At 60.4% G+C, this 57671-nt stretch carries 47 protein-coding genes, 2 pseudogenes and 1 riboswitch (2 of these 50 running past the window's edge); of the genes and pseudogenes, 24 read left to right on the forward strand and 25 right to left on the reverse strand.

The window, feature by feature from the left end; genetic code table 11:
• Positions 1-70: the 5' end (the start) of a hypothetical protein gene (locus tag ELX51_RS16020; RefSeq protein ID WP_127754458.1), read on the reverse strand. The gene continues 869 nt to the left of window position 1, outside the view; the window shows 70 of its 939 coding nt (coding positions 1-70); its start codon is at positions 68-70; its stop codon lies off the left edge, out of view.
• Between the two features lie 391 nt (positions 71-461).
• Positions 462-641, forward strand: a riboswitch (cobalamin riboswitch).
• Between the two features lie 40 nt (positions 642-681).
• Here ELX51_RS16020 and bluB point away from each other — a divergent pair.
• Together bluB and ELX51_RS16030 are read left to right on the forward strand one after the other, a co-directional pair.
• Positions 682-1380, forward strand: coding sequence for a 5,6-dimethylbenzimidazole synthase (bluB, locus tag ELX51_RS16025; RefSeq protein WP_127754459.1), 699 nt, complete (start codon positions 682-684; stop codon positions 1378-1380).
• A 316-nt stretch (positions 1381-1696) separates the two neighbouring features.
• Positions 1697-2866, forward strand: coding sequence for a diguanylate cyclase (locus ELX51_RS16030; RefSeq protein ID WP_164854897.1), 1170 nt, complete (start codon positions 1697-1699; stop codon positions 2864-2866).
• A gap of 650 nt (positions 2867-3516) precedes the next feature.
• Here ELX51_RS16030 and bsh read toward each other — a convergent pair.
• Positions 3517-4323 carry a choloylglycine hydrolase gene (gene bsh, locus ELX51_RS16035; RefSeq protein WP_127754461.1) on the reverse strand — a complete coding sequence of 269 codons (807 nt, stop codon included), beginning with the start codon at positions 4321-4323 and terminating at the stop codon, positions 3517-3519.
• Between the two features lie 71 nt (positions 4324-4394).
• Between bsh and ELX51_RS16040 the strand changes: the two genes are divergently transcribed.
• From ELX51_RS16040 to ELX51_RS16055, 4 genes are all read left to right on the forward strand, one after another.
• Positions 4395-4667, forward strand: coding sequence for a hypothetical protein (locus ELX51_RS16040; RefSeq protein ID WP_127754462.1), 273 nt, complete (start codon positions 4395-4397; stop codon positions 4665-4667).
• 576 nt (positions 4668-5243) lie between these two features.
• Entirely contained in the window at positions 5244-5711 is a 468-nt protein-coding gene (locus tag ELX51_RS16045) for a cupin domain-containing protein (RefSeq protein ID WP_127754463.1), read from the forward strand.
• Between the two features lie 681 nt (positions 5712-6392).
• Complete coding sequence (locus ELX51_RS16050; RefSeq protein ID WP_211200310.1) at positions 6393-8162, forward strand: ABC transporter ATP-binding protein; 1770 nt, start codon at positions 6393-6395, stop codon at positions 8160-8162.
• Complete coding sequence (locus tag ELX51_RS16055) at positions 8159-10168, forward strand: ABC transporter ATP-binding protein (RefSeq protein WP_127754464.1); 2010 nt, start codon at positions 8159-8161, stop codon at positions 10166-10168. Before ELX51_RS16050 ends, ELX51_RS16055 begins: the two co-directional genes overlap by 4 nt.
• 760 nt (positions 10169-10928) lie before the next feature.
• On the opposite strand, the gene ELX51_RS16060 is transcribed toward ELX51_RS16055, so the two are convergent.
• The gene (locus tag ELX51_RS16060; RefSeq protein ID WP_127755336.1) at positions 10929-11273 is read right to left on the reverse strand and encodes a helix-turn-helix domain-containing protein; all 345 of its coding nucleotides are present in this window, start codon (positions 11271-11273) and stop codon (positions 10929-10931) included.
• 119 nt (positions 11274-11392) lie between these two features.
• Between ELX51_RS16060 and ELX51_RS16065 the strand changes: the two genes are divergently transcribed.
• Complete coding sequence (locus tag ELX51_RS16065; RefSeq protein ID WP_127754465.1) at positions 11393-11776, forward strand: nuclear transport factor 2 family protein; 384 nt, start codon at positions 11393-11395, stop codon at positions 11774-11776.
• 591 nt (positions 11777-12367) lie between these two features.
• Here the strand turns inward: ELX51_RS16065 and ELX51_RS16070 are convergent.
• Positions 12368-13294 (reverse strand): LysR family transcriptional regulator, encoded by a 927-nt coding sequence (locus tag ELX51_RS16070; RefSeq protein ID WP_127754466.1) that lies wholly within the window; start codon positions 13292-13294, stop codon positions 12368-12370.
• A gap of 121 nt (positions 13295-13415) precedes the next feature.
• Between ELX51_RS16070 and ELX51_RS16075 the strand changes: the two genes are divergently transcribed.
• Positions 13416-14171 carry an SDR family oxidoreductase gene (locus ELX51_RS16075; protein WP_127754467.1) on the forward strand — a complete coding sequence of 252 codons (756 nt, stop codon included), beginning with the start codon at positions 13416-13418 and terminating at the stop codon, positions 14169-14171.
• A gap of 566 nt (positions 14172-14737) precedes the next feature.
• On the opposite strand, the gene ELX51_RS16080 is transcribed toward ELX51_RS16075, so the two are convergent.
• The 7 genes from ELX51_RS16080 to ELX51_RS16110 all read right to left on the reverse strand — a co-directional run bounded on the left by ELX51_RS16080 (position 14738) and on the right by ELX51_RS16110 (position 23315).
• Positions 14738-16243: a DUF5060 domain-containing protein gene (locus tag ELX51_RS16080; RefSeq protein ID WP_127754468.1), complete on the reverse strand. Its 1506-nt coding sequence runs from the start codon at positions 16241-16243 to the stop codon at positions 14738-14740.
• Between the two features lie 117 nt (positions 16244-16360).
• Entirely contained in the window at positions 16361-17428 is a 1068-nt protein-coding gene (gene ugpC / locus ELX51_RS16085; RefSeq protein WP_127754469.1) for a sn-glycerol-3-phosphate ABC transporter ATP-binding protein UgpC, read from the reverse strand.
• Position 17429: 1 nt separating this feature from the next.
• Positions 17430-18941 carry a DUF5060 domain-containing protein gene (locus tag ELX51_RS16090; protein WP_127755337.1) on the reverse strand — a complete coding sequence of 504 codons (1512 nt, stop codon included), beginning with the start codon at positions 18939-18941 and terminating at the stop codon, positions 17430-17432.
• Positions 18942-18981: 40 nt separating this feature from the next.
• Positions 18982-19857 carry a carbohydrate ABC transporter permease gene (locus tag ELX51_RS16095; protein ID WP_127754470.1) on the reverse strand — a complete coding sequence of 292 codons (876 nt, stop codon included), beginning with the start codon at positions 19855-19857 and terminating at the stop codon, positions 18982-18984.
• The gene (locus ELX51_RS16100; protein WP_127754471.1) at positions 19854-20753 is read right to left on the reverse strand and encodes a sugar ABC transporter permease; all 900 of its coding nucleotides are present in this window, start codon (positions 20751-20753) and stop codon (positions 19854-19856) included. Before ELX51_RS16100 ends, ELX51_RS16095 begins: the two co-directional genes overlap by 4 nt.
• Before the next feature lie 68 nt (positions 20754-20821).
• Complete coding sequence (locus ELX51_RS16105) at positions 20822-22069, reverse strand: extracellular solute-binding protein (protein WP_127754472.1); 1248 nt, start codon at positions 22067-22069, stop codon at positions 20822-20824.
• 418 nt (positions 22070-22487) lie between these two features.
• Positions 22488-23315 carry a DeoR/GlpR family DNA-binding transcription regulator gene (locus tag ELX51_RS16110; RefSeq protein WP_248305150.1) on the reverse strand — a complete coding sequence of 276 codons (828 nt, stop codon included), beginning with the start codon at positions 23313-23315 and terminating at the stop codon, positions 22488-22490.
• A gap of 235 nt (positions 23316-23550) precedes the next feature.
• Here ELX51_RS16110 and ELX51_RS16115 point away from each other — a divergent pair, with 235 nt between their 5' ends.
• From ELX51_RS16115 to arcC, 9 genes are all read left to right on the forward strand, one after another.
• The gene (locus ELX51_RS16115; protein WP_348983121.1) at positions 23551-24390 is read left to right on the forward strand and encodes a transketolase; all 840 of its coding nucleotides are present in this window, start codon (positions 23551-23553) and stop codon (positions 24388-24390) included.
• Positions 24390-25349, forward strand: coding sequence for a transketolase C-terminal domain-containing protein (locus tag ELX51_RS16120; protein WP_127754473.1), 960 nt, complete (start codon positions 24390-24392; stop codon positions 25347-25349). The genes ELX51_RS16115 and ELX51_RS16120 overlap by 1 nt, the downstream gene beginning before the upstream one ends.
• A complete protein-coding gene (glpK, locus tag ELX51_RS16125) occupies positions 25346-26845 on the forward strand; it encodes a glycerol kinase GlpK (RefSeq protein WP_164854898.1) in 1500 nt (499 codons plus the stop codon). The genes ELX51_RS16120 and glpK overlap by 4 nt, the downstream gene beginning before the upstream one ends.
• A complete protein-coding gene (locus ELX51_RS16130; protein WP_127754475.1) occupies positions 26842-27831 on the forward strand; it encodes a TIM barrel protein in 990 nt (329 codons plus the stop codon). The genes glpK and ELX51_RS16130 overlap by 4 nt, the downstream gene beginning before the upstream one ends.
• A complete protein-coding gene (locus ELX51_RS16135; protein WP_127754476.1) occupies positions 27831-28736 on the forward strand; it encodes a nucleoside hydrolase in 906 nt (301 codons plus the stop codon). Before ELX51_RS16130 ends, ELX51_RS16135 begins: the two co-directional genes overlap by 1 nt.
• A gap of 1096 nt (positions 28737-29832) precedes the next feature.
• Positions 29833-31392 (forward strand): YfcC family protein, encoded by a 1560-nt coding sequence (locus tag ELX51_RS16140; RefSeq protein ID WP_348983122.1) that lies wholly within the window; start codon positions 29833-29835, stop codon positions 31390-31392.
• Between the two features lie 25 nt (positions 31393-31417).
• Complete coding sequence (locus ELX51_RS16145; protein WP_127754477.1) at positions 31418-32647, forward strand: arginine deiminase; 1230 nt, start codon at positions 31418-31420, stop codon at positions 32645-32647.
• Positions 32648-32657: 10 nt separating this feature from the next.
• A complete protein-coding gene (argF, locus tag ELX51_RS16150; RefSeq protein ID WP_127754478.1) occupies positions 32658-33659 on the forward strand; it encodes an ornithine carbamoyltransferase in 1002 nt (333 codons plus the stop codon).
• A 3-nt stretch (positions 33660-33662) separates the two neighbouring features.
• Positions 33663-34592: a carbamate kinase gene (gene arcC, locus ELX51_RS16155; protein ID WP_127754479.1), complete on the forward strand. Its 930-nt coding sequence runs from the start codon at positions 33663-33665 to the stop codon at positions 34590-34592.
• Between the two features lie 79 nt (positions 34593-34671).
• Here arcC and ELX51_RS16160 read toward each other — a convergent pair.
• From ELX51_RS16160 to ELX51_RS16170, 3 genes and pseudogenes are all read right to left on the reverse strand, one after another.
• Positions 34672-35139 (reverse strand): annotated as a pseudogene (locus ELX51_RS16160) (IS3 family transposase); the annotation flags it as partial.
• Between the two features lie 254 nt (positions 35140-35393).
• Positions 35394-35726 (reverse strand): annotated as a pseudogene (locus ELX51_RS20450) (transposase); the annotation flags it as partial.
• Between the two features lie 321 nt (positions 35727-36047).
• Positions 36048-37207 (reverse strand): IS3 family transposase gene (locus ELX51_RS16170; RefSeq protein ID WP_127754482.1). Its coding sequence is split into 2 segments (ribosomal slippage): positions 36048-36943 and positions 36943-37207, totalling 1161 coding nucleotides; the frame shifts between segments, so codons are not numbered across the junction.
• 140 nt (positions 37208-37347) lie between these two features.
• Here ELX51_RS16170 and ELX51_RS16175 point away from each other — a divergent pair.
• Positions 37348-37869, forward strand: coding sequence for a hypothetical protein (locus ELX51_RS16175; RefSeq protein WP_127754483.1), 522 nt, complete (start codon positions 37348-37350; stop codon positions 37867-37869).
• Between the two features lie 252 nt (positions 37870-38121).
• Here the strand turns inward: ELX51_RS16175 and ELX51_RS16180 are convergent, their stop codons facing one another.
• Entirely contained in the window at positions 38122-39045 is a 924-nt protein-coding gene (locus tag ELX51_RS16180; protein ID WP_127754484.1) for a LysR substrate-binding domain-containing protein, read from the reverse strand.
• A 64-nt stretch (positions 39046-39109) separates the two neighbouring features.
• Between ELX51_RS16180 and ELX51_RS16185 the strand changes: the two genes are divergently transcribed.
• Positions 39110-41962, forward strand: coding sequence for an FAD-binding and (Fe-S)-binding domain-containing protein (locus ELX51_RS16185; protein WP_127754485.1), 2853 nt, complete (start codon positions 39110-39112; stop codon positions 41960-41962).
• Between the two features lie 8 nt (positions 41963-41970).
• On the opposite strand, the gene ELX51_RS16190 is transcribed toward ELX51_RS16185, so the two are convergent.
• From ELX51_RS16190 to ELX51_RS16210, 5 genes are read right to left on the reverse strand one after another with little or no spacing between them, the layout of a single operon-like run.
• The gene (locus ELX51_RS16190; RefSeq protein WP_127754486.1) at positions 41971-42978 is read right to left on the reverse strand and encodes an oligopeptide/dipeptide ABC transporter ATP-binding protein; all 1008 of its coding nucleotides are present in this window, start codon (positions 42976-42978) and stop codon (positions 41971-41973) included.
• Between the two features lie 7 nt (positions 42979-42985).
• On the reverse strand, positions 42986-43984 hold the full coding sequence (locus tag ELX51_RS16195; RefSeq protein ID WP_127754487.1) for an ABC transporter ATP-binding protein: 999 nt from the start codon (positions 43982-43984) through the stop codon (positions 42986-42988).
• Positions 43981-44970, reverse strand: coding sequence for an ABC transporter permease (locus ELX51_RS16200; RefSeq protein ID WP_127754488.1), 990 nt, complete (start codon positions 44968-44970; stop codon positions 43981-43983). Before ELX51_RS16200 ends, ELX51_RS16195 begins: the two co-directional genes overlap by 4 nt.
• Before the next feature lies 1 nt (position 44971).
• Complete coding sequence (locus ELX51_RS16205) at positions 44972-45892, reverse strand: ABC transporter permease (RefSeq protein ID WP_127754489.1); 921 nt, start codon at positions 45890-45892, stop codon at positions 44972-44974.
• 22 nt (positions 45893-45914) lie between these two features.
• The gene (locus tag ELX51_RS16210; RefSeq protein ID WP_127754490.1) at positions 45915-47402 is read right to left on the reverse strand and encodes an ABC transporter substrate-binding protein; all 1488 of its coding nucleotides are present in this window, start codon (positions 47400-47402) and stop codon (positions 45915-45917) included.
• Positions 47403-47840: 438 nt separating this feature from the next.
• Between ELX51_RS16210 and ELX51_RS16215 the strand changes: the two genes are divergently transcribed.
• Positions 47841-48536 carry a sulfite exporter TauE/SafE family protein gene (locus ELX51_RS16215; RefSeq protein WP_127755341.1) on the forward strand — a complete coding sequence of 232 codons (696 nt, stop codon included), beginning with the start codon at positions 47841-47843 and terminating at the stop codon, positions 48534-48536.
• 12 nt (positions 48537-48548) lie between these two features.
• Entirely contained in the window at positions 48549-49313 is a 765-nt protein-coding gene (locus ELX51_RS16220) for an SDR family oxidoreductase (RefSeq protein WP_127754491.1), read from the forward strand.
• Here ELX51_RS16220 and ELX51_RS16225 read toward each other — a convergent pair.
• From ELX51_RS16225 to ELX51_RS16235, 3 genes are read right to left on the reverse strand one after another with little or no spacing between them, the layout of a single operon-like run.
• Positions 49310-50548, reverse strand: coding sequence for an FAD-binding oxidoreductase (locus ELX51_RS16225; RefSeq protein ID WP_164854899.1), 1239 nt, complete (start codon positions 50546-50548; stop codon positions 49310-49312). The two genes, ELX51_RS16220 and ELX51_RS16225, sit on opposite strands and share 4 nt — an antisense overlap.
• 17 nt (positions 50549-50565) lie before the next feature.
• Positions 50566-51369, reverse strand: a complete 804-nt coding sequence (gene dapB / locus ELX51_RS16230) for a 4-hydroxy-tetrahydrodipicolinate reductase (RefSeq protein ID WP_127754493.1) — start codon at positions 51367-51369, stop codon at positions 50566-50568.
• Positions 51370-51380: 11 nt separating this feature from the next.
• Positions 51381-53150: a thiamine pyrophosphate-binding protein gene (locus tag ELX51_RS16235; protein ID WP_248305153.1), complete on the reverse strand. Its 1770-nt coding sequence runs from the start codon at positions 53148-53150 to the stop codon at positions 51381-51383.
• A 229-nt stretch (positions 53151-53379) separates the two neighbouring features.
• Between ELX51_RS16235 and ELX51_RS16240 the strand changes: the two genes are divergently transcribed.
• Positions 53380-53865 (forward strand): Lrp/AsnC family transcriptional regulator, encoded by a 486-nt coding sequence (locus ELX51_RS16240; RefSeq protein WP_127754494.1) that lies wholly within the window; start codon positions 53380-53382, stop codon positions 53863-53865.
• Position 53866: 1 nt separating this feature from the next.
• On the opposite strand, the gene ELX51_RS16245 is transcribed toward ELX51_RS16240, so the two are convergent.
• Both ELX51_RS16245 and ELX51_RS16250 read right to left on the reverse strand, forming a co-directional pair.
• Positions 53867-54967 (reverse strand): saccharopine dehydrogenase family protein, encoded by a 1101-nt coding sequence (locus ELX51_RS16245; RefSeq protein WP_127754495.1) that lies wholly within the window; start codon positions 54965-54967, stop codon positions 53867-53869.
• A gap of 124 nt (positions 54968-55091) precedes the next feature.
• On the reverse strand, positions 55092-55700 hold the full coding sequence (locus ELX51_RS16250; RefSeq protein ID WP_127754496.1) for a MarR family transcriptional regulator: 609 nt from the start codon (positions 55698-55700) through the stop codon (positions 55092-55094).
• A gap of 182 nt (positions 55701-55882) precedes the next feature.
• Between ELX51_RS16250 and ELX51_RS16255 the strand changes: the two genes are divergently transcribed.
• Positions 55883-57082, forward strand: a complete 1200-nt coding sequence (locus ELX51_RS16255) for a pyridoxal phosphate-dependent aminotransferase (protein WP_248305154.1) — start codon at positions 55883-55885, stop codon at positions 57080-57082.
• On the forward strand, positions 57079-57671 hold the start of the coding sequence (locus tag ELX51_RS16260) for an aldehyde dehydrogenase family protein (protein WP_127754498.1). Its footprint extends 907 nt past the window's final position; the window shows 593 of its 1500 coding nt (coding positions 1-593); its start codon is at positions 57079-57081; its stop codon lies off the right edge, out of view. The genes ELX51_RS16255 and ELX51_RS16260 overlap by 4 nt, the downstream gene beginning before the upstream one ends.

Below are 57671 nucleotides of genomic sequence, written 5' to 3' on the forward strand. Positions count from 1 at the left end.
CCCTCTGGCGATAGGCCGCTATTGTTTGTTCGCTACGGCTGGCGATCCGCCCGGTGCAATCGGTGGTCATGGTGACCGTCTCCCCTTGTTACTCGACGCATCGCGAACACCCTGTCCACGAACGCGGCAAGCCACAAGCTCACAAGCCGGTGATCGATTCCGGCCATCTCTGGTAGGCCTATATTCGTCCCCGGCGCGGCGATGGACGAACCCGACGGTCAATTCCTACAAGTGCACCGATCGGCCGCACACCACGTCGAGGCCACCTGGGCGCCCAATTGATGGCAATCGCGCGGCACCAAACCCACGCGTGCAAGACGGGTGTCTGCTTAATCCCTGCTTCCAGATGCGGCGCTGTGCCTGCGGCGACCTTGATCGATATCCGCTGCATGTTGCGCGCTGCTAGCGGGATCCTGGTCCGTCGGTGAACTTTCGAAGCTGGACAAGAACGGAAACCGGCTCTAGCAATTTGTTGCCTCGGTGCCCGCGCTTGCGGGAGAATCGGAAACGCGGTGCAAAACCGCGGCGCGCCCAGCGCTGTAACGGGGATCCTCGGGAACTATGCCACTGGTCTTGGCCGGGAAGGCTCCCGAAGGAGTTGAACCGAAGCCAGAAGACCGGCCAGGCCTATATCGGTCGCTGTGTGGAGAGCAGCCCCTGTCAAACCACAGGAGCATCGCCATGCCTGCCAGTTTTGATCGCCCCGCCGCCCTTCAATATGCACCGTCAGGTCCGTTTTCCGCCGAGGAGAAGGCCGCGGTGTACAGGGCCATCCAGACGCGCCGCGACGTGAGACGGGATTTTCTGCCCGACGCCATTCCGGAGCCGGTGCTATGGCGCATGCTAGAGGCCGCCCACCATGCTCCCTCAGTAGGGTTGATGCAGCCCTGGAACTTCCTGATCGTCACCGCACTAGCACAAAAAGCGCGGATCAGGGCCATTTTCGAGCGCGCCAATGCAGAGGCGATGGCCATGTTCCCGCCTGAGCGCAGAGGAGCCTATGCGGCCCTCAAGCTTGAGGGCATTTTGCAGGCTCCTGTCGGGATTTGCGTGACCTGCGACCCGGGCAGGGCAGGTCCGGTGGCGCTTGGGGCGACCCATATGCCGGACATGGCCGTGTTCAGCACGGTTTGTGCCATCCAGAACCTGTGGCTGGCCGGCCGCGCAGAAGGGGTTGGTGTCGGCTGGGTGAGTATCCTCGATGAAGGAGCTCTCAAGGAGGTGCTGGGCATTCCCTCCCAGCTACGTGTGGTCGCCTATCTCTGCGCGGGGCTGGTAGAGCAGACAATGACGAGCCCAGAACTCGAGCAGCGTGGATGGCGCCAGCGCCTCCCGCTCGAGCAGCTGGTCTATCGTGATCGCTGGGGTGAGACCGCCTGAAAGCGCCGTATGTCCAGCCAGAGATGGTCTTGATCGGCAAAGCCTATTCCCGCTCTGCCATTGATTATCGGGCGCCGTGACACAGTAGCCTACGGGCCGAAAATTTCTTAAAGAACATGAGTTAGGGTCCGTTAGCCAATACTGAGGGGCCAACGTGAAGTTGTTCGACATGCGACCGCCATACGCAGCTGTTCCTGAGCGAAAGCTGGGCAGCAGGTTGGATCGCATTCGCTCCTTGCTGGGTCTATCCTCCGCCAGTCTTCGCTGTTTAACGGCCGGCGGTTCAACTCCAACTGTTCAGAGTGGATCCTCCCTTGTGTTGAAAGGTGCCGCTTTGAACTTTGAGCGGCGCGCGCGGACAGTCCGGCTACCCTTGGTCCTGGCCAACCTCTATGCCCACGAAACGCTCGCTCCCGACCAACTAAGGTTTGCTGACGGTTCGCCGGTTGGCTTTCTTGCTTTTCTGCCTCTTGGTGGGAACGCCCACTCTCCCAGCCATCTGCTGACGTTGGGTGATAAAACGCCACGGAGCCTCGGCACGGCGAACCAATTAGCCATGATTGCGCTGGAGGCCTTTCATCCCGGACAGATTGAAAGCGGAGGTCCCGCATCATTCGACGTGAGCGACGACCTGATACTCATAGACCAGGCTACAGCGAGCGCCGGTTTGGGCATTTGGCAGTGTCATCTGGCTGAAAATGCGCTTCGGTGGAGTTCTGGAGTTTATGACCTGTTTGGTATCGAGCGAGGCGCCCCTCTGAGCCGGGACCGCACAGTCAGCCACTATTCGGATACCTCGCGAGCCGCGATGGAAGAATCCCGCGCGCGGGCTATCGAAGCTAGAGGCGAGTTCACCATGGACGCCGAGATCATCCGAGCGGATGGTCAGAAGCGATGGATGCGTCTTTCAGCAGGGGTCCAGTTGACCAACGGCCGCCCTGAAAGGCTCTTCGGCACCAAGCAGGACATCACCGAGGATCGTCTCCTGATCGACCGCATGCGTCATCTTGCAGAGACAGATGCCATGACGGGTTTAGCCAACAGGGCACGCCTTCAGGCGCGCCTGGATCGGCCGCAAGGAATCAGCGCCTTGCTGCTCGTGGACCTCGATGGCTTCAAGGCCATAAACGACACTTACGGTCACGCCTTTGGTGATGCATGTCTCAGAGAGATGGCACAGCGGTTGCGTGCTTGCTGTGTCGACGTTCCTCTTGTCGGCAGACTTGGAGGTGACGAGTTCGCGGTAGTTTTACACGCGGAGCATGGGCCTGAGTATGCTGAGCGCTTGGCCCGTCAGATAGTGGAGGTCATGCAGTTGCCGTTTGAATATCATGGTGCAAAGGTCCAGCTGGGCGCCTCCGTGGGGCTGGCCTTTCGTTTGGAAGAGGCAGGAGAGGAGCTTTTCCGGCAGGCAGACCAGGCGCTATATGCCGCGAAAGCTGAAGGCCGCGGAACAAGCCGCAGTTTCAGCAGAGCCGGTTGCTAGCGGTCGACGCAACTCCATCATGGTCATCGCTCCATTGATAGGTCGGCTTCATCTCTCAGGGTGTCTTGGTAGAGGAGGGGGAGGCAAGCGCGGGATCCCACTCAGCAACAAGGTCGAGGGACGAGGTGGGCCCGTTCCATCTGTATCCGTTGCCGTACCAACACTGGTTGCGGCAGAGAAAAACCCAAGGACTGTCGCTCGCGCGCATTGGACCAATATGTTGGCCATCCTGGGTGCGATAAAACTTGCCGTCCTCGATCATCACTGCATTCTCAACCATGGTGTACCTCATCCGGGCTTTCGGCGCTCAAGACTCGACCTTAGTCGGGACATGTGGCTCGATGATGTATCTCCGGTAATGGTTGGCGAGCGCGGACATGTCGCCTTAAGCGTCGCGGCGCCCTTGTTGATGCTCCAGCGGGGAGCGCTTAGCTGCCACAGCAGCCTTCTGGTCCAACTCATCGAGGAAATGGCGCGACCACGTTTGGTTTTCAACCTTGATCACGCCGAGGCGACAAGCTTATCGGAAGCTCGCACTCGAAGTGCACGACCCCACTGGGTTTTCCTGATCCGGCGGTATCAACCGGCTTGGTGCATTAGCTCCTGTCTGCCCTTTCCAACCTCGTCGGCGAGTGCTCGCCTTCTCTCTTCTATGCGACGGTCGGCTCCCTGTAGCGCTCACCGCTTGTCATCAGCGCCCAGACCATCCGGGCGAAGAACTGGCTGATCGATTCTGACTCAGGGTCGCCCAAAATCGAGTTCAGCTTGGTGAAGGCGGCCTTGACGAAGCGAGAGGACGACGACAGATCGCCGGGCAATCCGATCGCGCCCAGGCCGCGGCTGTAGACGTCGAAGCTGAGCTGGTTCGAGAAGTGCTGCTCGGGCGGGTTCGTCGACAGGTGCATGAAGTTGTTGAGGTTGAAGGACTGGATGTCAAAGGTCGGGTTATTGGTGAGCACGCCGATAGGGTTGTCGTAGACCTTCAAGCCGTCGCGCACCGACTCCACAGTGATGGACTTGTCGCGGTCCGAGATGATCCAGTGCAGCGGCGAGAGCGGGAACGCCTCGCTATACGAGATATCGACGAGGTTGAACGCGCGCAGCTCGTCCTTGACCTGGTCCACCGTTTCGAACTTGCCCAGGATCCAGGGGATGAACTCGAAGGGCGTAATATTGGTCTTGCCGGGGTCCTCTGGCTTGTAGTCGGCGTTGCCCCAAAAGGCGAGGCCCGCCATGCTGAGCCCCTTCTCGTTGGTCGCATCGTAGTACAGCGGATAGCCATCCGAGACGGTGGCCATGCCGATGATGGCGTGGTGCGTGTCGAGCCTGGGCATTCTGCGGAACTCAAAGGGGAAGTTGCGCGGCGTGACCGTGACGGTCTCGTTATAAGAGAACTCCAGATCGAGATTGCGGCCGAAATAATGGTCTTTGGTGGTGTAGTTGGCGCCCGTGCACATCTGCCGATCTCCCGTTCTACCGACTGCCTCGGCTGGCGCAGCCCTGCCCCAAACGCGACATGATTTTTCTGTTGTTCAGCTGCGCCTTGCTGGCCATTGGTAATCTCGGCCTGGAATGCCGTGCGGGCATTGTGCAGGCCCTCGACGAATTGCTGCCAGGAAGCATCAGTGGCGGCGCCCAGGCCGTCGAGTTGTTCGCGCCCTTCGCGCAGCCGGGCTTCCACAGCTGCCTTGCGCGCGTCGAGCTCGGCCTTGGTTCCATGAGCTGCGCTGGCCGCCGATTGCTCGAGGTACTCGATCTCAAGCCGGAACGCGGCCTCCTGCGCCCTCAACCCCCGCGATGACTACGGCGCGGCGAAGTTCATAATCGGCAGCGGTAGCGGGAACAAGGCCCACGGGCCCGCAAGGACGGCCACGAGCAGGGCTACAGATGCCTTGGACGTCAAACATGGTGGTTCCTTCCTGTCAGTGCGCGGCTGTCTTAAGTGCAGGCTGCGATCGGGCACCCGAACCGTGGTGGGGCACCGAAGTCGGATTTGAAAGGCGGCGAGGGACGCGTCGGGCTCCAGCTAACGGACTATGTTGCACGATGAATATGCCGCGTGCGCCAGCTCCGTGAATAAGGAGCAGTTCGACGGCATCGGCTTTCCAGTCCGTGGACCGTCCATCACGACCCGGCCGTCGCCCCCAGATAACAAACCGCGTGCACATGCTGGCCTCTACCAAGTGAGGCGCTTCATTGCGCTCATGCCGTGTGGTTGACCGACTGCAGCTGATCGTTACGGAACCATCCCTACGCGTGGTCATTGGAAAGATCCGCCCATTCGGCGTCATCGGGATGTAAGCGGCCGCACTCCTCTACCGCGACCTTGATCTCTTGCTGAGTCAGCACGAAACCCCTTGGCCGCAAGGAGAATATGATGACCATTCTCGATATCGGCCCAGAGCGGCAGGCGTTCAATCTCGAGCAAGCCACGCGCGAGAACCAGAATTACCGTGCCGTGGCTTGGAGTGGCCGCTACCTTCAGGTTACCTTGATGTCGATCCCGGTGGGAAGCGACATCGGGCTGGAGGTTCATCCCGAGACCGACCAGTTCCTGCGGCTGGATGCTGGGCAGGGCCGGGCCCAGATCGGCCCGGCAAAGGACCAGCTCACCTTCGAGCGCGAAGTGTGCGACGGCTGGTGCGTGTTGATACCCGCGGGCACCTGGCACAACGTTACCCATATCGGCGGCCAGCCCATGCAGCTCTACGTCATCTATGCTCCTTCACACCACCAACCCGGAAAGGTGCACCAGACCGCCGCTGCCGCAGCCTCCGATGCTAATGACGAACCCGCAGACTGGTCGGTCCAGCCCGCGAGGACGCGTCCGGACCAGCACGCATGATCGTCCGATCTGGAGACGACCCGTTTCGATCATGCAGCTTCAGCCATATCAAAGGGGCGTTCGGTGGCTGGGCTGGGTGCATCAACATACGTCATCAAGGAGCGGCTGGAGCGTTGCTCGTTTCCGGCTGCCAAGTCTTTTGACGGCCGCTACCGGGTGGCCGGGGTGGAAGAACGCGTCCCACTCCGGATGTTCAACCTGCCCTATCAACATCCTAGAAGCCTCCTGTCCGGTTCGGCGCCTCGGCACGGCGTCGACAGGAGGTGACGGTGCCTGCGCCGCCGTGAGCATCTAGGCGGGTTGGATGCCGATCACGCGCCTTAGCGTGGCCGCTTTGAGACATTCTTCAGAGTGCCCGCTATGTCTGAAATGGGCTCGACAGCAGTCCCCTCCCCCGTTTCGCCAATGGGGTGGCTACCGCACGGGAAGCAGTGGCGAAAGCTGCCCTTCACCTAGGCTGAAATTTTCGCCCCGGTTATTGAACCTAGGCGGGTCCACGGGCGTTCGTGGCTAAGGCCTAATGTAACCCCAACCGTCCGCTTATGGGTTTCTCTACGCCCACCGTCACGAGCTCGCGGTACCCAGAGTGGCGACCATGGCCCTCTGTAGCTTCGTCGTCGCGGCCACTCAGGTAAAGGCCGGCCGGTCCTGTACCGAGCTGCCCCCGTGCAGACAGCTGACATGGCCCTTTCTGCCGGCCCCTGGAAGGAAGAGCTGATGCTGGTCCGCCTCGTCCGGGAGTACCTCCAGCCCTACCGACCCTGGTTGGGCCTGATCGTGGTGTTGCAGCTGGTCAGCACAGTGGCCGCCCTTTATCTGCCCAGCCTCAACGCGGACATCATCGACCGCGGCGTGGCGGTGGGCGACACGCCCTTTATCGTGCAGACGGGCGCCATCATGCTGGTGGTCGCGCTGTTGCAGATCGGGGGCTCGATTGCCGCGGTCTGGTTCTCGGCTCGGACCGCAATGAGCTTTGGACGGGACCTTAGATCCGCGATCTTTCACCGGGTCGGCTCCTTTTCGCAACGCGAAATGCAGCAATTCGGGGCGCCCTCGCTGATCACCCGGGAAACCAATGATGTGCAGCAGGTGCAAATGCTCGTACTTACGAGCTGCACCCTGATGGTGACGGCTCCCCTGATGATGGTGGGAGGCGTGGTGATGGCCATGCGGGAGGATTTCGGGCTTTCCTGGCTGCTGGCGGTCTGCATTCCCGCCCTTGTGGTGGCGGTTTTGCTCATCGTCTCGCAAATGGTGCCGAGCTTTCGCGCCATGCAGGAGCGGATCGACGAGGTCAACCGGCTGCTGCGCGAGCAGATCACCGGAGTGCGCGTGGTGCGCGCCTTTGTTCGCGAGCCCCATGAGGTCGAGCGGTTTGCCGAGGCCAACGAGCAGCTCACCGCAGTGGCGGTGCGGGCGGGACGCTGGATGGCCACCATGTTCCCCACCGTCATGCTCATCCTCAACCTCTCCTCGGTGGCGGTGCTCTGGTTTGGCGGGCATCGGGTGGCGAGCGGACAAATGGAGGTCGGCTCGCTCACGGCGTTCCTCGCCTATCTCGTGCAGATCCTCATGTCGGTGATGATGGCAACCTTTATGCTGATCATGGTTCCCCGTTCAGCGGTTTGCGCCGACCGGATCACTGAGGTGCTGGACGCCAAAAGCTCGGTGCTCCCTCCCCAGGTGCCGGTCACCGAGCTGCCCGAGCGGGGCACCCTGGTATTCGAAAAGGTCGAGTTCACCTATCCCGGCGCCGATTTGCCCGTGGTTCGCGACGTGTCCTTCGCCGCCCAGCCGGGCCAAACCGTCGCAATCATCGGCTCGACGGGCGCGGGCAAGAGCACGATCATCAACCTCGTGCCGCGCCTGTTTGACGTGACCGGCGGAAGGGTGCTGGTGGACGGCGTGGATGTTCGCCAGCTGGATCCCGACCTGCTTTGGAGCGTGATCGGGCTCGTGCCGCAACGCAGCTGGCTGTTTTCCGGCTCGATCCGGTCCAACCTGCAATATGGCCGGCCCGATGCCACCGACGAGCAGATGTGGGAAGCCCTCGAGGTCGCCCAGGCGCTCGACTTCGTCAGGGCCATGCCCGAGCAGCTCGATGCGCCCATCGCCCAGGGCGGCACCAATGTCAGTGGCGGCCAGCGCCAGCGCCTGTCCATCGCGCGGGCCCTGATCCGCAAGCCGCAGATCTATCTGTTCGACGACTCTTTCAGCGCCTTGGACCTAGCGACCGATGCGCGTTTGCGGGCCGCCCTGCATCCAGTCACCCGGGACGCGACCGTGGTGCTGGTCGCCCAGCGCGTGTCCACCATCCGTGACGCCGACCTTATCCTCGTGATCGACAATGGCGCGATCGTGGGCCGGGGCCGCCACGACGAACTGCTGGAAGGCTGCGCGACCTATCGCGAGATCGTGGCTTCGCAATTGCGCGCAGAGGAGGCGGCATGACCGCGCCAGACAGGAGCAATTCGCCGCCCGCCGAGGCAACCGGCGACGGGCGGCTGAAGGAAACCGAGCGCATTCCGCCAAGCGCCGGGGGCCCCGGGCGAGGCCATTTCGGCGGTGGCATGGTCGGCCAGAAAGCCATGTCCTTTGGACCCTCGGCGCGCCGGCTGGTGGCGCGCCTGGCGCCCGAAAGCGCCAAAGCCCTCGCCGTGGTGGCGCTGGCGGTTGTGAGTGTGGCGCTCACCGCCCTTGGGCCGAGGATCCTGGGCCGCGCCACCGACCTGATCTTTTCCGGACTGATGGGGGGACAGCTGCCGGCGGGCCTGAGCAAGGCGGAGGCCGTAGCCACGCTGCGCGCGCGGGGGGATGACCAGTTCGCCGACATGGTCGCCTCGATGAGCCTCGTTCCCGGCCAGGGCATCGACTTCACCGCCGTGGGCGAAGTGCTGCTTTGGGCACTGGGGGTTTATATGGCTGCCTCGATACTGGCCTGGCTGCAGGGCTTTTTGCTCAACGATGTCGTGCAGGGCACCGTGCTGCGCATGCGCGCCGAGGTCGAGGACAAGGTCAACCGCCTGCCCCTGAGCTATTTCGACCGGCAGCCGCGGGGCGAACTGCTCAGTCGCGTCACCAATGACATCGACAATGTCAGCCAAACGCTGCAGCAAACCATGAGTCAGCTGCTCACTTCCCTGCTAACTGTTGTGGCGGTGCTGGGGATGATGTTCCTGATCTCCCCCCTCCTGGCGCTGGTGGCGCTGGTCTCGATTCCCTTGTCCCTGGCGGTCACCCGGGTGGTGATGCGCCGATCCCAAGGCTTGTTCGTCGAGCAATGGCGGCGCACCGGCCGGCTCAATTCCCATATCGAGGAAACATTTTCCGGACACGCGCTGGTCAAGGTGTTCGGGCGCCAGGGCGAAGTCGAAACAGTGTTCGCGCGCGAGAACGAGGCGCTTTACCGCGCCAGTTTCGGGGCCCAGTTCATCAGCGGCCTCATCATGCCGCTGATGATGTTCATCGGCAATCTCAACTATGTCGTCATCGCCGTCCTGGGCGGCGTGCGGGTGGCGAACGGCACCATGTCGCTGGGGGACGTGCAGGCCTTCATCCAGTATTCCCGCCAGTTCACCCAGCCGGTGACGCAGGTGGCCTCCATGGCCAACCTGATGCAATCGGGCGTTGCGTCGGCCGAGCGGGTCTTCGAGCTGCTCGATGCCAAGGAGGAAAGGCCGGACCGCCCCGGCCCCGTGACCGCGCTGGACGCACGCCGCGGCGAGGTGCGCTTCCAGAACGTGTCGTTCTCCTACCAGCCCGACACGCCGCTCATCGAAAACCTTTCGCTGGTCGTCGAACCGGGCCAGACGGTGGCAATCGTTGGCCCGACCGGGGCAGGCAAGACCACCCTGGTCAATCTGCTGATGCGTTTCTACGAGGTGAGCGGTGGCCGGATTACGCTGGATAGCGTCGACATATCAGCCATCCCGCGGCGCACGCTACGCAGCCGGATCGGCATGGTGCTGCAGGACACCTGGCTCTTTCAGGGGACTATCCGCGACAACATCGCCTATGGGCTCCCCGGCGCCACTGACGAGCAAATCCTCAAGGCCGCCCGCGCGACCTTTGTGGATCGCTTCGTGCATTCCCTGCCGGCGGGCTACGACACGATGATCGACGAGGAAGGCTCCAACCTTTCGGGGGGCGAGCGGCAGCTGGTGACGATTGCCCGCGCCTTCGTGTCCGACCCCGCGCTGCTTATTCTCGACGAGGCGACCTCCGCGGTGGACACCCGCACCGAATTGCTGCTGCAACAGGCCATGTCGGCCTTGCGCAGCGAGCGCACCTCGTTCGTGATCGCCCATCGCCTGTCCACCATCCGCAATGCCGACCTGATACTCGTGATGGAGCGCGGCACCATCGTTGAGCAGGGCACACATGATGAGCTGCTGGCCAAGGAAGCCGCCTACGCCAAGCTCTACAACGCCCAGTTCCCGGCGCAACCTATAGATTAGTCGATAGTTCGCCACTGGCCCGCCTGATTAGCGTAACAAGGCGACGTTCGCCTGCTGAGAACGTCTTACGGAACCGTACCGAAAGAGACCACCTAAGCTTTGTCATAACCCTTGCAGTCGAGCTGGCTTAGCAGCCTGTCTGCTGTGGCCCATTCCCTGCCTTTGTGCCTCACGGCCTGCATCGGCAGGAACGGGGTGGGTAGCGGACTGGCAGATTCCGGGGGCCACGTTTCAGAAGCTGCCGCTCTATGAGAAGGCCCGGCATACTCGGGCCTTGTGAGACGTGCGCTGGCACAGGCGGAAGTCTCTGCTCTGCACTCCATTCTTGTCCCTGCTTGGAAAAGCGCTGCTCGTCAGCTTGGTCTTGTCCTCGGTTTCTTGACAGGTGCCTTTTTCCGGGAGGCGGCGGCGTTGGCAGGCCTTTATGTTCTGTTCCTCGGCTTTGCATTCTACGGGCCCCCTCTTGGCCGGGGAACCCGATGCAGGTGGGGTTTTTCATCAACCATCTCACATTCATGGCCGGCTTGCTGTTCGCCCGTGCATGGACCGGGCGGACGCTGACCCTCGCTTCGCCGGCGTCATGGCGCGCATGGTCAGCTCACGACACGGATAGTCGTTCATCAGGCAAGAGGAGGGCATAATGCTCAGACGCACTTTCCTGTCACTGTCGGCGGCGCTGGTACAGCTCATTGCTGTGCCCACACGAGCCCAATAAGCCGACCAGCCGCACAACGGGCGGCCAGGTCCTGGCAAATGGATGCTACTCCTCCGGGGGTTGCAGTTGCCGACGATACAGGATCCCCCATTCATGCAGCCCGGCGAGGACGGGCTCCAGGGAATGGCCCCGCGGGCTTAGTTCGTATTCGACCCTGGAAGGAACTTCGGCGAAGACGGTCCTGACGACGACTCCGTCCGCCTCCAACTCTCGCAGCTGCAGCGTCAGCATCCTCGGTGTCGATCCGGGGACCAGATGGTGAAGTGCGCCAAAGCGACGTCGTCCGCTCAGCAGTGCATAGAAAATCAGTGGCTTCCACACCCCGCCCACAACGGAAAGGGTTGCCTCTATCGGGCATCCCGTTCTCTGCTCAGACCGCTTCCAGCGCATCGCATTACTTTCAAGAATGGTACTCGCAGCCAAACTTGTGCGTACTTGTTTGTGCCCGCCGCATCACTCAGTTTGCCAACACAGCGGCCAGAGATGGCGGAAATCGGGAGTGCTGCCATATGAGCTTAACCGACGAGAACAAGGCGTTCATCCAGGAAATGATCAGTTCAAAGAGGCGCCTCGAGGACTACCCCGATCGTTTCGACGATGACCTGATCATGCATGAACCAGCGTCCCTGCCCTTCGGGGGGACATATCGGGGATTAGGTGAGTTTCAGAAGTTCTATCCCGCGGTGCGGGCGTTCTATGACTTCGAGCGCTTTGAGCTGCTTGGAGTGTACGGTGATGGGGATATCGTGTTCGCCACCATTCGCGCAGGTCTGGTCGGTTCTGCCGGGACAATCCATTTGGCCGAGCAGTTTCTGTTTGCTGGAAGCAAGCTGGTGGAGGTTCGCTTGCACATTTGCGACGACGGTGCCGCAGCCAAGCGCCTGCGGCGATGAGAGCGGCATTCCGGTTCGGCTCCGGACCGCCCCTTTGGGGTGGGTTGCGGAAGGTCTGCTTTAGTTTTCCCGAGTGGAAAAGCTGAGATCCAGTTGCCCATGGCTTGAAGAATCCTGTGCTATCTAACGATTGCAGAGAGAAGCCCGGCAATAATAACATTGACTAAGCCATCGATAAAGCGGCTGTCAGAGCGTTCACTGGTGATGAGAAGGCGCCAATAGAGTAGGTCGCCGGCGGCATCGTTGAACAGTTAGGTGTTAGCTGCCCGACGACGGCGCTCGATCTGCAAACGGCCCCGGACGTCGTTGGCTAAGTCAGGGGTGCGTCACAATGCCCTTTTCTTGCGTCAGGTTTCATTGCCACAACGTGACGTGGGGCGTACGCTCGCCTGCTCTCCGCAACAAAGCTTCACGGAACAGAGATGTACGTTGTATGGCTCCCATTCATACGAACGGCGGCTTCTCGGGAAACCACAAGTTAGCCTGGAACGATAGAAATGGGATCGCTACGTTCCGGCATTTTTATGCCTGCTTTTGGTAATTAAGACTGGGCTCGCGTTCAAAAGTGTACACTGCCTATGCCGGCGTGCGCTATTCTTCTTCGGTCATAACTAACTTGGAACCGCGAGCCTTGAACACTTCGGACACCCAGTCCACGAATATTCTCAATTTAGCATTCAGGTGCCGGTTGGGCGGATAAACGACATGGAGAGGATGCAGCGGCCGCGTCCAATCTGTGAGAAGCGGTATCAAGCTTCCGTCCTCGATAAAAGGTTGCGCCATAACACCGAACGTCTGGCCGATGCCGAGGCCAGCCTTGATTGCCGTCAAATGGGCAGTGATTTCATTGACGGCCACCTGTGCGTCGCCGCCTGTTTCGATTTCCTCGCCGCTCCGGTGAAAGAGCATCGGAAAAGGCTTAGACGTTAGCGACGAGAAATAGTTCAGGCTGACATGCCCCCGATCAAGATCGGACGGGTGCTTGGGGATGCCATGGCGTTCAATATAGCGGGCGCTGGCGCAGGTCACATAATCAAGCTCGCCGATCTTGCGAGCGATCAGTGAGGTGTCACCCAATTCACCGCCACGGATGACGCAATCCACGCCTTCGCCAATTAGGTCAACTGGGCGATCACTGATACCCAAATAGAGTTCGATATCGGGATAAAGGTCGCGGAACTGCGGCAATGCGGGGATCAGTACGCAATTTGCCAACTGCGATACGATATCGATCCTCAGTCGACCCTTCGGCTGCGCCTGGTTTAGCCTCACCGCCGCATTCATGTCCTCCAGTTCGGCGATCAGCCGATTGGAGCGTTCATAATATGCGGCGCCCTCTGGAGTCACGGCGACTTTGCGGGTTGTCCGCTGGATCAGCTTCGTGCCGAGAGAGGCCTCAAGGTCAGCGATCAGCTTGCTTGCCGTTGACCGCGGTAGGTTGAGTTGGTCGGCAGCTTTGGCGAATGTGCCGGCCTCGACGATGCGCACGAAAGTTCGAAGTGCCAGAAGCTGATCCATGAGTCCAAGTTAATTCTGACTATGCATGACCGTGCATAATGAAATCAAAACTACGATCTTTAAGCAATAGGAAGGCGGCTCTAAATCCTGCCCAGAACTTACCCTAAGGACTGGATTTATCATGCACCAGAGATTTGACGCAAAAATCGCTGTCATAACAGGCGGCACATCTGGCATAGGCTTCGCGACCGCAAAGGCCTTAGCACAGGAAGGCGCGTTCGTATTTATTACCGGCCGTCGACAGGCAGAACTCGACGCCGCAGTAGCCGCGATCGGCGACAACGCTGTTGGCATTCAGGCGGACTCTTCCAACATGAAAGACCTTGATCAGCTTTTCGATAGTATAAAAGCGCATAAAGGCCGGATCGACATATTGTTCGCTAACGCCGGTGGTGGCGCGATGCAGTCTCTTGGCGAAATTAATGAAGGGGACTTCGACGATACGTTTAACCGGAATGTTAAGGGCGTGCTCTTCACGGTGCAAAAAGCTCTTCCGCTTCTGGCCGATAACGCCTCTATCGTTCTGACTAGTTCGACTACCAGCATCATGGGCACCGCGGCTTTCAGCGTTTACAGCGCATCCAAAGCCGCCATTCGCAATTTTGCTCGCAGCTGGATCCTCGACGTCAAGGACCGCGGCATTCGCATTAATGTCGTAAGCCCCGGCCCAGTCCGGACGCCTGGCCTAGTCGATCTTGCTGGCCCTGATGCGACGGCCCAGCAGAGCATGCTCGATCATCTGGCCAGCCAAATCCCGCTCGGTCGCATTGGTGAGCCCGAGGAAATTGCCAGGGCCGTGTTGTTCCTCGCCTCAGACGAGGCGAGCTTCGTGAACGGCGCGGACCTGTTTGTCGATGGTGGATTGGCGCAGATTTAGTGGCAGTGGTCCACGTCTCTAGGCGTCCTCGCCTTTACGGCTTGCCGGTAAAAGCGACACGTTGACTAGTGTGACATCAGTGTCTGAAGGTGAGACCGCGATGCTGTACGGAATCGATTGGCCCAGCCGACCTCCACGCCTCTGCAATGAAAGACGACCCGGTGGCTAGCTGACGTATTTGTATGTCGACTGCTGTGACCATGCTGCTCTCCAGCAATACGTTCAGCAGCAACTACAGTGCTGCTAGGCTGATGCCGAATGCCGTCCGCTTATCGGTAGCTGCAAAGTGGGCTCGAACGGCAGAAATGGGGTCGGCAGCAGTCCCTTGCCCCACTTCAACTCTGGGGTGGTTTGAAGACTGACAGCTTTTATTCGCTGACACGCATAAGCGGACGTCTGCTGCATGCCGCAAAAAAAGAAAGCGCTCATTTGGCGTGAATACTGTCTTGTGCGAACTGGCGGAGACCCGACCAACATAGGGACTGATGAGGTTCGTTTAACCCGCGGCGCAAACGCCGGTGGCGGCAGAACTAAGCCTCTTTGTAGTCTTCCTGACGAGCCCAACTTCACGCGGGGCGCACCCTAATAGCTAAGTGGGGTAGCCCGGGCAATTCGACAGCGAACGCTGCATCGGGCTTGCGGGGTTGGAAATGGGTACCGTGTCGGGTCGGATGGTTTTCCGGGGCGTTGATGATACGCGCCGGAACCACAGTCATGTTCCAGGTGTCTATAAGATCCACCTCGTACTTGCCGTTGTCCTGCGGCAGGCCGGTAGCCCAGATCACCGGCTGGTGCTCGCCGAAGTAGATGATCGTTGTGTCACCGTCACGAGCCCCAGAGATGCGGTTCCATGGGAAGCTCATTGCCGGGTCGATCGGCTCAAAGCCGTCTTGCGTGCTTTGCTCCAATACCTCCCGCAAGAAGCCTATTCGCTTCCAAGCTTGGCCGCGCAGCTCACCGCCCTTTGCCCACCAGATAAGATCTTCGGGATGGGAGAACGTCTCGCCATGTCCTGCGTAGCCCCCACGCATCGTGGTGGTCCAGAACCGGTGGGTCAACTCCTCAGCTGTTATGTTGCCCCAGCTTTGGATGATATTGCCTTCATACTCCGGTTCGTCGTTCACGACGGGCTTGCCATATGCCAAGCGCCATTCCCCAGTACGCTTCACGTCCCAGTTCTGGATGCATACGTGGGTCACCCAAGCCTTACGATGGTCGTAGTTAGCCTCCAGATCACCGTTGTGGATCGAGCGAAGATGTCCATAGGGATCGTTTTCCTCGATGATGTGGAAGTAACGGTCCCACTGGTGCAGGGGTTTGGTATCAAGCAGAAAATCATACTCGTTGGCCAACGACCACCAGACATTGTGGTAGGCGGAAAGACGGGCCGTAAGATACGCAAAATACCGGTAATCCTGTTGCTCGTTCATGTCGCTGTAGCCCCAACGATCATATGGGTGGAGCATGATGATATCGGCCTGGATGCCCAGGTCGCCGAGCGCCTTCACCTGCTTCTCAAAGTGCCGGAAGCTCTCTGGGTTTGGACGGTCGAAGTCCAGCTCTCCCAAACCATCTCGCTGGTATACGTCATGCAACGCTTCGTTGACGTTGTAGGGGTAGTCCTTGGGAAATACCCCCATTCGCATCTTGTTGAAACGCGTTTTGCTCAACGTCGCAAGCGTCTTCTCCTGTTCGGGGAGGGGCTGGTGCGTCCAGGCGTAGCACGTGGTGCCGAATGGCAGAAACGGCGTACCGTCCGCGTGGGCGAAATGGAAACGGTTGGCTACCCGGACAGGACCGTGGCAGCCAGGATGCGGTTCGGAGACCCTCAAACTTCCGGTCTTACCGTCCAGGTCCGGGGCACTGGATCGCGTTAAATATGTCCAATCCCCGATATTGTCGGGCATGAAGCGAATGCGGTAGACCCCTTCGCCGTCGTAAAAGCCCGGCACTCGAACGACACGCCCGTGCTGCTGGAACATCGCCTCGAGGGCAACCTCGAGGAACGGATTGCCTTCCGATGGGCCGTTCAGCGCGACCTCGAAAACATCCCACTGGGCAATTGTTGTCATATACTTCCTCTTGAACCTCGCTGCGCTTGGGCAGTCCCGAGTAGTAGATCGAAATGCGCTCTGCAGCGGTCGACAGGCCGATCCCATCGCGGCCCTGTTCGGGAGAGCCTGCAAACCCTACGGTGAACCTTCCAATCGTCGGCCACCCTCCTGCATGAACAGATGGCCCTTGCCCGGCGCAAAAGCGATCTGCAGGGTTTGCCCGGGGCGTACGTCGAGGCGGTCCTTGAACACGCCCGTCATCTCCGTCCCAGCAACTTCCAGGACGATGTGCGTCTCCGCACCCGTGGGTTCGACGAGCAGCACCTTCGCCATGCGCCCCCCCTCGGACACGATCTCCAGGTGCTCGGGCCTGATGCCGTAGACCAAGGCCTTGCCCTGGCCGTCGAGAGGGATCGTGCCCAGATCGAGCAATGTGCCGTCCTTGGCGCGCAGACCACCCGCTTCGGATTGCCCGCCGATGAAATTCATGGATGGGGATCCGAGGAAACCGGCCACGAACATGTTCACCGGTCTGTCGTACAGGTCCAGTGGCGAGCCGAACTGCTCGACCCTGCCGGCGTTCATCACAACGATCTTGTCGGCCATCGTCATGGCCTCGATCTGGTCATGCGTGACGTAGACGATGGTCGACTCGAGCCGTTGGTGGAGGGCCTTGATCTCCGCGCGCATCTGCACGCGGAGCTTGGCGTCGAGGTTAGACAAGGGCTCGTCGAACAGGAATACATCGGGGTCGCGCACGATCGCGCGCCCCATTGCGACACGCTGGCGCTGGCCTCCGGAAAGCTGGGAAGGCTTGCGACCCAGCAGAGGGGTGAGGCTCAGGATTTCCGCCGCCTCTTCGACCTTCCGGCGGATCTCCGGCTTCTTCATGCCCGCGATTTCAAGGGAGAACGCCAGGTTCTGGGCGACCGTCATCTGCGGGTACAAAGCATAGTTCTGGAACACCATCGCGATGTTCCGCTCCTTGGGGGAGAGGGCGTTCACCACCCTCCCGCCAATATCCACGCGGCCCTCCGATATCTCCTCGAGCCCGGCTATCATCCTGAGGAGCGTGGACTTGCCGCAGCCCGAAGGACCCACGAGGATGACGAACTCTCCATCCGCGATATCGATGTCGACACCATGGATGACCTGCTGCGCTCCGTATGCCTTTTGCACGCCCCTGATCGATATTGGTGCCATCTTATGACCTCCTACGGTCCTTGCGTGCACGTACTCGCACGGCTTGGTAAGGTTTTCCCGGCAGCTTTAGCCCGAAAGCCGCATTGGCCTGGTTCGAGACCTTTGCGCCGCCACTCACCCGTTGCGGATGAACGCGCGGCAAGTCGGCTCTTGGTAGAGATGTGACCGTCATGTTCCAAACGTCGATGAGATCGATCTCCCAGTCGCCGTCCTCTTCGGGCAGCCCTTCCGCAAATTCCCTGGGCTGATGCTCCGAGAAATAGATGATGCGGACGTCCGCATCCTGAACACCGGAGATCCGTACGTGGAAGCTCTCGCTTAAGCCTGTAAGCGGCTCGAACCCGTTCTTTACATCCTCGAGGAATATCTGGCGTGCGAAGGCAATCCTTGCTGGCGCCTCTCCTTTGAGCACTCCGCCCTTGGACCACCAAAGCTCATCTTCGGCGTTGAGATAACTCTCGCCATGGCCGATATAGCCGCCACGGCTGAGCGTACACCAGTACCGATCGACCAAGCTCTTGGCGTCGATGTTTCCCCAAAGCTTGGGTATATCGCCCTCGTACTCTGGTTCATCATTGACGACGGGTTTGCCGTAGGCGTCTCGCCACTGCTCGGTCTTCCGAACATCCCAATTCTGAATGCAGACGTGGGTTACCCAAGGCTTGCGGTGGTCGTAGTTCTTGTCGGCGGCTCCATTGTGAATCGATTTGAGGTGACGGAGCGGATCCCCCTCCTCGATAAGCTGGAAGAAGCGGTCCCAAAGGCCCATGGGCTTTTGATCAAGGAGGAAATCATACTCGTTGGCGAGGGACCACCAGACATTCCGGTAACTTGAAAGTCGAGCAACCACATATCTAAGATAACGAAGGTCCTGCTCCTCCGTCATGGTACAATAGCCCCACCGGTCATATGGGTGGAACAAGATAACATCCGCTTCGATGCCGAGTTCGCTCAAGCGGCCTACCTGTCTCTCGAAGTGTCTGAAGCACTCGAAATTGGGCCGGTCCATATCGTGGGTGCCGTCCACCGTTCGCTCGAACACGTGGTGCAGTGGTTCGTTGGTGTTGTAGATGTAGTCTTTGGGGAAAATGCCCATCCGAATCTTGTTGAATGGACTACTAGAGAGGGTCTGAAGCGTTTTCTCCTGCAACTCGGCAGTTTGATGTGTCCACGCATAGCAAGTTGTGCCGAACGGTAGAAATGGCGTCTCATCAGCGTAGGCGAAGTGAAATTGGTTGCGGGCTCGGACCGGACCGTGCACCCCAGCACGCGGCGGCACCGCAACAAAGCCTCCCACTAAACCATCCAGTTCAACGGCGTTCGAATGTAACTCGAACTTCCATTCGCCTTCGACGTCAGGGCAGAAACGCACCACGTACTTGCCGTTGCCATCGTAGAACCCCCAGACTCGAACGAGACGATTGCCAAGGGAGAAGGTTGCTTCCAGCTGCACATCAAGATAGGGATTTCCCTCGGCGGGCCCGCGGGCAACCGTCTCGAAAACGTCCCACACCGGAACCGTGGGGGCTGAGTGCTTTTGCGAGATCAATGGCTTATCCCTTCACGGCGCCGGACGTGAGCCCGCTGACGAAGTAGCGCTGGAAGATCATGTAGACGAGTATCGCTGGAAACACGGTCATCACGATGGCTGAATTGAGTTGGGCATAATCACGCGAGAACTGCCCCTGGAAGGACATCAGCCCGAGTGGAAGCGTCCACATCTTTGGGTCCTGCAAAAGGACCAACGCCATTCCAAACTCGTTCCAGGTAGAAACAAAATCAAGGATAAGTAAGGCAGCAAGCACTGGCAGGGAGATCGGTAAGAAAATTCTGCGGAAGACTGTGAAGTGGGATGCACCATCTATCAAGGCAGCCTCGGAAATCTCCTTCGGCACAGCCCTGAAGAAGCCGTGCAGGATGAAGACCTGGTACGGCACACCAAACGCGAGATACGCAAGGATCACCCCAGGGTAGCTGTTGATGAGGCCCAATCCGTTCACCAGCGTGAAGATCGGCGCCAGCATCACCTGGAACGGGATCATCGCGCCAAAGAGTACGAAGACGAGGAGGAACTTGCCGATACGCCCCAGATCGATGCGAGCTAGGGCATAGGCCGCCATGGCTGAGATTACGAGACCCAACGGCACCTTGATCAGAGTGATAATGAAGCTGTTGCGGAAAGTGGTCGAGAAGTTACCCCGCTCCCATGCACCCGCGAAGTTCTCGAAGCGCATGGTCTCCGGCGGTGCGAAGGCCGACGTGGACATGATCTCGGGATTGGTCTTGAGAGCCGTGAAAACGATGAAGACGAAGGGCGCCACCCAAATTAGGGCCACCGAGACCAGAACGATCCAGAGCACGATGAGAAGTGGGTCGCGACGCTTGGCGGGAGCTTCCGCATCCTCCAGGCTGGAGATGATCGAGGTCATCGCGAAGCCTCCTCACGTCGCTGGGACCAGCGAAGGTATGGGATGATGACAGCCAACGTAATAAGAAGAAGGATCACCGAAATGGCCGAGCCCCTCCCGAAGTTGAAGATCTGCATGGATTGCGTGAACGCCCAAAGTGCCAACATCTGCGTGGACTGAGCGGGGCCGCCCCCTGTCATGCCATAGACGATGTCGAAGGCTTTCAGCGAGGAGATGGTCGAAAGCACCAGTACGATGGTGATCGTCGTCATGAGAGCCGGCAGTGTCACGTGGACGAAGCCCTGCCAACGGTTGCATCCATCAATGCGTGCCGCTTCCACCAGGGAGCGGTCAACGTTCTGCAGTCCTGCCAGAAACAGGACCATCGAAAATCCGACATGCTGCCAAGTGTAGGCAACGAACATGGAATAGAGCGCGACTTTGCGGTCGCCCAGCCAGTCCTGAATCAATCCTGTCATTCCCCAGGAGGTCAAGATCTGATTGAAGAGCCCGAAGAACGGATCGTACATCCACCGCCACATCGTTGCGACCGCAATGGGAGCAACAATGACTGGCAAGTAGTAGATGGCTCGAAGCGGGACCCGACCGAACAGGTTTTCATTCAAACCAAGGGCAAGCAGCAGTCCGAGCACCGGCGGAAAGATTACGGACATGACGGTCCAGATCACCGTGTTCCTGAAGGCTGCCCAGAAAACGGGATCTTCCGTGAAGATGCGTCGGTAGTTCTCGACACCGATCCATGCTCGGTCGGCCGACAGCCCGTCCCAACTTTGAAAGCTCAGGAAGATCACCTCGATGATGGGCCAGATGGCGAAAGTGGCGTAGACGAGTATAGCCGGACCCATGAGCATGGCGGCCTGCGTCCGAGGCGAACTGAACAGCTTAGGTGATGTCATTTGGAAGTCCGATGGTACGGGGTCCACAGCAAAGGATTGCCGCAGACCCCAGACGCAAGCATCAAAGCTCAGCCGCGGTTGCCGATGAAGGTCTGCATGGCAGCGGCAGCGGCATCCGCCTCCATGTTGCCTGACGCGACTTCATTGATCACGCGGAAGTACTCGGTTGTGACGTCTAGCGGGAAAGCCTGATCCCCGTTGACGAAGGTACCGGTCGCGCCTTCGAAAAGAGCCAACCAGTCTCGATACATAGCTGGCGCATCCTCGGCAACCTGAACGTTGGTGTTCACGGACAACGCGCCAAACGAGCCTTTGATTTGGTCCTGTAACTCGTCCGACGTAAAGAAATCCAAGAACTCTGCAGCTAGATCTGGATTGTCTGCCTTGGAGGAGATGTACCAATATTCAGCGAAACCATAAAGTCGGCCAGTTCCAGTCGGCAGTTTGAACACGCCAAAGTCGTTTACATCCGAAGTGTTCTCGGCGAGCTGATTCACGAACCAATCGCCCTGCAGTGCCATCGCCGCACGGCCGGCATAATACAGCTGGTTTGACTGAGGCTCATCAATGCCCATGAAAGGCGAGAGAATATAGTTCTCCCCCCATTTTTTCATTTCGGCGAACGCTTCCGTGGCACATGGCGTCGAGCTCCAGTCTGCCTCCATGCTCGTCAATGCGTCATGGGTCTCCGCACCGCACTTCGCTTCAAGCAGCATGTCCATAAGCCGCATCACATGCCAATTGACGGTTCCACCGAACGTGATAGGAGCAATGCCTGCCTGCTTTAGCTTCTCAGCAACTTCGACCAACTCGTCGTATGTGGTTGGCGGCGCCGTTATCCCCGCTTTCTCGAAGAGATCCTTGTTGTAATAAATGCCTTCACCCGAGAACCGGAACGGGATACCGTGCTTGCCTTCAGCAAAAGCACTATTGAATGCAAGGGACGGAGCCGACAGGCGCTCTTCCCAGCCGTACTGATCATAGTACTTGGACATGTCTCTACTCAGACCTGCCTTAACGTACTCGCCGCCCAGCCCCAGCCCAGCCCAGCTCATGTAAATGTCCGGTCCGGTATTAGATCCAGCCGCCACCCGCAGTGACGTTTTGTGCTCGTCAGTACCCCGCATCACGATCTCAACGTCGACACCCGGGTGCGAGGCCTCGAATGTTTCTTCAATGCTCTTGAGAGCATTCACCTGCTTTTCAGCCTGGTAGCTGATCGTCCAAATAGTCAGCCGCTGGTCCTGCGCGTACGCGGCACCTGCTAAGCAGGTCAGTGCGGTGCTAAGCGCGAGCGCTCGTACAAATTTAGCCATGTTGCATTCCTCCCGGAGGTATTGACCCCTCGACGAAGGAACATGCAAGCACACCAAACGAATGTCAAATAGTTTCGATTTTTGCGCAATTCCGCGGTATAAGTGCGAGATGTTCAGTCGGTCACACGGCAGATGTTCTCGACCAACAAACTATTTCTCTCAACCAGGCCACTGTCGACGAGCCGCTGCACTCCTGGGCAGTGACTGAGCGCTCCCAAGTTAACGGATCACCGGCATAGCCAAGAAGGCGTAGTTATTGCGCCCGTGCCGCGCTGCCGGCGCCGGTGCCTGAGGAGGTGCAATTGGTCGAGGAAGCCATTTACCTAAGCCCAAAGCTGACTATCCATAAAACGGGTCCGCTCCGGCGACCAGGTTGGAGCTCGGGCAGGGCTTAGGTTCTTACTCCGTTGGAGCGCCCCTATTGTGCAATTAGAACATGCACGCCGCGCTTCTCGAATTGGGCACGATCTTCGTCCGAGATGCCTTCGTCTGTGATCAAAGTGTTGACCAGTTCGACGCCACCCAGGGCCGAGAAGGATACCTTTCCGATCTTAGTCGAATCGGCCAGCAAATAGACCTGCGAAGCTGCTTTGATCATCGCCCGCTTGACGTAGATGTCCCCGATTGCGGGATAGGTCAGCCCCACATCGAAGGACACGCCCGCCGTCGCGAGAAACAGCTTCTGCGCATATATCCCTACGAAGAACTCCACGGACTTCTCACCGCTTAGCGACAGCGTCGGTGCCTTGAACTGCCCAGCTGGCATATGAACCGTGTTGGTGGGAATCGCACCCAAGATCAGCGCTATGTTTAGGGCATTGGTGATGATGTTGAGATCGTGCCGCGACTTCAGATTCTCGGCGAACTGGGTCGTTGTTGTTCCCGAGTCTATTATCAGAGTATCACTGTCCGACACCAGTGCTGCTGCCGCGACACCAATAGCGCGCTTCCTGTCCATGTTCTGAACATGCTGCAAAGTCATGGATTGAACCTGCTGAGGAACGGATTTCAGGTATGCGCCTCCATGCTCTCGGGTGATGAAGCCATCTCGGTCCAGCCTCTCCAGGTCTTGGCGGATTGTCGCCTCGGAAACGCCGAACGCGGCCGAGAGGTCCCGCACGCGTGCGCTGCCCTCTTCCTGCAGCCACTCAAGGATGCGCATGCGTCGGGGCTCAGCCAACAATTGCGGCCGACTGCCTGCTTGGACATCTCCTTTACCTTTGTGGCCTGCGTCGATTTTTGGCACCTATTAGCCTCCTTGGCGGTACAGCCATCATAGCGTTAGATCATGCAGAGCAGTGCTAGTTACAATACGTTTGAACAGCCAAAAGCAGCACAAAGCACATTAAGATCGCCACAATCGAAAGGCAAAACGAAAGAAATCGAGGATTTTGTCATTGCACGACCGCAATCCGAACGATAGTGATTGAACTAGAAGGGGCTTCAAGCAACCCGCTCCACGTACCGCCTGAGAGGCTGCCTTGCTATCACCCACTACGCCGCTCACGAATGATCTCGTAGGCGCCATTGCGCAAAGGGCCCTGTGGATTCGTCGCCGCAGCTTCCAGATGGTCTATGAAGCCCAGCTCGGTCACCCCGGCGGCGACTTCAGCGCCACCGACATCCTGGCCACGCTCTACTTCGGCATTATGCGCTACGATCCCAAGTCGCCCCGAGACCCCGGCCGCGACCGTTTCGTCATGAGCAAGGGCCATTGCACCGGCGCCTTCTACTCCGTCCTCGCAGCAGCCGGCTACTTCCCCCAAGCCGACCTTTCCACCTACATGCAGCCGCTCTCCAAGCTGAACGGCCATCCCAACCGCAATTATTTGCCGGGCGTTGAAACCAACACTGGCCCCCTGGGTCATGGCCTGCCCGTCGCGACCGGCATTGCCATCGCCGGCCAGATCGATGGTGCCGACTACCGCACATTCGTGCTGACCGGCGACGGCGAACTCCAGGAAGGCAGCAATTGGGAATCGGCGCTCACCGCCGCCCACCGCAAGCTCGAAAACCTGACGCTGATCGTTGACCGCAACCGCCTGCAACAGGGCGCCGGCACCGAGGAAACCGCATCGCTTGATCCGCTCGACGACAAATGGCGCGCCTTTGGCTGGCATGTGGAAGTGGTCGACGGCCACGACTACCGGCAGTTGCTCGACGTGCTGTCGGCCTCACCCAAGGGCCGCGCCAAACCGCTTTGCGTGATCGCCAACACGTTCAAGGGCAAGGGCGTAAGCTTCATGCACGACAACGTCTCTTGGCATCATGGCGTGCCCACGAAAGAACAATACGAACAAGCCTTAGTGGAGCTGGTCTGATGAGTGCTGCCCCTTCCAAGAAAGATGGCTACTTCGATTGCCGCGACAGCTTTGCCGCTACCATCGAGGCACTGGCAGAAGCCGATCCGCGCATCGTCACAGTCGTCAGCGACAGCGTCGGCTCCTCCAAGCTGGGCGGCTTCCGCAAGAAGTTTCCCGAGCGCATGGTCAATGTCGGCATTGCCGAGCAGACCCTGGTCGCCGTCGGCGCGGGCCTTGCCAATGGCGGCAAGATACCGTTTGTTTCCGCCGCCTCGTGCTTCATCACCGGGCGGGCAATGGAACAGGTCAAGGCGGATATCGCCTATAGCAATGTCAACGTGAAGCTGATCGGGCAGTCGAGCGGCGTCGCTTACGGCGAACTCGGCCCGACGCACCACTCCATAGAAGATCTCGCCTGGCTGCGCCTTTTCAACAATCTCCAGCTCATCGTACCCGCCGATCCTTGGCAGACCGCCGAAGCCATCAAGGCCGCAGCAGCCTTTGATGGCCCGGTTTTTGTTCGCGTCAGCCGCATGGCCGTTCCCGCGCTGGAGCGCCCGGCTGGTGCACGCTTCGAGATCGGGAAGGCGGAGACGCTACTGGACGGTCACGACGCGGCCATTATCGCCAACGGCACCACGGTGCACCGGGCCGTCGCCGCAGCCAGAACCCTTGCTGCCGAAGGCATTTCCACCCGCGTGGTCAACATGGCAACGGTAAACCCGCTCGACGAAACCGCCATCGCCGAGGCCGCCGCCACCGGCGCTATTGTTACAGTGGAAGAGCATTCCGTCCGTGGCGGGCTTGGCGGCGCAGTCGCCGAGATCGTTTCCACCACCAATCCGGTCCCCATGCGCATCCTGGGCTTCCCGGGCTTTGTGCCCACCGGCTCGGCCGAATGGCTGTTCGACCATTTTGGACTGAACGAAGCCGGCATCGCGGATGCCGTTCGCCAGACGGTCGCGCGCAAGAAATGACGGGCGAGTTGATCCTCGCCATAGACCAGGGCACCACCAACACCAAGGCCCTCCTGGTGGACGCCACCGGCCAAGTGCTGCACCAGGCGTCTGTGCCAAACATCGTGACCTATCCTCAGCCCGGCTGGGCCGAGCAATCCGCTACCGGGCTGGTTGAAGGCGTCGACCAAGTCATTGCAGAGGTCATCGCCAAAGCTGGTGACCCTTCTATTGCGGCGATCGGTATCTCCAACCAGCGCGAGTCTATCATCGTCTGGGACGCTGCAACGGGCGAACCCATCGGCCCCTGCATCATTTGGCAATGCCGCCGATCAGCTCCGACCTGCGAGGCGTTGCAGGCCGCCGGGCATGCGGAGACGATCGAGTCAAAGACCGGACTGTCGCTCGATCCCCTGTTTCCGGCGGGCAAGATCGGCTGGTTGCTCGACAATGTGCCCGACGCCCGCAGACGCGCCGAGAAGGGCAAGCTCCGCGCCGGTACCGTCGATAGCTGGCTCCTCTGGAACCTTTCGGGCGGCGCAGTCCACGCCACTGATCATTCCAACGCCTCGCGCACCCAGCTCTTCAATACCCAGACCCTGCAATGGGACGCCGAGCTGTGCGACCTCTTTGGCGTGCCACTTCCGCTGCTCCCCGAGGTGCGCTCCTCTAATGCACAGTTCGGCTTTCTCGCCGCGGGGGCCACCGCTCTCCCAGCCGGCGTTCCCATACAAGCCATGATCGGGGACTCCCACGCAGCCCTCTTCGGCCACGGCGTGCGCACACCAGGCACGGCCAAGGCCACCTATGGCACGGGCACCTCGCTGATGGCGCTGACGCCCGGCCGCCTCAGCTCGCACCATGGGATTTCCAGCACCATCGCCTGGAGCCTGGACGGCGCCGTCCAACACGCGCTCGAAGGCAATATCTCCGTTTCCGGTCAGGCTGCCGCGTTTGCGGCCGAGCTCTTGGGGATCGGCGACGCCGCCGCGCTGTCGGCGCTCGCCCAAACCGTTCCCGACAGCAATGGCGTGGTCTTTGTGCCGGCCCTGGTGGGCCTTGGCGCCCCCTACTGGCGCGCCGACGCCCGCGGCACCATCACCGGCCTGACCCTTGGCACCAAGCCCGCGCACCTCGCCCGTGCCGCCCTTGAAGCCATCGCCTTCCAGGTCCGCGATGTTTATGCCGCCATGGAAGCTGACATGGGCTCTCCTTTGGGCGAATTGCGGGCGGATGGCGGCGCTTCCCGCAATGCAGTCCTGATGCAGTTTCAGGCCGACATTCTGGGTCGGCCGGTTGTCGCCGCTGCCGCTCCCGAAGTCAGCGCACTGGGTGCCGCTGCCCTCGCCTTCTCGGCCCTCGGCATTGCTCTGCCTGGCGTGCCCGCCGCCGCGCAGTTCGCCCCGGACATAGCCCCCGACACACGCGCGACCCATCTCTGCCGCTGGCACGCAGCCATTGGACAGACGCTGGCGACCGGCAAAACCAATCAACAAAATCCCGGAGGAACCCAATGACCACGCCCCGCTTTGGAGCAGGCATCTGGCACTTTGCCACCTATCTCGATCGCTACGCCACCGACGGCTACGGCACGCCGCGCAACATCATCGAGGCCATCGATCTGGCCGGCCAGGTCAAGGACCTGTCCGTCGTCGACCTCAACTGGCCCTATTTCGGCGGCGAATTCTCCGACACGCAGATCAAGGCGGCGCTCGATCGCAACAATCTCGGCGTCATCGGCATAACCCCGGAGATCTACACCCGCGACTTCGTCAAGGGCGCCTTCACCAATCCCGACGCCGGCATCCGCCGCAAGGCCCACGAGTTGATCACCGCGGCCTGCGATGTCGTGCGCTTCCACAAGGCCGACTATGTCAAACTCTGGCCCGGCCAGGACGGCTGGGACTATCCATTCCAAGTTGATTACTCAACCCAGTGGCAGCGCTCGCTCGACGGCGTTGGCCAGCTCGCAAGTGAAAACCCGGACCTCAAATTCGTCATCGAATACAAACCGCGCGAACCCCGCGTGCGCATGAGCTTTGGCTCTGTCGCCCGCACCATCCTTGGCATCGAAAAGATCGGCCTGCCAAACGTCGGCATTCTCCTCGATTTCGGCCACGCCATCATGGGCGGCGAATCTGCGGCTGACTCAGCCCAGCTCGCGATAGATCACGGCCGACTTTTCGGTATGGACGTAAATGACAACTACCGCTCCTGGGATGACGACCTCGTGGCTGGCAGCCTCCATCCCATAGAACTCTTTGAGTTCTTCTATGTGCTCAAGAAAAACAACTGGAACGGCGTCTGGCAGCTTGACCAGTTCCCCTTCCGCGAAGACAGCGTTGCCACGGCAACCCATGCAATCGATTTTCTCAAGGCTGCCGCACGGGGCCTCGATCGCCTCGACACGGATGCGCTGCAGGAAGCCCAAAGCCGCCATGATGCCATCGGGGCGCTCAAGATCGCGCAGAAGGCCCTGTTCAGCGCAATGGGAGAGCAGTGATGAGCAATCTTCCCTTCAACAAGCGTGCGCGTCTTATTCTCAACACCGATGCCAAGAACGAGGCCGACGACCAGTTCACCATCGTTCATGCCCTATTGACCCCCACTTTTGATTTCCATGGCATCATCGCGGCTCATTTTGGCGATCATCGCTCCAAGACATCGATGCAGGACAGCCGGATCGAGATTGATCATCTCCTGGAGCTCATGAACCTTTCTGGCCGCATCCCGGTCGCTGATGGCGCTGCCAAAGCCCTGCCCGACGAGAACACGCCGGTGCCCTCCCCCGGCGCCCAGCTCATTATTGATCAGGCCATGCGCGATGACGACCGCCCGCTCTATGTTGCCTTCCTTGGACCGCTGACCGACATGGCCTCGGCCCTGCTCATGGAACCACGCCTTAACGAACGCCAAGTAATCTGCGTCTGGATTGGCGGCGGCGTTTGGCCCTCAGGGGGCCGCGAGTTCAATTTGATGAACGACATCGCTGCGGCAAATGTCGTCATGCGCTCCAAAATACAAGTCTGGCAGATCCCCTCCACCGTTTATCGCATGATGGCCGTCAGCTATGCCGAGTTGCAGGAGCGCTGCGAGGACAAAGGAGCTGTCGGCAAATACCTCGTTGACCAGTTGATCGAGTGGAATCTGCGCGTGCACCAAGGGCCGATCGAGCACCGCTCGCTTGGCGACACGCCTGCCCTTTCCGTCATTCTCAACCCAATGGGTGGCGTGTCAGAATGGCGGCCAGCGCCTGAGTTCTCGCCCCAGATGCACTACATCCACAACGGCCAGAACCGTCCGATCAAGGTCTACGACACCATCGACGTGCGCTATATCCTTGAGGACTTCTACGCCAAGCTCGCCCGCTTTAACCGGGGCGTTCAGGGCTTAGCGAATTTCGGCTAATGCGATGCCACTTCCAGTATGGGCGACGTGCCGGTGTCACCATCAAACGTTCCGCGCACCATTCAACGAGGATGGTGGCTCCTGCTACCGGCACCTGGAAGCACACTCGTCAGATCCGTCTGACGAGCCCCTGCCGGCAAAACACGTAAACGCACGCGCTTGGTTTTCTTAGGTATAGTGCGGAGGAAGCTCGAGCTCACGCCTCCATCGTCCCGCTCGAGGTCGAACTGAAGGCGTCGTTCAGCTCCTGTCGAAGTGATAACATGGAAGGACAAAGGCGGCGCAACAAACCACTGTTCTTCTGGTCGCGAGCTACGAGTACGAAGCCACTATTTGCCATCACCCACCCGAGGTTGGGCCAAGATTGATGTCGAGCAGGGCGGGCATTGGGCTGCATCCCGCCAGAACAATGAACCGATCGGCTTCTATGTCAGCGCTGCCATCGACTGACCAGACTAAATCCTGAACAAGGTCCTCAATTGTCATTGCAATGAAGGTTCGTCTTCTACGACGATATGGTTTTTGGGCGTCTGATGCATACAGAAGCGGACAGTTCGGCAGCGCCCGATCGAGGAGCAAAAGAACACACAGCAGCAGCCAGCCGGCGATTCATGTTTGAGATCCGCAACCCTCGGCACAACGTCTGCTATTAGGAAAGCGAAAGCCCCTTTAAACGACGGAAATGGGGTCGACAGCAGTCCCCTCCCCCGTTTCGCCAATGGGGTGGCTACCGCGCGGAGGCAGTGGCGAAAGCTGCCCTTCACCTACGCTGAGATTTTCGCCCTGGTTATTGAACCTAGGCGGGTCCACGAAATCCCCGACAGCGCCGATGCTCAGGCCGTCAATAAATGGCGGGACGATTTCCACGGTGGACTCTTACCGCCCCGTATCAACCACCTTCGGCGCGCCGCCTGCAATTCCACAAAATGACCAGAGCTAGTTGCGCCGCCCACTGGTACTGACCAAAGGCGATTGGGACGCTCAAGTTATGTGGTTTTTGTTGATGTAAATCAAGACCAATGTGGGCGGGTACGCTAATTGAGAACACAGTTCTCCTGCTTCCAGGTGGCCGGCGATTGCCCGCCCCAGATATCCAATGGTTGATCGAGTTGTTTATGTCTACACAGCACATCAGCAGATTGTTCTATTCGAAAAAATTAGCCGACGAAAAGGCGAATTCCCCCCGGGGGCCGCGAACAAAAGGCTGCAAGATATGACTTCTTCTTCCGATCCAGTGCCGGACGATGCCACCGTCCTGCAGTCGAGGTTTCCCACCGCCTATTCCATCCTGTTCGGTTTCATCGTGCTGGTCGCAGCGCTGACGTGGATCATCCCAGCCGGGCAATATGAGCGGGTGGAGAACGAGGCGGTGGGTCGGACGGTCGCTGTAGCCGGTACATATACTGAGGTGCCGCCCAATCCGCAGGGTTTTCTCGACGCTATGCTCGCCCCCGTAGCCGGCTTCTATAACCCCGACAGCTATGCCGCCAACGCTATCGACGTGGCTTTGTTCGTGCTGTTCCTGGGCGGTTTCCTCGGCGTCGTGAATGCCACGGGTGCCATTGACACTGGTATCCGTGCGGCCATGACGAAGCTGCAGGGGCACGAAATCTGGATGATCCCGATCCTGATGTGCCTCTTCGCGCTTGGCGGCACCACCTTCGGTATGGCCGAAGAAACGCTGCCGTTCTATGCAATCCTGATCCCCGCAATGATCGCTGCGCGTTATGACGCCGTCACCGGGGTCGCCGTAATCCTGATCGGCGCAGGCATCGGCGTACTCGGGTCGACCATCAACCCCTTCGCCACGGTCATCGGATCAGACGCGGCGGGGATCCCGTTTACCGACGGCATCGCGCTGCGTGTGGTGCTGCTAATCGGCGGGTTGGTGATATGTATCGCCTATGTCATGCGCTACGCCAGGCGTGTGCAGGCCGATCCCACCCGCTCCGTCGTCGCGCATCAGGCTGCGGCGTACCGTCGTCTCTTTTTGGCTGACGGAGAGGAGGCCGAAAACAAGCTAAGCACCACGCAGAGCATCGTCCTGGTCGTGTTTGCCCTCACCTTTGCGGTAATGATCTGGGGAGTCTCCTCACAGGATTGGTGGATGGCGCAGATGAGCGCGCTTTTCATTGGCGCCGCAATCGTCACAGGCATCATCGCCCGGCTAGGCGAAAAGCGGCTGACCGGAAGCTTCGTCGACGGCGCGCGAGATCTGCTGGGCGTCGCATTGGTGATCGGGCTGGCCCGCGGCATCGTGGTGATCATGGAAAACGGCCGGATCGCCGACACCATTCTGCACGCTGCCGAAAGCTCGCTTGGAAGTCTGGACAAACTCGCCTTCATCAATCTTATTTTCTGGATCGAGGTCGGGATGAGTTTCTTCGTGCCGTCTTCATCCGGTCTCGCCGTGCTGTCGATGCCAATTCTGGCACCGCTGGCGGACTTTGACGGAGTCGACCGCGCCCTCGTCGTCACTGCTTATCAATCCGCCAACGGCCTCGTTAACCTCATCAACCCCACTTTCGCGGTGGTCATCGGAGGGCTTGCCATGGCGCGAGTGCCTTATGACCGCTGGCTCGTCTTCATCTGGCCTCTACTCCCGATCTTGGCCGTGTTCATCTCGGCGGCACTCAGCGTAGCCGCCATCCTCTGACTTCGGGGCTGTAAGGAGATATCCGATGTCTGACACCAGCCTTGGCGTGCATTCCGAAACCGGCAAGTTGCGGCAGGTCATTGTGTGCCGTCCCGGCCTCGCGCACCGTCGTCTGACGCCAGAGAACTGCGGCGAATTGCTGTTCGATGACGTGTTCTGGGTGAAACAGGCGCAGAGAGACCACGACGAGTTCGTGGCAGCCATGCGCAGCGAGGGGGTGGAGGTTTTCGATACCAACGACCTGCTGGCTGAGACCCTGAACATAGCGGCGGCCCGAAAATGGGTACTCGACTACCGCATTTCCGCAAATAATGTCGGCGTGGGTATGCAACGCGCCTTGCGCGAGTGGATGGACGAACTGCCGGGCGAGGAACTGGCGAAGTGGCTTATCGGCGGGCTGATTGTCGCCGACTTGCCGTTTCGCGCGACTGGGATGTTCGGCAGCTATCTGGGCCACTACGGCTTCATCCTTCCCCCCCTGCCGAACACTCTTTTCACTCGTGACAACTCGGCCTGGATTTACGGCGGGGTGACACTGAATCCGATGTATTGGCAGGCAAGGCGGCCCGAGACGCTGCTCACCGCTGCGATCTACCGCTTTCACCCGAGGTTCAGGGACCACGTCGAGTTCATCTGGGGCGATCCACTGCAAGATCATGGCCTGGCAACCTTGGAGGGTGGCGATCAGATGCCGGTGGGCAATGGCGTAGTGTTGGTCGGAATGGGCGAGCGAACCTCACCACAAGCGGTAGGCCTACTGGCTCAGGCGCTCTTCGAGCAGGGGCGCGCCGAGCATGTTGTCGCCTGCCAACTGCCGAAAATGCGAGCCGCGATGCACCTGGACACCGTACTCACTTTTTGCGGGGACAATGTCGTCACCTCCTTCAAGGAGGTGGCCGACGAAATGACTTGCTATCATCTGCATCCGAGCAAGCTGGGCGACCCCTTGAGTATGTCGCACGATGACAGGCCGATGCTCGACGTCATTGCTGACGTCCTCGGATTCAAAACCCTGAACGTGGTGCCGACGGGGGGCAAAGATCCATTCGAGAAATCGCGCGAGCAGTGGAATGACGGCAACAACGTGCTGGCGCTGCGGCCCGGTCTCGTCGTGGGCTATGACCGCAATGACGACACCAATGCGGCACTGCGCGCAGAAGGTATCGAGGTGCTCGAGATGCCTGGGGCTGAACTCGGGCGCGGGCGAGGCGGCAGCCGCTGCATGTCTTGTCCCACCATTCGCGACCCCGTCTGAGGAGAGAACCATGGCTTTCAACCTAAAGAACCGCAATTTCCTGACCCTGCGCGACTTCACGCCAGACGAAATCCGCTTCTTGCTGAAGCTATCGGCCGACCTCAAGGCCGCAAAATATGCCGGCACCGAAGTTGAACGACTAGGCGGCAAGGAAATCGCGCTGATCTTTGAAAAGGACAGCACCAGAACCAGGATCGGGTTCGAAGTCGCCGCGCACGATCAGGGAGCTGCGGTCACCTACCTAGGCCCGACAGGTACCCATGTAGGCTATAAGGAGTCGATGAAGGATACTGCCCGCGTGCTGGGTAGGGTCTATGACGCAATCGAATATCGTGGCTTTTCCCAAGGCATCGTAGAGGATCTGGCCCGTCACGCCGGCGTTCCGGTTTATAACGGGCTCACTGACGAGTTCCATCCTACTCAAATCCTCGCTGATTTCCTGACAATGCAGGAGCACGCCGAGAAGCCGCTGCGCGAAGTTGCATATTGCTTCCTTGGCGACGCCGGCAACAATATGGGCGACAGCCTGCTTATCGGCGGCGCCAAAATGGGCATGGACGTGCGATTGTGTGCCCCAGAAAGTCTGTGGCCGACTCCCGCGATCCGCGACGACGCCGAGGCCATTGCGCAACAAACCGGCGCCTCAATAATGATGACAGATGACGTGGCCAAGGCCGTGAAAGATGTGGATTTCGTCTACACCGACGTGTGGGTCTCGATGGGCGACAGCGCCGACAAGTGGGGTGAGCGGATCCAACTGCTCAAACCTTACCAAGTCACGAGGCAGGTGATGGAAATGACCGGCAATCCACGTGCACGATTCATGCACTGCTTGCCCGCCTTCCACAACACGGAGACCCAGGTCGGCCAGCAAATCCATAAGGAATTCGGCATCCGCGAGATGGAGGTGACCGATGAGGTGTTCGAGAGCCCGGCATCCATTGTATTCGACCAGGCCGAAAACCGGATGCACACCATCAAGGCCGTTCTCGTCGCGACGTTGGGGAACTAGGCCATGCTCGTCGTAGCCGCCCTTGGTGGCAACGCGCTGTTGCAACGCAATCAATCGCTGACCGCGGAGAACCAGCGCGCAAATGCCCGGATTGCGGCCAAGGCACTGGCACAAATTGTGCAGGCTGGGCACCAACTCGTGGTAACCCACGGCAATGGGCCGCAGGTCGGCCTGTTGGCATTGCAAGGTGCGGCATACAAGCCAGATGAAGCCTATCCCCTGGACATTCTGGGCGCAGAAACAGGCGGCATGATAGGCTATTTGATTGAACAGGAACTCGAAAACGCGCTGAACCATTCCCGAGCCGTGGCGACATTGTTGACGCAGGTGGTCGTTGATCCCAACGATCCAGCATTCAGCCGGCCAACAAAATTCATCGGGCAGGTCTACAGCCGCCAGGAGGCCGAAGCTCGGGCCCGGGCCGCCGGGTGGAGCATTGCCGCAGATGGCGAACACTGGCGCCGCGTTGTCGCTTCGCCCCGGCCGCTTGAAATTCCTGACCTCCGTGTCCTGCGGCTACTGCTGGAGCAGGACGTAATCGTGATCTGCTCGGGCGGCGGCGGTATCCCGGTCAGACGCCTGCCGGACGGCAGTCTGTCTGGCATCGAGGCCGTGATTGACAAGGATGCGGCAAGTGCCCTGCTGGCTCGCGAACTGGGTGCGGACGCATTGCTGCTATTGACTGACGTTGTCGCCGTAATGCGCGATTTCGGTACACCCTATCAAAATTCTATCAGCATGATCACGCCTCAAGAGGCGCTGCAGCTGTACCTGCCTGCCGGATCTATGGGGCCCAAAGTTACCGCTGCCGCCGAATTTGCTGCTGCCACTGGCGGCCTCTCCGGAATTGGGCGTTTGGATCAGGCGACCGACATTTTAGCCGGCCGCGCCGGTACTCAAATTTCTTCCAAGGCGGGAGGAGCAGCGCTGTGAACGAGATCCAAAGAACGACATGTTGATTGTCACCGAGATCTGACCCTCTAGTGGAGTGGGCCCTTCGGGCCGGACGCAATCAGCTTGCATCTCTGACCATGAGGCGGGCGTGTTGATCCTCGAAATGCACTGGGCTGAGATAGCCTAGGGCTGAATGGAGCCTTCGGCCATTGTAGATCTGGTCAATGAATCGGGGAAGGTGTTCGACCACATCAGCAAACGTCTCGAACTCCATCGAGTAGACGCCCTCAACCTTGAGCGTCTTCATGAAGCTCTCCGCTTTGGCGTTGTCATAGTGGTTTCCTCTTCGTCCCATCGAACCAACAAGGCCGTTGGCGACCAGGGATTGCCGATAGGCGCCAGCCGCGTATTGCGATCCGCGATCCGAGTGGTGAAGGCAACCAGGCGGCGGTTTGCGCCCCTCGAAGGCGCTATGGAGCGCTGACAGAGTCAGCCGAGCATCTATGGATCGGCTGATGGCATAGCCCACCACGCGGCGTGACCAGGCATCGAGGACGATGGCAACATAGACGAAGCCGCCGATGACGGCGACATAGGTTCTTTAATTGATCGCGCGCGCTCGGTGAGTTTGTCGCGTGTATCGGTCACCTGCAAGGTTCTTTCCGAAGTGTGCCAGTTTATGACGCTTCATCTCGGCATCCAAGGCTCCGATCGCCCTAGGTGATATTCGCGATGCAACTGGTGCTCGCAGGTAGATCTCCCGGGCTTGGATCGGCTGCCTGCCGCTCTGACCGATACGGCAACTGTTTGAGCGCTGCTTGCTGCGCTCTATTTCTCTCCTCAGGCCTCCTTTACATCAAAGACGGTGCCGTCGCGCCATAGCGCATGCATGATGACCGACAGTTTCCGGGCAAGGGCAACCACGGCTTTTTTGTGGCTGGTTCGTCGTTTCAGTGCGAGGGCCCAATCCTTCAAGTGCTGCCCCTTTCCCGACCTGGCGCGACACAGCAGGCTATTGGCTGCCTCATAAAGAACGGTTCGCAGCATGCGGTCGCCGCGGCGCGAGATACGTCCCCCATAGTCCATCTTCCCAGATTGATACCGTCGTGATGTGAGGCCGATATAGGCCCCAACCGAGCGCGATCGCCGGAAGCGTTCAGGGGTGTCGATGGTCGCAACAAACGTAACCCACTAACGGCACCAACACCTGGGATCGTCATGAGGCGTCGGCACGCCTCGTCCTTTCGCGCATCGCCAAGCATCACCTTCGACAACTGCGCTGCCTGACGCAACGCCTCGGTCCGCAAACGAAGCAGGGGAAGAATGATGTCGCCGAGCATCGGTGCACGGTTGATCGCCTCCTGAACACGCTGCTCGTAGGTACTCAGTTGCTTGGGGAGGCGAACACCAAAGCTTGCCAGAAGCCCCCGGATCGTATTCTCGACATTCATCCGGGATTTTGGTCTGCCCCGCATTGGCGGTCCGGGATTATTGTTAATGCATAATTGGGCTTGATGCCACCGTGGGAGGGGTTGATCCACTCTGGGGTGGCGGCCATGAGATGGCCTCTGGTGCGGGTGGCTTATAGCCGAGCGATGAATGGGGTCGGGTGGTATTGTAGTGCTGGCGCCATTGTTCGATGACGATCTGCGCCTCCTTGAGCGTGTAGAAGATTTCGCCATCGAGCAGTTCATCACGCAGTCTGGCATTGAAGCTCTCGCAATAGCCATTCTCCCAGGGACTACCCGGCATGATGTAGGCGGTCCTGGCGCCAACGGCAGCGATCCAGTCCCGGACAGTCTTGGCGATGAACTCGGGGCCATTGTCTGAACGAATATGCCCAGGCGCTCCGCGCAGGATGAACAGGTCGGTGAGTACATCAACGACGTCGACCGCCTTGAGCCTGCGACTGATCCTGATGGCCAGGCATTCCCTGGTGAACTCGTCGATGACGTTGAGCATGCGGAACTTCCGGCCATTGTGGGTTCTGTCCTCGACAAAGTCATAGGACCAGACGTGATTGGAGTGCTCGGGCCGCAGCCGGATGCAGGCTCCGTCATTGAGCCAGAGCCGCCCGCGTTTGGGTTGCTTTGGTGGAACCTTGAGCCCCTCTCGCCGCCAGATCCGCTCCACCCGCTTGTGGTTCACCACCCATCCAGCGCGATGCAGCATCGCCGTGATCCGACGATAGCCATACCGGCCATACTGGGTGGCAAGCTCGATGATGTCGGCCGTCAGAGCCGCTTCATCGTCGCGGGTTTGGGGAGCCGGGCGCTGGGTGGATCGATGCTGGCCCAGAACCCGGCAGGCTCGCCGCTGCGAGATCCCAAACCGGGCAACAACATGATCCACACAAGCACGGCGGCGAGCGGGGCTTAGAAGTTTCCCCGGGCGGCCTCCGCCAGCACCATCTTGTCCAGGGTCAGGTCCGATACGGCCCGGCGCAACCGCGCATTCTCGGCCTCGAGCTCTTTAAGCCGCTTCACCTGGTCGCCCTTGAGGCCACCATACTCCTTGCGCCAGCGATAATACGAGACTTCCGTCACCGCTATCGCCGGGGCAGCTTCCGCCACCGTCTTCCCCTGCGAAGTCAGCACGTCAACCTGACGAAGCTTGGCGACAATCTCTTCAGCCGTAGGCCGTTTCCTGGGCATCTGCATATCCTTTCCAAATGGGAGCTTCCCATACTTCAAAAAGGACCACTTCTGTGGGGGCAGACCAATTTCATGCCTGCCACCACGCGCTTCCTCGATGGCTTCCTGCCCTGGATCCGCAAAACACTCGACAGCAAGGATTGACGACGACTGCCAAACTGCATGTTCGCGAAGGTGGACAGGACCTGTTCTACAGCTACGCCGATCTTATGGCTTTTCACGGCTTCGGCTTTCCCGGTGGCGTTGCACATGGCTTCAAAGTGCTGGAGCGTGCCCTGCCACTGCTGGCGGGGGGCGAGGCGCCGGAGCGCCGGGAAATCCACATCCAAACCGCTTTTCGTGGCCCGGGAGCGCGCGACGCCTTCGAGATGGTCACACGCTCGCTGACGGAAAACCGGTATCTGGTGGATGCGGCGCTGGAACGCCCCGACCTGGGCGAAACCCTGGAGCGCTATATCTTCGTGCTGAGCTACCGCGGCACCACCGTCCGTCTGCAACTTCGCGAAGGGCTGGTGCGGGATGAGTTCATCGCGCTCGGGCGCAAGGCCGATCGAACGGCCGAGGAGGAGTTGCGACTGACTTATCTCAAACAAGAGATGGCAGAGCGTTTATTGGCGACCGCCGCAGCTAAAGTGTACGACGTCACATACAGTTCCAGCTGAGGGATATCAGGCGCAATCCTACGGCAGGATTGGGGACGTGACGAAAACTCTCCGGACAGCCCTTAAGGGGTAGGCTCCGGACCGGCATCTTTGGGGTGGAATGCGGACAGGCGGCTCGTGGACAGGAATGCCACCAAAGCAGTCATAGCTCTGCTAGCGCGATCACACGTCAAATATTCTGAGGGACATGAGACGGATCGATGAAGTCCATCTGGAGTATCCCTTTGCCGGCGCTGAAATTCTACCTTGTGATCAAACCACCAGACCTGCGGTATGCTGCCTCACGATGGCGCACAGCGCATCGGCCATGGGCGAGATAGGGTTGCGTCTCGACGTTAGAAGGTGAAGCGGGCGCCAAATCGATAGGCTCTTTACCGGTAAGAAGGCTAATCGATCGTCTCCCAGTGCCGTAGCTGCAAGCCGTGGGAGGAAGGCAACGCCAAGATTTTGTTCAACCATCATCAACTGCGCAATTGTAGAGAATGCTTTCAACTGGCCTGTAAGAAGCTGGCGCGGAAACATAGGGGAGCTCTCGAGCAATCTCGAAATCCCTGTCTCAGCCATGAGCGAAATTATTGTTTCGCCTTCAAGCATTCCGAAATCGACCTGTCGCAAACGGGCCAGTGGGTTATCTCGGCTACAAACGAGGCAGACCTCGTCGCGACCGATTTCTTCAGCGACAAGCTCGGCGGTGGGCTGCCAGCGCGAGGCAACAGCAAAGTCAACTTCGCGTTCCAAAATGCGCGCCTCGATACGGCCGGCGACGTCGTCCGACACTGCGATTCTGATACGGGGATGCACCAGCCGGAATTCTCGAATTGCGGGCAGGAGTAGGGTCTTAATCAGCGAGGGCGCTCCAGCCACTGCTATTTCGCTGCCACCTTGATCCCCTGCAAGCTGCAGGTCGCGCAAGGCTCTCCCATGAATGGACAGGAGATGCCGACATTCGTCCGCGAAGCGCTCTCCCGCAGGGGTTAGTCTTACCGGTCGCGTGCTGCGATCAAAGAGTAAAGTCCCGGCGTGCTGCTCGACTTGCTGCACCGCCTGGGTAACGGCGGAGATCGCAATGCGCAGCCTTGCTGCGGCTGCACTGAACGATCGCTCCTCCGCCACGGCCAGCACAGCACGATAATGTCGCACGCTGATATTCGCATGTTCCGAAAATATCTTCTCCATATTCGATATTTACGAATAACACCTGATTGCAGCAATACGGAATGGCATCAAGGATAGTTGCTCCATGCGCCACTTTCTGCCTCACACGGCGACCGAAGTTCCCTCACCTAAGGTCGCCGAACTGATCCTGGCCCTACGTCGAGCGGGGTTTCGCGGCGCGCTCGATCATGATGGGGCCAGCCGGGCGGCCATGTCGACCGACAACAGTGTCTACCAAATTACGCCCGTTCTAATAGCAGCACCGATGGACGAAGCGGACGCTGTACTTCTGGTCCGGGTCACCGGAGAACCACAGTTTCGCTCGATTCCACTGACAGCACGCGGCGGAGGTACCGGCACCAACGGCCAGTCGTTGAACAGCGGGGTCGTGGTCGATTTTCGACGACACATGTATAAAGTGCTGGCCGTTAACGAGGCTGAGGGATGGGCCGATGTGGAGCCAGGGGTCGTCCTTGACAGTCTTAATTCGCAAGTGCGGCAAACCGGACTGTTTTTCGCGCCAGAGACGTCGACCTCCAACCGCTGCACCATTGGCGGCATGGTCGCTACGGACGCGTCCGGGAAGGGTTCGCGCCGTTATGGCAAGACCGCCGACAATGTGCTTGGCCTGACCGCCATTCTGTCAGACGGCACGCTGGTGAATAGCCTCCGAGACACAATCCCCACCAGCATTGCAACGGAGTTGGAAGCGGCGGGCAATGAAGGGCGTGCGGCGCTGCTGGAACAAGTCCCAAAACTGCCGCGCCGCTTTTCCGGCTACGATCTAGACCGGGCGCAACGCGGGGCTGATGGTTTCGAATGGTGGCGGCTATTTGTTGGCGCTGAAGGGACATTGGGGCTGGTGACGCGCATCAGGGTGCGGCTCGTTCCAGCACCGCCCCATCGACGGCTATTGGTCGCTGGCTTTTCCACTTTTCTCCACGCACTGGAAGCAGCGGAAGCTCTGCTCGCGTTCGAGCCTCTGGCCGTCGAATGTCTGGACGAATGGGTGCAGCGGCTGGCCGATGAAGCGGGGCTGCTGACCGACCTGCCCCCTGCCCTGCGCAGCAAGGATGGTGTCCGCCCGGTCTACGATTTCATCGAGTTTTCAGGTGACGATCAGAACCTGCTCGACCGCCAGGTCGCCGCTACCGCAGCCGCATTACATCAGTTGCCGGGCTTTACCGGGTTTCATCTCGCGACCAGCGATGCCGAGATTTCCCGACTTTGGGCCGTTCGCAGCGCCAGCGTTGGCCTTTTGGCACGCGGCGATGGCAAGCGCGTGCCCGTTTCCTTCGTCGAAGATTGCGCCCTGCCTCCGGCAAGCCTCTCTGCCTTTGTCGAGGCGTTCGGCGCGCTAATGGCACGCCATGGCCTGCGCTACGGCATTTATGGCCATGCCGATGTGGGATGCCTGCATGTGCGGCCAGCGCTTGATATCAGTGACGCGGCAGATCGCGCCCTGCTGGGCGAAATCTCTGCCGAAGTTCTCGCTTTGGTTTCAAGACTTGGCGGCATTTTCTGGGGCGAGCACGGCAAGGGTGTACGGGGACAATACTTGGCTGAGTTTGTCGGCCCGGTAGCCTATGAGGCCTTCCGCCGGGTCAAAGCCGCGCTCGATCCGCACGAACGGTTTAATCCGGGCAAATTGGTAACATTGAAGCGCGAGCCGATGCGGGTAAGTTCGACGCCGTTCCGCTCGGGCGCTAATGGCGACGCCTATGACGCGGCCTTCCGCTGCAATGGCAATGCGATCTGCCACAGCTTTGCCGCGAGCCAAACAATGTGCCCCTCGTTCAAGCTGAGTAACGAGGCGCTGCACTCTCCGCGCGGCCGGGCAGAGGCGCTCAAGCTCTGGTCTAATACGCCGGTGGCCGAGCGCGAGCGTGGCCTAGACCGCTCCGTGCATGCGGCACTCGACGCGTGCCTGGGATGCAAGGCCTGCGCCAGCACCTGTCCGGTGCAGATCGACATTCCCGAGATGAAGTCGCATTTTCTCGCCGACTGGCATCAGCGCCACCGCAGACCAGTCGCCGATCACGCGGCGATCCTGGTGGAACGCTTTCACCTCGCCTTGGCACTGACGAGACCTTTAGCTAGTTTGCCGCCGGTAGCCGCCCTGATGCGAGCCGGTGCGCAGCTCTTAGGTCTGATCGATATTCCGACCCTGTCTCGGCGCGGCCATGGATTGGTGCACATGTGCGTTGATCGTGCAGTGGCGCATCCGCCCCAAGCCAACTCAGTGCTGCTCGCCATCGACGCGATGACGAGCCTGTTCGACACCGAAGCGATCGCCGATATCGGCGCGGGCCTAAGCGCCTTGGGCTTTCACCCGATCGTGCTCGACCTGCCTGGCGGCGGAAAGGCTGCCCATGCCAAGGGTGACCGCCGGCGATTTCTCACCATGGCGCGAGAGCTGCGCGATGCGCTCGACAGGCTCGAGCGTACCGGGCTTCCAGTTGTCGGCATCGACCCAGCCTTCGTGACGCTGTTGCGTGAAGAGTATCGCCATGCCGGGCTGATGCCTCGGCAGAAAGTGCTTTCGCCAGTCGAATTCCTCTTGTCCCTGCCGCCGGAAAAACTCCGTCGTGCCCCTGCCGGCGCCTCGCAGGAGATTTTTCTACATTGCATGGAGAGTGCGCGTGGCCAGACGGCCGTGAAGGATTGGCAGCAGCTCGGCGATCGCCTTGGCATCGCCTTTACGGTAGCGCAGACCGGCTGCTGTGGTATGGCCGGCCTTTACGGTCATGAGCGGCACAATCAGGACAACACCAGGCGCCTCTTTGCCATGGCCTGGTCGCCGGCGATCGAAAGACAGTTGGCAAGCGGGCAGGAGCGCGTTCTGGCGACTGGCTTTTCCTGCCGTTGTCAGGCGGGCCGCTTTGCCAACGCCAAGGTGGCGCATCCGTTGCGACTGATCGCCGAACGCCTGCAGTAAATCTTCGCCTAGACCCTGTTCCAACAGGCGACCAAGTGGCCGAGGGCCTTTTCCATCAGGGGCGGGGTTTCGACCCTGCACTTATGGCTGACCAGCGGACAGCGTGCCTGAAACCGGCACCCCTGCGGTAGGTTTGCCAGATCGGGAACTTCGCCCTGATAAACAATGCGCTTACGCGCGCGCTGCAGGGCAGGATTGGCAACTGGCACTGCCGACAACAGGGCTTCGGTATAAGGATGGGCGGGACGCCTATAGATGGTGTCGCGGTCGGCGATTTCGGCCATGCGACCGGCATAGAGGATGGCGACCCGGTGGGAGATGTGGCGCACGATGGAGAGATCATGAGCAATGAACAGATAGCTCAGGCCCAACTCGCGCTGCAGATCCTGCATGAGGTTGACCACCTGCGCCCGCACCGAAACATCGAGCGCCGATACCGGCTCATCGGCGACGATCAGATCGGGCTGCAACGCTAGGGCGCGGGCAATACCGATGCGCTGGCGCTGTCCGCCCGAAAACGCGTGCGGAAAGCGCTCGGAGGCATCGACCGGCAGGCCTACCAGCCGCAGCAGATCGGTGACCCTGTCCCGGGCGTCGTCCAGTGACTTGGCGAGGCCATGAACCAAGAGAGGTTCGGCGACGATATCGAGCACCCGCATGCGAGGATTGAGGCTTGCATAGGGGTCCTGCAACACAAGCTGCATGCCGCGCCGCAGCTGCCGCAAGCGCTCACCGCGCATCTGGGTGATGTCCTTGCCCTTGAAGATGATCTGACCACTCGTATTCTCGACGCGACGCAGCACGGCGCGGCCAATCGTAGTCTTGCCTGAGCCTGATTCACCCACAAGTCCCAGGGTTTCGCCCGGTCGCAGATCGAAGGAAATATCTTCAAGCGCCGTCAGCTTGCGCGGCTTGCCCCAGAAACCGCCTCCTGCCAGCGGATATTCGACGCCAACACTGCGGACACGCAGCGTCGGTGGCAGTTCGGAGCGGATTGAGGATAAGGGCTGGTGCATGAAAATCTCAGACCGGAGAAATTTGCGCAAGGGGCCATGCAGGCGTCGTCGCCTTCCAGCAGGCCGCCTCGCCACCGGGTACGGGCACCATGGGCGGGGGCGCCTGGCAACGATCGCCCCCGATTGGACAGCGGGGCAGGAACGGGCAGCCGGTTGGAGGATGCAGGAGGCTTGGCGGGCTGCCATCGATGGAAATCAGCCGCTCGTCGACTTCATCAAGGCTTGGGGTCGAGCGCAGCAGGCCTTGCGTATAGGGATGGGCCGGTGTCGTAAAAAGGCTATCGGCCGTCCCAGATTCTATGATGCGGCCGGCATACATGACGGCAACGCGATGGCAGAGGCCTGCGACGATGCCTAGATCATGGGTGATCAAGATGATCGAGAGGCCCAGCCGCTGCTGCAACTCGGCCAGCAATTCAAGGATCTGCGCTTGGATGGTGACGTCTAACGCTGTGGTCGGCTCATCGGCAATCAGTAGTTCGGGTTCGCAGGCGATGCCCATGGCGATCATGACGCGCTGGCGCATGCCGCCTGAGAGCTCGTACGGATGCTGGTCGAGGCGGCGGCGCGGCGCGCTGATGCCGACGGCTCCCAGGAGTTCCTCTGCGCGATTGCAGGCTTGGAGGTGCGAGAAACCGAGGTGGCACTGCAGCACTTCGCAAATCTGCGCGCCGATGGTCAGCAGCGGATTGAGCGAAGTCATCGGGTCTTGGAACACTATCGACATTTCTTTGCCGCGCACAGAACGGGCCAGCCGCTCGCCATCGCTTCCAAGCAGGCTCCGCCCATGCCAGCGGATGTCGCCGCCGGTGATGCGTCCTGGAATATCAATCAGGCCCATGGCTGCCTGGGCGGTAACGCTCTTGCCGGAACCGGACTCGCCGACAATGCCCAGCGTTTCGCCTCTGCCCACCGTCAGCGAGACATCGTTGAGGGCATGGACGACGCCGGCCCTGGTGTCGAATTCGACTTGCAGACCGTCAATGGCGAGAAGAGGCGCGCTCATTTAGCGGTCTCCACCACTGTCTGGCCCGGACGCGTACGGCGTTCAGCAGATTTAGCGCGGGCAAAGCGCTTTTCGCGCTCCTGCGGGTCAGTGGTGACACGCACCCAGTTGGCGAAGAGATTGATCGACAGCACGGTGGCGACAATCGACAGCCCAGGGAAGGTGATGAGCCACCAGGCGATAAACAGGTAGTCGCGCCCACCGGCGACATCGAGGCCCCAGCTGGTCTCCGGCGGCTGTACGCCAAGGCCCAGGAACGACACGGCGGCCTCGGCCAGCACGACATTTGTGAACTCCAGGATCCCCAGAGTGACCAGAGGCGAAATCAGGTTCGGCAGGATATGCCGGAAGATGATACGTCCCGGCTTGCAGCCCACGACCTCGGCCGCCTCTACATAGGGCGTTTGCCGCACCGACATGACAATTCCGCGCACCAGCCGGGCATAGACCATCCAATTGGTTACCGCGAGCACGATGATCATGGTGGTAGTGCTGGCGCCGATGACGGAAACGATCAACAAGATCAGTAGGACACCGGGGAACGAAACCTGGATATCGACGAGCCGCATCAGGATGCTATCGACCTGGCCGCCCAGATAGCCAGCCCAAAGCCCTACCGTGACTCCCAGCGCCCCGGCCAGCAGCACAACGCTGGAGCCGATGATCAGGGTGACGCGCGATCCCCAGATGACCCGGGACAGAACGTCGCGGCCGAGGTGGTCGGTTCCGAGCGGATGCGCCCATGTGCCATTGGCCAGCCATGCCGGTGGCTTGAGGCGTGACATCACGCTTTGCGCGGCAGGATCATAGGGGGCAATCAGAGGCGCAAAGATTGCCATGCCGATGATCAGCAGGATAACCAACAGTCCGATGAGGCCGGACTTGTCGCGCCAGAGTTCGCTCAACAGCTCGTGGAGGGCGACAAGGCGGCGCGACCGGGCAGCGGCGGATCTGGCGGAACGAGGCGTCGTTGTGGTGTCCGTCATATCAATTCAGCCGGATGCGGGGATCGATCAACTTGAAGACGATGTCGAGCGTCAGATTGATGATCACGATAAGAAGGGCGATCGAAAAGACGATAGCCTGCATCAAAAAAAGGTCGCCCCGCTGGATCGCTTGGATAGCGGTCAGTCCGAGGCCAGGCCACGCGAACACGGTCTCGACGACCACGGTATAGCCAGCCAGGGTCGAGATCAGTTCCCAGCCCGAAAGGGTCAGAAAGGAAATCAGAATATTGCGCAGCGCGTGGACGCCAAGGATGCGGCGAAATCCCAGGCCCTTGGAGCGCGCGGTCTTGACATATTGCTGGTTGAGTTCGTCGATCATGGAAGATCGCACCAGCATGGTGAGGCGCGCCAACGGCGAGAGCGCGAGGGTGAGCGCGGGCAGAATGATGTGGGCGGGGCTGCCCATGCCCGAAGTCGGCAACACTTTCAGCTGCACGGCAAAAATCAGGATCAGCAGCAGACCGACCCAGAATTGAGGCATCGACAGCGCCAGCAGCCCTAGGCTTACGGTCACCCGGTCGACAATACCGCCGGGCCTCAGTGCCGCGACCATGCCGAGAGGCAGGGCCAGGACCATGGCAAAACCCAGGCCCGCGCCGATCAGCATCAGCGTATTGGGAAGCCGCTCGAACACCACTTCGATGGCCGGCCGGCGTTGCCAGAGGCTTTGGCCGAAATCCAGCGTCGCCAGATCACCCAGGAACCATAAGAACTGCAGCGGCACCGGTTGATCAAGCCCGATCTGGGCCGCGAAAGCGGCCCGCTGTCCATCAGAGGCTGAGAGCGGCAGCATGAGCGCGACGGGGTCGGTGAAGAGGCGCGTGACGACGAAGACCGTCAGTGTCACGCCCAGAACAACAAGCAATCCCTGCCACATTCTTCGCAGAATAAATGCGCCCATGCTGCAGTTCCTCCGGCCAGCCCTACTCGGTGACCGACATTTCCTTGATCATCAGCTTGGCATCGGGGCGCGGCGTCCATTCCATGCGCTCGGACATGCCGTAGATATCCTGCAGGTTGAATAGGGGCACGGTGTAGTTGAGATCGTGCGCCTTCTGGAACACTTCGGCATATAGCGCCTCGCGGGCTGCAACATCGGTGGTGATGCGCGCTTCGTCGATCATCGCGGCCATTTCGGCATCGGAGTTCGAGGCTGCTGCACCGTCCATGTGATAGATGAAGGAGGCTTCGCGATCGGCATCCAGCAACTCGTTGGAGTTGGCGATGAAGATCGAATCCGGCCGGGGGCCGTCACCCATCAGCGTATCGAGATACTGCGAGAATTCCTCAATATGGACCTCCGGTACCAGTCCGATCTCGCCCCAATAGGCGGCAACCGCTTCGATCTGCTCGCGATCCTTGAGCCAACGGCCTGACTCGCCATAGACGTGGATGGTTTCGCCAGCAACGCCGGCTGCTTCGATCAAAGCGCGTGCCGCGTCAGGATCGTAGGCGTAGGATTCGAGGGCATCGTTGAAGCCGAAAGCTGCCGGATTGACGTGATGGCCCTTGGCCACGGTGGCGAAGCCGAGGAACAGGCTATCGGCCATGGCCTGGCGGTCGATGGCGAGGTTGAGCGCTTTGCGCACTTCGGGGATGGCGATGATCGGATTGTCGGTGCCAAGCACGAAGACCGAGGTTTCAAGGCCCGGCACGGCCGCAAACTTGGGAACGCTGGTGGTGAATTCAGGCAGCAGATTGGTGATAATATCGAGCTCGCCTGCCATCAGGCCCGAGAGGCGCGTGCCGGGCTCGCCGATGAAGCGATAGGTGACGCTGTCGATTGCGGGCTCGCCATCCCAGTATTCCGCGTTGGCTTCAAGGACGATATCGGTGCCCCGGTTCCAGGACACGAACTTATAGGGGCCGGTACCAACGGGTGCGGCTGCCAGGTCGCCGTTGGCAGCATAGCCGGGGGCGATCATCTTCATCCAGTACATGCGGGAGGGCAGGATCGGATCGGGGCCAGTGGTGATGATGCGGACGGTAGTGTCATCGATCTTTTCAGCCGACGCGATGGTGCCGAAATAGCCGAGCTGCTCGGAATTGTTGGCCGGATCGAGCACGCGGGTAACGCTGGTGACCACGGCGTCTGCGTTGAAGGGCTCGCCATTGTGGAAGGTCACGCCTTGGCGCAGCTTGAACTCCCAGGTCAGCTCGTCGACCTGAGTTGGGGCTTCTGCGGCAAGCCCGGAAACGAGTTCGCCGGTCGCCGTGCGCGCCATCAGCGTTTCATAGATATTGTCGTTGACCTGGCGTTCGCCACCATCGTCGCGCAGCTGAGGATCGAGGGTCGAGGGCTCGGAGCCGATGGCCACCGTAACGGACTGGGCGAGGGCTGCGGGACCCGCAGCGGCGGTCAAAACGGCGATGGCGGATGTGGCGAGAAGACCACGAAGCATAAAGTTCATTGAAAACCCCTGTTGAGCAACGAGAGGTGCTTCGATGCTTTGGGCCAGGTCTGGTCTAAAAAACCAGGGCGTCCATGCCCCAGCCTCCTGCACACAGCCGCAGCCTTCAGCGCTTCCCTGCACCATTAAGTTATTGACCTGCATGCCATTCTCGTCCCACTTGCCGAACCGGAGAACGCCAATGGCCCGAGTGTCACTTGTCACCAAATTGTTGTCAACGCGCTTGATCAGTATACTGACATTATTGGCAGTTGCGGGTTGAACCGTTCCGACAGAGTGTCGGATGGCCGTGCCAGTTTGTGACGCCCTTCCCTAGAGAGGCGACGTGCTGACTGATTTCATCCCCTCCTTCATCTGCGATGATGCAGTCACCGATCCTTCAGCCAACCGAGAGCAACCTTGACCTTATTGACCCAACTGGAATGGCCGGTCCTGCTGATGGCTGTCTTAGCGCTGATCGGTGCCGGCGCTGTGCAAGGGTCGACCGGGTTCGGCTTCAACATGCTGGCGGCACCCATCCTTGCGGTGATCGACCCCGTGTTTGTGCCCGGACCGATGCTAGTGATGGCAGGGCTGGTTTGCGTCGGCGGCATGATACGGGAGTGGAAGTCGGTGGATTTCCAGGGCCTAGGCTTTTCGCTCGGCGGTCGGGGGCTGGCAGCGATCCTGGCCGTCTTTTGCCTCGGGTTCCTGGACGAGGCGACGTTTTCGCTGATTTTTGGCGGCATGGTGCTGCTGGCCGTGGCCCTGTCACTGGCCGGCTGGAAGGTGACGGCGACGCCGCGCAATCTGTTTATAGCCGGCAGCTCTTCCGGGTTCATGGGCACCCTCACTTCCATCGGCGCACCCCCCATGGCGCTGGTCTACCAGAATGCCCAGGGGCCGGTAATGCGCTCGACGCTGAATGCTTTTTTTGTCGTGGGCGCTGCGATTTCGTTGATCGCACTCTCGCTCAGCGGCAACATGTCGCTGGACGATCTCTGGCTGGCGCTGCTGCTGACGCCCTGCGCCCTGTTCGGCTTTCTGTTTTCCCATTGGGGACGCGTGCTGGTCGACAAGGGGCGCGTGCGCATGGTCGTGCTTGTCGTATCCACTGCCTCGGCAATCATCCTGATTGCCCGCCAATTCGTCTGATCGGAGATCGCCATGGACCGCCAATTTGATCGGGCCGTGCTTATTACCGGGGCCGGCAGCGGCATTGGCGCTGCCACGGCACTCGCCGTGGCAGGGTCAGGGACGGCGCTCTTGCTGCATACGCGGCAGAACCAGTCCGGTCTCGACGAGATTGCCCGTCAATGCCGGGAGCGAGGCAGCGTGGTCGAGACTATGCTTGGTGACCTTGCCGAGCCAGCCGTGCCGCAAACGCTGGTACGCGCGACCCGGCAGCATTTCGGCCGCATCGACCAGATTGTCAGCAACGCAGGTCAGGCGCACAAATCGACATTCGGCGCGCTAACGCCGGAAGATGTCGAGCGCGCCTTTGCCGCGATGCCGCTCGCCTTCGTGCGGCTGGCGACGGCAGCGTTGTCGGATCTTGAAAGCTCGGACTGGGCGCGTGTCGTTGTCGTCAGCTCGTTTGTTGCGCATGTCTTTGGCACCAACAACCTGCTGTTCCCGGCCTCGGCAGCCGCCAAGGCAGCGCTTGAAGCGCTGGCCAAATCGCTTGCATCGCAACTGGCACCCCAAGGCGTTACTGTCAATTGCGTCGTGCCCGGCTTTACCCGTAAGGATCAGTCGGGACATGCGGCGACCTCACGCGAGGCGATGGAGTCGGCCACCGGAGTGACCCCCATCGGACGGCTCGCCGAACCGGGTGATATCGCCAACGGCATCGTTTATCTGCTGTCGCGCGGCGCGCGCCAGGTCACGGGGCAAACGCTGCATATCGATGGCGGGCTGATGCTGCCCTAACGGCCGAAGCGGGCCGCGTCGAAGGCGCCGATGGGAAAGTCCAGCGGCTCCCCGGCAATCAATTGCGCAACCACGCGTCCGGTTGCCGGTCCATTGGCAAAGCCGATATGGCCGTGCCCAAAAGCAAAGACCAGACGGGGATGACGCGCGGCCTTGCCGATGACCGGCAGGCCATCAGGGGTCGATGGCCTGCTGCCTATCCAGATTTTCTGTTCAGGGTCTTTGGCGAGCGGCAGACTCTGCTGCGCATCGGCAACCACCGCTTCGATCTGTCGATAGTCTGGCGTGTCATCGGGGCGCGCCAGTTCGACGCCGCTCAGCACCCGGATCGCCCCGTCCATCGGCGACATCACATAGCCCCCGGCGGTATCGAAAATCGGCCGGTTGAGTCCTGCATTGCCGCGGAGTTTGAGATGAAGATGATAGCCCCGCTCAGCTGCCAGTGGGATGTGGTATCCCAGCCTGGCAGCCACCCGTGCCGACCAAGCACCGGCTGCCAGAACGCCATATTGCGCAGACACCTGACCCGTTGCAGTGTGCACGATGACGTTATCTTCGCCACCTTGAAAAACATCTGCCCAACCCCTGACAATCCTGCCGCCGTCGGCGAGAAACGCCCGGCGATAGGCTGCGACGAGCTCGCCAGGACTTTCCACCGATGCGGTATCCGTAAACAGCAGACCCGAACCGAAACGCGGCGCCAGATGGGGCTCAGCCTCGCGGACCTCCTCAATCGACAACACCTGATGGCGCACGCCATGCTCGGTCAGCACGGTCCGCTCTAGCGCGCTGGCCCCGACACCGTGCTCATGCCGATAGAGTCGCAGATAACCGTTATGCCGGATCATGTGCCGCGCGCCGACGCGCTCAGCGAGCGCGACATGGCGATCAACACAGAGCGCAACCATCGGTGCCAGGGCCGTCGCGGCCTTGCGCCAGGCGGTTTCGTTGGCGGCAGCGACAAAGCGCCGCCCCCATTGGGTCAATGACGGCAGCGCAGCGAGGCGCACACGCACGGCGACATCGCGGCCCGACAGATATCCGGGTAGTTTCTTCAGCACGCCAGGCCCGGCCACCGGAAAGATCGATCCGCGGCTCAGCATGCCAGCATTGCCATAGGAAGCGCGGCCCAGCGGCTCATCCGGATCGACGATGGCGACCAACCTTCCGCGCGACTGCAGTTCCAGCGCCGAGGCGAGCCCGACAATGCCGCCGCCAATAACAACAACGTCCACCGTAGTCTCTGCCATAGCTAGTCTAGAATACTATCGAGGCCGCGGCGCAGCCCAGAGAAGCTTCCGACCTTGCGGATGGCGAGGAGCGTGCCCGCGACATAGGGGGCGGGTGCGGCGCCCGCATCGTGCCGCAGCGTCAGACGCTCATTGTCGGCGCCAAAGATCACTTCGCAGGAAAGGGCATAGGACGGTACGCGCACCGAATGCACCTGTACCGCATGGGGCGAGCCGATCGACGCCCCGCGTGTGGCCGGCAGGCCGGTGAGTTTGTCGACCGCTACCACAGTGCCCGCCCCGCGGATCGGCGCCAGGAATTCTGCCATTTCGCGGGCGGTGCCCGAAGGCACGTCGGTCTTGGCGCCGGGTCCGTAATCGATGATTTCGACATCGGGCACATAGCGCGCCGCATCGAGCGCGAAGCGACGCAACAGCGTTGCGGTGATGGAAAAATTGCCCGCGGCCAGCACGCCTCGCCCCTGCGCCTCGGCGCTAGCGGCGATCTCCTCGAAATCGTCTGCCGAAAGCCCCGAGGTGCCGATAACCAGGTGGCGTCCGGCCGCCAATGCCATCAAGGCATGGGCTTTTACCGCCTGAGGCTTGGTGTAGTCCACCACGACGTCCGATGGTGTGTCCAAAGCTTCTGCCAGCGTTGCGGCAATGGTAAGGCTCGGCCCGGCACCGATCAGCGCCGACAAGTCCTGGCCAGCGCTGCTGCGCGCCACCGCTCCAGTCAGCGTCAGGTCTTCCGCTCTGGCGATAGCAACGGCCAGGGCCTTGCCCACCTTGCCAGTCGCTCCGGCGAGCGCCACGCGTATGGTCATCACAGCTCCAATCAGGAAGACGCCGGCATCCCTAGGCGTACATTGGTCACAGGTGGGATCGAGAGCGGATCGTGGCCGATTCGCCGCAGCCATGAATAGACCGGCGGCGCCACGTCGGCGATGGATTCCACCACAATGTCGATGAACACTAGGCCATCGAAGGCAAAGGCTTCGGCCAGTGCCGCATCGAGGTCCTCGGCGCTGACGACACGAAATGCCTTGATGCTAAAGGCCTTCGCCAACAGCGACGCATCTAGCCCAGTAAAGTCTACCGAATAGGTGGCGTTGTGGCCATGCAGGCGCTGCAGTGCCTTGATCCAGCCGAAGCAGGCATTGTTGAAGTGGATCAGGATAGCCGGCACATCGAGCCGCACCAGCGTTTCGAGCTCGCCCATCGACATGGCGAACGAGCCATCGCCAAAGAGCCCGATCGGACGCACATGCGGACGGGCCAGATGCGCGCCGACCACGGCGGGAAGCGCATAGCCCAGGCCGCCGTAGGCGCGCGGAATGATGAACACCGACTCCACATCGTGAAGGCGCAGCAGCCGTGTCATGTGCGGCGTGGGCGTGCCCGGATCGGAAAGGATAGAATAGGGCCGATCCATCTGCGCGTTGAGCGCCTTGACGATGCGCTGCGGTTTTAGCGGAAGGGAATCGTCGTCGAATTCGCTTTGCGCCGCCTGCCAGAATTCGCCGCGCCAGAGGTTGAGGCGATCCGCCCAGGCAGAGTCCACCGCCATGCCATCTGGAATGGCTGCCAGCCAATCTTGGCAGACAGCCCTGATGTCGCCGCAGATGCTGAGCGCGTTCTCGGTATTGTGCCCCAGGACCGAGGCATCAATGTCCACCTGGACGATTTTGCGATGCCGATTGGCGCTAGGAAAGGTCCAGCCAATGGTCACCACGGAGCCGATCTTGGAGCCGAGATAGATCAGAAGATCAGCTTCCTCCATGGCTCGATTGGCGTGGGGGTGAAAGCCATTGTCGCCGACTACGCCGATCGCCAGGGAATGATCGTCGGCCATGGCGGACTGGCCGGTTATGGTGTTGACCACCGGCAGGTTAAGCCGTTCGGCAATCTTTTGCACCAGCGGGCCAGCCTTGGAGCGGTTGGTACCACCGCCTGCCACCAGCAGTGGACGCTTGGCCGCGCCGATCAATTCGATCAATTCACGGATCTGGCCAGCCCCTGCCCCCGCAGGATGGGACGGAAAGTGGCCGCATTCGGTTTCGACATGCAGCGAAATGGTATCGACCGCCACGACCTCGGCCAGCACGTCTTCAGGGATCACCAGATGGACGGCGCCAGGGCGTCCACTGGTCGCTAGCCGGAAGGCACGGCGCACATATTCGGGTAGTTTGCGTGCGGCCTTGATCTGCCAGGACCCCTTGGTCACCGGCTCAAACAGCTTGGCGCATTCGAGCTCGGTAATGACCCCCTGCCCCTCCATCTTGAGCGGCGTATCGCTGGTGATCAAAATAATGGGCACCGATGAATAATGCGCTTCGGCGATCGCCGGCAAGGCATACATGGCACCAGCGCCGCTGGGCACTTCCATGACTGCAGGTTTGTTGGAAAGCCGGGCATAAGCATCAGCCATGAACCCGCCAGAGCGTTCGTCGCGTACCATGACATGGCGCACCCTGTCCTGCGCCCGACGCATCGCATCGTAGAGCGGCACATTGGTGTCGCCCGGAACGCCGAAGATCACCTCGACCTCGTAGGCAATCAGCATTTCAACGAGGATTTCGGCTCCGCTCAGATGGATCGGGTGCATATCGGCTTGTCCTTAATGGGTCAGACCCCAACCCTAGATCGCACCCCTAACGCTTCCATGGCACGTTCTGTCGGCCAGCGTGGTCCAGGCCGACACATAGTCGGCGATCACGGATGGGTGCCGCTTGCCCTTCACCTTACCTTTTGAAGTGCTTGATCTCCGCACAAGAGACGTGCAGCTTAAAAGGACGGCGTCTTATTAGGCAACCACGCCGACGAGGAACACTGACATGAGCGAAGTCCGCGATCATATCGACCGTCAACTGATCGGGCTTCTGCTCGCCAATGGCCGGGAATCCACCACCGATTTAGCCAAGAAGCTCGGTGTGGGGCGGACCACTGTGCATGAGCGCATCGCGCGGCTTGAAAAGAACGGCCTCATCGCCGGGTATTCAGCCATCCTGTCTCAGGATCCCTTCAACGATTCGACGCTTGCCATGGTCATGGTGTCGATCGTCCAGAAACGGCAGAAGGACGTGCTCGACAACCTCAAGTCACTGCCCGAAGTGGTGAGTTGCTTCACCATTACGGGAGACTACGATCTCGTGGTCATGGTGCAGGCGCCACGCGTCGAAGACATCGACGCCGTGCTCGACGAAGTGCTAAGTTTTTCCGGTGTCGAGCGCTGCCGCTCTTGGATCATCCTGGGCAAGCACTTCCAGCGAGGTGCCGCCCTTGGCATTGAACCGACCTCGGTTGGCCGGGTCGCCGTCTAGCTCAGGCCGCGCTGGCGATCACGTCGCCCAGTGCATAGGTAACGCCGAAGCGGTTGGCAAGAAAGGCCTCAAGGGCAATATCTTCCTGGCGCACGAAGCCCGATTGAGGCAGCTTGCCCATGGCCATCAAGTCCAGAGCCGCACAGATCCCCGAGGCGGTGGTCACCTGGATGGCGCTGCGACGGATCTTGCCGACATTGCACGCGTAGATTTTGTTGGCATAGGTTTCCTGCACCAGCTTGCCACGCTTGCGCCCGCTGACCGTAACGAAGACAACGACCACATCCTGCAAGGTCGTGGGCAGCGCATTTTCGAGGATATCCTTGAGCATCTCCCGGCGATAGCGCATGCCCAGATCGTTGAGGATTGCCTTCATGATCGCCGCGTGGCCGGGATAGCGGATGGTTCGATAATTGAGGGTGCGGACGCGGCCCATATAGGTCTCGCACAGCGTGCCCAACCCGCCTGAGGTGTTGAACGCCTCGTAGGTCACGCCATCGAGCGAGAACTCCTCGCGTTCTTCCATGGGGGGCACTTCCACCACTTCTCCATCGGCGATTGCTTCGCACGGCTGACAATACTCATTGATGACCCCGTCCGTGCTCCAGGTGAGGTTGTAATTGAGCGCATTGGAGGGGTATTGCGGTAGGGCCCCTACCCGCATGCGGATGCTGTCGACCGTGTCGAAATCCTTGGCCAGATCGTGCGCCACCACGGAAATGAAGCCCGGCGCCAGCCCGCATTGCGGCATGAAGGCGCTGGAAGCGTTGGCTGCGAGGGCCTTGACCTGGCGGGTGCTCACCACGTCTTCGGTGAGATCGAAGTAGTTGGTCTTGGTCGCGGCCGCCGCATTGGCGATGGCGACAGTCAGGTGGTAGGGGGCGGCACTGAGCACCGCATATTTGCCCTCGAGCAGCGGCGCCAGCGCAGCACGGTCGCGCACGTCCACCACTGCGGTCGCCACTGGCCCTGAAAGTTCCAACCCCGCCAACTGCTCGGCCGAATGATCGACCACCGTGACTGCATAGTCGCCACTAAGAGTGAGCATATCGGCTATGGTGGAGCCGATCTTGCCCGCTCCTACGATGATGATATCTTTCATGCGCTTGGCTCCTCTTTCGCGAGCAGCATGCGCGCCTTTGCCGCCTGCCAAAAGGAGACAATGTTCGGCGCTCAGGAAGGGTCCGGGCATTACGTCGGTGTTTCCGGCAAAGTGTCGCCCGGACCTATTTTCGGTGGACCGGCGGCGCACGAAGACGCGTGCGGCCATGTTGGTTGGTGGTTTCCAGGACGCGCATCAGGAGGTCGATGAACTGCTGCCGATCCCCGGGGTTGAGCTGGGACAACATCTGGTCGTCGACCCGGCGCAGCTGCTGCTCGGCGACCCCGACCAGACCGCGGCCTTTTTCGGTAATCTCGACCAGCACCAGACGCTTGTCTTCGAGGCCAGCCGTGCGCCGCACCAGGCCGCGCACCTCGAGGCGTTTGAGCACATCGGCAACATTGCTGCGATCGATGCCCGACGCGCCTGCCAGCGCGGTCTGGTCGAGATCCTCCCCCTGCGCCAGGATCGAGAGCAGCGCAAACTGCACCTCGGTCAAGCTCTGGCTGCCCTGCCGTTCCTCGAACATGGCGGAATGGATCTGGTGCAGCCGGCGCAGCAGGAAACCTGGATGGCTCCACATCGGCACGCTGGCCACAAGGGTACTCATCTGCGGAGTGGGTTCTGCTGGAGCAGCGTGGGTGGTGGCGGACAGTTGCCGAGACTGCCGTCGCGGCTCGGTGCGCTCCTTGTGAACGCTCCGCATCACCCGGTCATCGTCTTTTCGGCTCATCGGCTCTCCCCGCGGTCACCCCAATCAAGCCTGACCGCGCCCGGCAATGCAATAAGCCCCGTTCATTCACAAAACTCATGACCTCGTGACCAGATAGCATTGGCGGGACATCGCGGGCAGGGCTAGGTTTTTGACTGAACGGGTTCTCAAAACGGTAGATCATGATCCGACAAGCCAACCGCATGGGGTCGATCCAGGTATCCCTGATCGTGCGGATCAGCGAAGAAGCCGCCCGCCGTAAGCAGGCGGGAGAGGACATCATCTCACTGGGCACTGGCGAACCGGATTTCGACACGCCCGAACACATCAAACAGGCCGCCAAGGACGCGATAGACGCCGGTCAGACTAAATATACTGGCAACGTCGGCACTTTGGCGTTGCGTCAGGCCATCGCGCGCAAGTACGCGCAGCAGGGGGTGACGATCACCCCGAACCGCATCATTGCCAGCACCGGCGCCAAGCAGGTGCTGTTCAACGCCATGATGGCAACGCTTGATCCGGGCGACGAAGTCATCGTCCCCACGCCCTATTGGACCAGCTATGCCGATATCGTGGCCATCTGCGGCGGCAAGACTATCGAGCTGACGACAAATCAGGAGGACGGCTTCGTACTTGCGCCCGAGACGCTTGCCGAAGCCATCACCGATCGAACCCGCTGGCTGCTGATCAACTCGCCGTCCAACCCTGCGGGGAGTACATGGTCCCAGGCCCAGATGCGCGCGCTACTTCCGGTGCTCCAAGCCAATCCACATGTCGCCCTGATGTCGGACGAGATCTACGAGCACCTGGTCTATGACGAGTTTGATTTCTGCTCCGCGCTCCAGGCCCTGCCAGAGCTGGAAGATCGGACCCTGGTCGTTAACGGCGTTTCCAAGGCCTATGCCATGACGGGCTGGCGGCTCGGCTATGGTGTCGGACCGGTTGACCTGATCGCGGCTATGTCGGTCGTCCAGGGTCAGGCGACATCGGCGCCGAGTTCCATCTCCCAAGCTGCGGCCGCTGCAGCCCTGCTGGGCCCCCAAGACGAAGTCGCGGAACGGCGCGATCAATTCGATCGCCGGCGCAGGCTGGTTGTCGATGGACTCAACGCCATCGACGGTCTCGTATGCGCCCCGCCGCTTGGAGCATTCTACGCCTTTCCAAACTGCAGCGCCCTCTTCGGAATGCAAAGCGCTGGAGGCAAGGTCATCGGCGACGATGTCGATGTTTGCGACTTTTTCCTTGAAAGCGCGGGGGTTGCCTTGGTGCCGGGCTCAGCGTTCGGCAGCCCTGGCCACATGCGGCTATCTTACGCCTATGCCGAAGCAGACTTGCGTCGCGCGCTCGGGCGCCTGCACACTGCCCGTTTGACACTCACCCGACCAGCCAGGACCCTGACATGACCCATACCGATATCCTACATGCCGCAGGCCTGACCGACACGGACCTGAACGGCGGCACGCTGGCCGTGGACAGTCCCGTCGATGGCGCCCAGTTGGCGCAGCTTGCGACCCACAGCGTTGCGGATGTCGAAGCCATGATCGGCCGTGCCAAAATCGCGTTCGACAGCTGGAAAAGCGTGCCGGCACCGCGCCGGGGCGAACTGGTCCGCCTGTTCGGCGAGGAATTGCGCGCAGCCAAGGACGACCTCGGCGCTCTGGTCACGCTGGAATGCGGCAAGATTCTCCAAGAGGGTCTCGGCGAGGTCCAAGAAATGATCGACATCTGCGATCTGGCCGTCGGCCAGTCGCGTCAGCTCTTCGGGCTCACCATCGCCTCGGAGCGCCCCGGCCATTCGATGCGCGAAACCTGGCATCCGATGGGAGTCTGCGGCATCATCACTGCCTTCAATTTCCCCGTCGCGCCCTTCGCCTGGAACTTTGCCCTCGCGGTCATTGCCGGCGACTCCGCCATCTGGAAGCCATCGGAGAAAACCCCGCTCAGCGCCATGGCCACCATGCGCATCTGGGAAAAGGCGGTCGCCCGCTTCGG

This window comes from Devosia sp. 1566 (assembly GCF_004005995.1).
GTDB lineage: Bacteria > Pseudomonadota > Alphaproteobacteria > Rhizobiales > Devosiaceae > Devosia.

Coding starts and splice junctions, on each gene's coding strand:
- bluB (WP_127754459.1), top strand. CDS start 682: ATGCCTGCCAGTTTTGATCGCCCCGCCGCCCTTCAATATGCACCGTCA.
- bsh (WP_127754461.1), bottom strand. CDS start 4,323: ATGTGCACGGGCGCCAACTACACCACCAAAGACCATTATTTCGGCCGC.
- ELX51_RS16045 (WP_127754463.1), top strand. CDS start 5,244: ATGACCATTCTCGATATCGGCCCAGAGCGGCAGGCGTTCAATCTCGAG.
- ELX51_RS16050 (WP_211200310.1), top strand. CDS start 6,393: ATGGCCCTTTCTGCCGGCCCCTGGAAGGAAGAGCTGATGCTGGTCCGC.
- ELX51_RS16055 (WP_127754464.1), top strand. CDS start 8,159: ATGACCGCGCCAGACAGGAGCAATTCGCCGCCCGCCGAGGCAACCGGC.
- ELX51_RS16060 (WP_127755336.1), bottom strand. CDS start 11,273: ATGCGCTGGAAGCGGTCTGAGCAGAGAACGGGATGCCCGATAGAGGCA.
- ELX51_RS16065 (WP_127754465.1), top strand. CDS start 11,393: ATGAGCTTAACCGACGAGAACAAGGCGTTCATCCAGGAAATGATCAGT.
- ELX51_RS16070 (WP_127754466.1), bottom strand. CDS start 13,294: ATGGATCAGCTTCTGGCACTTCGAACTTTCGTGCGCATCGTCGAGGCC.
- ELX51_RS16075 (WP_127754467.1), top strand. CDS start 13,416: ATGCACCAGAGATTTGACGCAAAAATCGCTGTCATAACAGGCGGCACA.
- ELX51_RS16080 (WP_127754468.1), bottom strand. CDS start 16,243: ATGACAACAATTGCCCAGTGGGATGTTTTCGAGGTCGCGCTGAACGGC.
- ugpC (WP_127754469.1), bottom strand. CDS start 17,428: ATGGCACCAATATCGATCAGGGGCGTGCAAAAGGCATACGGAGCGCAG.
- ELX51_RS16095 (WP_127754470.1), bottom strand. CDS start 19,857: ATGACCTCGATCATCTCCAGCCTGGAGGATGCGGAAGCTCCCGCCAAG.
- ELX51_RS16100 (WP_127754471.1), bottom strand. CDS start 20,753: ATGACATCACCTAAGCTGTTCAGTTCGCCTCGGACGCAGGCCGCCATG.
- ELX51_RS16105 (WP_127754472.1), bottom strand. CDS start 22,069: ATGGCTAAATTTGTACGAGCGCTCGCGCTTAGCACCGCACTGACCTGC.
- ELX51_RS16120 (WP_127754473.1), top strand. CDS start 24,390: ATGAGTGCTGCCCCTTCCAAGAAAGATGGCTACTTCGATTGCCGCGAC.
- glpK (WP_164854898.1), top strand. CDS start 25,346: ATGACGGGCGAGTTGATCCTCGCCATAGACCAGGGCACCACCAACACC.
- ELX51_RS16130 (WP_127754475.1), top strand. CDS start 26,842: ATGACCACGCCCCGCTTTGGAGCAGGCATCTGGCACTTTGCCACCTAT.
- ELX51_RS16135 (WP_127754476.1), top strand. CDS start 27,831: ATGAGCAATCTTCCCTTCAACAAGCGTGCGCGTCTTATTCTCAACACC.
- ELX51_RS16140 (WP_348983122.1), top strand. CDS start 29,833: ATGGTTGATCGAGTTGTTTATGTCTACACAGCACATCAGCAGATTGTT.
- ELX51_RS16145 (WP_127754477.1), top strand. CDS start 31,418: ATGTCTGACACCAGCCTTGGCGTGCATTCCGAAACCGGCAAGTTGCGG.
- argF (WP_127754478.1), top strand. CDS start 32,658: ATGGCTTTCAACCTAAAGAACCGCAATTTCCTGACCCTGCGCGACTTC.
- arcC (WP_127754479.1), top strand. CDS start 33,663: ATGCTCGTCGTAGCCGCCCTTGGTGGCAACGCGCTGTTGCAACGCAAT.
- ELX51_RS16180 (WP_127754484.1), bottom strand. CDS start 39,045: ATGGAGAAGATATTTTCGGAACATGCGAATATCAGCGTGCGACATTAT.
- ELX51_RS16185 (WP_127754485.1), top strand. CDS start 39,110: ATGCGCCACTTTCTGCCTCACACGGCGACCGAAGTTCCCTCACCTAAG.
- ELX51_RS16190 (WP_127754486.1), bottom strand. CDS start 42,978: ATGCACCAGCCCTTATCCTCAATCCGCTCCGAACTGCCACCGACGCTG.
- ELX51_RS16195 (WP_127754487.1), bottom strand. CDS start 43,984: ATGAGCGCGCCTCTTCTCGCCATTGACGGTCTGCAAGTCGAATTCGAC.
- ELX51_RS16200 (WP_127754488.1), bottom strand. CDS start 44,970: ATGACGGACACCACAACGACGCCTCGTTCCGCCAGATCCGCCGCTGCC.
- ELX51_RS16205 (WP_127754489.1), bottom strand. CDS start 45,892: ATGGGCGCATTTATTCTGCGAAGAATGTGGCAGGGATTGCTTGTTGTT.
- ELX51_RS16210 (WP_127754490.1), bottom strand. CDS start 47,402: ATGAACTTTATGCTTCGTGGTCTTCTCGCCACATCCGCCATCGCCGTT.
- ELX51_RS16215 (WP_127755341.1), top strand. CDS start 47,841: ATGGCTGTCTTAGCGCTGATCGGTGCCGGCGCTGTGCAAGGGTCGACC.
- ELX51_RS16220 (WP_127754491.1), top strand. CDS start 48,549: ATGGACCGCCAATTTGATCGGGCCGTGCTTATTACCGGGGCCGGCAGC.
- dapB (WP_127754493.1), bottom strand. CDS start 51,369: ATGACCATACGCGTGGCGCTCGCCGGAGCGACTGGCAAGGTGGGCAAG.
- ELX51_RS16235 (WP_248305153.1), bottom strand. CDS start 53,150: ATGCACCCGATCCATCTGAGCGGAGCCGAAATCCTCGTTGAAATGCTG.
- ELX51_RS16240 (WP_127754494.1), top strand. CDS start 53,380: ATGAGCGAAGTCCGCGATCATATCGACCGTCAACTGATCGGGCTTCTG.
- ELX51_RS16245 (WP_127754495.1), bottom strand. CDS start 54,967: ATGAAAGATATCATCATCGTAGGAGCGGGCAAGATCGGCTCCACCATA.
- ELX51_RS16250 (WP_127754496.1), bottom strand. CDS start 55,700: ATGAGCCGAAAAGACGATGACCGGGTGATGCGGAGCGTTCACAAGGAG.
- ELX51_RS16255 (WP_248305154.1), top strand. CDS start 55,883: ATGGGGTCGATCCAGGTATCCCTGATCGTGCGGATCAGCGAAGAAGCC.